Source organism: Acinetobacter sp. Z1 (genome assembly GCF_024296945.1).
GTDB classification, from domain to species: Bacteria; Pseudomonadota; Gammaproteobacteria; order Pseudomonadales; family Moraxellaceae; genus Acinetobacter; species Acinetobacter beijerinckii.
Genome location: NZ_CP101115.1, coordinates 115,344 through 173,014, shown reverse-complemented (window position 1 = coordinate 173,014; position 57,671 = coordinate 115,344). Strand labels below are relative to the sequence as shown.

Annotated in this window: 54 protein-coding genes and 1 riboswitch (2 of these 55 cut by a window edge); of the genes, 14 read left to right on the top strand and 40 right to left on the bottom strand. The window is 38.5% G+C overall.

From position 1 onward, the window contains the following. The 3 genes from guaB to NGC85_RS00790 all read right to left on the bottom strand — a co-directional run. On the bottom strand, nt 1–159 hold the beginning of the coding sequence (guaB, locus tag NGC85_RS00800) for an IMP dehydrogenase (protein WP_254804537.1). 1,308 nt of this gene lie to the left of the window's left edge; 159 of the gene's 1,467 nt are visible here — the first part of the coding sequence; its start codon is at nt 157–159; the stop codon falls past the left edge of the window. Between the two features lie 139 nt (nt 160–298). Then, nucleotides 299–664, bottom strand: coding sequence for a YkgJ family cysteine cluster protein (locus NGC85_RS00795; RefSeq protein ID WP_254804536.1), 366 nt, complete (start codon nt 662–664; stop codon nt 299–301). A gap of 126 nt (nt 665–790) precedes the next feature. After that, nucleotides 791–1,597, bottom strand: a complete 807-nt coding sequence (locus tag NGC85_RS00790) for an MBL fold metallo-hydrolase (RefSeq protein ID WP_254804535.1) — start codon at nt 1,595–1,597, stop codon at nt 791–793. Between the two features lie 222 nt (nt 1,598–1,819). On the opposite strand from NGC85_RS00790, the gene NGC85_RS00785 reads away from it, so the two are divergent. Beyond that, on the top strand, nt 1,820–3,949 hold the full coding sequence (locus NGC85_RS00785; protein WP_254804534.1) for a TonB-dependent siderophore receptor: 2,130 nt from the start codon (nt 1,820–1,822) through the stop codon (nt 3,947–3,949). Between the two features lie 14 nt (nt 3,950–3,963). Here the strand turns inward: NGC85_RS00785 and NGC85_RS00780 are convergent, their stop codons facing one another. The 6 genes from NGC85_RS00780 to NGC85_RS00755 all read right to left on the bottom strand — a co-directional run bounded on the left by NGC85_RS00780 (nt 3,964) and on the right by NGC85_RS00755 (nt 11,690). Next, nucleotides 3,964–4,710 (bottom strand): IS5 family transposase, encoded by a 747-nt coding sequence (locus NGC85_RS00780; protein ID WP_254730381.1) that lies wholly within the window; start codon nt 4,708–4,710, stop codon nt 3,964–3,966. A gap of 137 nt (nt 4,711–4,847) precedes the next feature. Continuing rightward, entirely contained in the window at nt 4,848–5,426 is a 579-nt protein-coding gene (locus tag NGC85_RS00775) for a TMEM165/GDT1 family protein (protein WP_004951316.1), read from the bottom strand. 83 nt (nt 5,427–5,509) lie between these two features. Then, a riboswitch (yybP-ykoY riboswitch) is annotated at nt 5,510–5,650 on the bottom strand. A 34-nt stretch (nt 5,651–5,684) separates the two neighbouring features. Next, entirely contained in the window at nt 5,685–5,972 is a 288-nt protein-coding gene (locus tag NGC85_RS00770; RefSeq protein ID WP_254804533.1) for a hypothetical protein, read from the bottom strand. Nucleotides 5,973–6,103: 131 nt separating this feature from the next. Beyond that, nucleotides 6,104–8,065, bottom strand: a complete 1,962-nt coding sequence (locus NGC85_RS00765; RefSeq protein WP_254804532.1) for a 2-oxo acid dehydrogenase subunit E2 — start codon at nt 8,063–8,065, stop codon at nt 6,104–6,106. 2 nt (nt 8,066–8,067) lie between these two features. Then, on the bottom strand, nt 8,068–10,785 hold the full coding sequence (gene aceE, locus NGC85_RS00760) for a pyruvate dehydrogenase (acetyl-transferring), homodimeric type (protein ID WP_254804531.1): 2,718 nt from the start codon (nt 10,783–10,785) through the stop codon (nt 8,068–8,070). Between the two features lie 206 nt (nt 10,786–10,991). Further along, complete coding sequence (locus NGC85_RS00755) at nt 10,992–11,690, bottom strand: M23 family metallopeptidase (RefSeq protein ID WP_005052506.1); 699 nt, start codon at nt 11,688–11,690, stop codon at nt 10,992–10,994. Between the two features lie 105 nt (nt 11,691–11,795). Between NGC85_RS00755 and NGC85_RS00750 the strand changes: the two genes are divergently transcribed. After that, nucleotides 11,796–12,236: a hypothetical protein gene (locus NGC85_RS00750; protein ID WP_005052508.1), complete on the top strand. Its 441-nt coding sequence runs from the start codon at nt 11,796–11,798 to the stop codon at nt 12,234–12,236. A 98-nt stretch (nt 12,237–12,334) separates the two neighbouring features. On the opposite strand, the gene lpxC is transcribed toward NGC85_RS00750, so the two are convergent. The 9 genes from lpxC to NGC85_RS00705 form a co-directional block, all read right to left on the bottom strand. Further along, nucleotides 12,335–13,237 (bottom strand): UDP-3-O-acyl-N-acetylglucosamine deacetylase, encoded by a 903-nt coding sequence (lpxC, locus tag NGC85_RS00745; protein WP_034710945.1) that lies wholly within the window; start codon nt 13,235–13,237, stop codon nt 12,335–12,337. Nucleotides 13,238–13,348: 111 nt separating this feature from the next. Continuing rightward, complete coding sequence (gene ftsZ / locus NGC85_RS00740) at nt 13,349–14,527, bottom strand: cell division protein FtsZ (RefSeq protein WP_005052514.1); 1,179 nt, start codon at nt 14,525–14,527, stop codon at nt 13,349–13,351. Nucleotides 14,528–14,696: 169 nt separating this feature from the next. Further along, nucleotides 14,697–15,959 (bottom strand): cell division protein FtsA, encoded by a 1,263-nt coding sequence (gene ftsA / locus NGC85_RS00735; RefSeq protein ID WP_005052516.1) that lies wholly within the window; start codon nt 15,957–15,959, stop codon nt 14,697–14,699. Nucleotides 15,960–16,020: 61 nt separating this feature from the next. Next, nucleotides 16,021–16,878, bottom strand: a complete 858-nt coding sequence (locus tag NGC85_RS00730; RefSeq protein WP_005060182.1) for a cell division protein FtsQ/DivIB — start codon at nt 16,876–16,878, stop codon at nt 16,021–16,023. A gap of 5 nt (nt 16,879–16,883) precedes the next feature. Then, nucleotides 16,884–17,810, bottom strand: a complete 927-nt coding sequence (locus NGC85_RS00725; protein WP_254804530.1) for a D-alanine--D-alanine ligase — start codon at nt 17,808–17,810, stop codon at nt 16,884–16,886. Between the two features lie 111 nt (nt 17,811–17,921). Continuing rightward, nucleotides 17,922–19,367: a UDP-N-acetylmuramate--L-alanine ligase gene (murC, locus tag NGC85_RS00720; RefSeq protein WP_005060186.1), complete on the bottom strand. Its 1,446-nt coding sequence runs from the start codon at nt 19,365–19,367 to the stop codon at nt 17,922–17,924. Nucleotides 19,368–19,380: 13 nt separating this feature from the next. Beyond that, complete coding sequence (gene murG / locus NGC85_RS00715; protein ID WP_254804529.1) at nt 19,381–20,478, bottom strand: undecaprenyldiphospho-muramoylpentapeptide beta-N-acetylglucosaminyltransferase; 1,098 nt, start codon at nt 20,476–20,478, stop codon at nt 19,381–19,383. A gap of 227 nt (nt 20,479–20,705) precedes the next feature. After that, nucleotides 20,706–21,650: a glutathione synthase gene (gene gshB, locus NGC85_RS00710; protein ID WP_254804528.1), complete on the bottom strand. Its 945-nt coding sequence runs from the start codon at nt 21,648–21,650 to the stop codon at nt 20,706–20,708. A gap of 223 nt (nt 21,651–21,873) precedes the next feature. Continuing rightward, nucleotides 21,874–22,356, bottom strand: a complete 483-nt coding sequence (locus tag NGC85_RS00705) for a glutathione peroxidase (RefSeq protein ID WP_005052532.1) — start codon at nt 22,354–22,356, stop codon at nt 21,874–21,876. 179 nt (nt 22,357–22,535) lie between these two features. Here NGC85_RS00705 and NGC85_RS00700 point away from each other — a divergent pair, with 179 nt between their 5' ends. Together NGC85_RS00700 and NGC85_RS00695 are read left to right on the top strand one after the other, a co-directional pair. Next, a complete protein-coding gene (locus NGC85_RS00700; protein ID WP_254804527.1) occupies nt 22,536–22,988 on the top strand; it encodes a MarR family winged helix-turn-helix transcriptional regulator in 453 nt (150 codons plus the stop codon). Then, on the top strand, nt 22,989–23,207 hold the full coding sequence (locus tag NGC85_RS00695) for a DUF3565 domain-containing protein (protein ID WP_254804526.1): 219 nt from the start codon (nt 22,989–22,991) through the stop codon (nt 23,205–23,207). It abuts the gene before it with no gap. A gap of 107 nt (nt 23,208–23,314) precedes the next feature. Here NGC85_RS00695 and NGC85_RS00690 read toward each other — a convergent pair whose 3' ends face one another. Together NGC85_RS00690 and NGC85_RS00685 are read right to left on the bottom strand one after the other, a co-directional pair. Beyond that, nucleotides 23,315–24,178: a DUF4435 domain-containing protein gene (locus tag NGC85_RS00690; protein WP_254804525.1), complete on the bottom strand. Its 864-nt coding sequence runs from the start codon at nt 24,176–24,178 to the stop codon at nt 23,315–23,317. Then, on the bottom strand, nt 24,175–25,485 hold the full coding sequence (locus NGC85_RS00685; RefSeq protein ID WP_254804524.1) for an AAA family ATPase: 1,311 nt from the start codon (nt 25,483–25,485) through the stop codon (nt 24,175–24,177). Before NGC85_RS00685 ends, NGC85_RS00690 begins: the two co-directional genes overlap by 4 nt. Before the next feature lie 377 nt (nt 25,486–25,862). Between NGC85_RS00685 and NGC85_RS00680 the strand changes: the two genes are divergently transcribed. Next, nucleotides 25,863–26,582: an SDR family oxidoreductase gene (locus tag NGC85_RS00680; protein ID WP_254804523.1), complete on the top strand. Its 720-nt coding sequence runs from the start codon at nt 25,863–25,865 to the stop codon at nt 26,580–26,582. Nucleotides 26,583–26,764: 182 nt separating this feature from the next. Beyond that, a complete protein-coding gene (locus NGC85_RS00675; protein WP_254804522.1) occupies nt 26,765–27,901 on the top strand; it encodes a DUF389 domain-containing protein in 1,137 nt (378 codons plus the stop codon). A 119-nt stretch (nt 27,902–28,020) separates the two neighbouring features. Here NGC85_RS00675 and pyrE read toward each other — a convergent pair whose 3' ends face one another. Next, nucleotides 28,021–28,671: an orotate phosphoribosyltransferase gene (gene pyrE / locus NGC85_RS00670; protein WP_005060205.1), complete on the bottom strand. Its 651-nt coding sequence runs from the start codon at nt 28,669–28,671 to the stop codon at nt 28,021–28,023. A gap of 41 nt (nt 28,672–28,712) precedes the next feature. Here pyrE and NGC85_RS00665 point away from each other — a divergent pair, with 41 nt between their 5' ends. Together NGC85_RS00665 and NGC85_RS00660 are read left to right on the top strand one after the other, a co-directional pair. Beyond that, nucleotides 28,713–29,537 (top strand): exodeoxyribonuclease III, encoded by an 825-nt coding sequence (locus tag NGC85_RS00665; RefSeq protein ID WP_254804521.1) that lies wholly within the window; start codon nt 28,713–28,715, stop codon nt 29,535–29,537. Nucleotides 29,538–29,980: 443 nt separating this feature from the next. Beyond that, entirely contained in the window at nt 29,981–30,331 is a 351-nt protein-coding gene (locus tag NGC85_RS00660) for an arsenate reductase (protein WP_005052552.1), read from the top strand. 63 nt (nt 30,332–30,394) lie between these two features. On the opposite strand, the gene NGC85_RS00655 is transcribed toward NGC85_RS00660, so the two are convergent. Then, on the bottom strand, nt 30,395–30,832 hold the full coding sequence (locus NGC85_RS00655) for a DUF2147 domain-containing protein (protein WP_005060210.1): 438 nt from the start codon (nt 30,830–30,832) through the stop codon (nt 30,395–30,397). Nucleotides 30,833–30,980: 148 nt separating this feature from the next. Here NGC85_RS00655 and NGC85_RS00650 point away from each other — a divergent pair, with 148 nt between their 5' ends. Both NGC85_RS00650 and NGC85_RS00645 read left to right on the top strand, forming a co-directional pair. Beyond that, nucleotides 30,981–31,892: an alpha/beta hydrolase gene (locus NGC85_RS00650; RefSeq protein ID WP_254804520.1), complete on the top strand. Its 912-nt coding sequence runs from the start codon at nt 30,981–30,983 to the stop codon at nt 31,890–31,892. Nucleotides 31,893–32,177: 285 nt separating this feature from the next. After that, entirely contained in the window at nt 32,178–33,365 is a 1,188-nt protein-coding gene (locus tag NGC85_RS00645; RefSeq protein ID WP_005052558.1) for a GGDEF domain-containing protein, read from the top strand. A gap of 22 nt (nt 33,366–33,387) precedes the next feature. Here NGC85_RS00645 and NGC85_RS00640 read toward each other — a convergent pair whose 3' ends face one another. The 6 genes from NGC85_RS00640 to NGC85_RS00615 all read right to left on the bottom strand — a co-directional run bounded on the left by NGC85_RS00640 (nt 33,388) and on the right by NGC85_RS00615 (nt 39,618). Continuing rightward, entirely contained in the window at nt 33,388–35,043 is a 1,656-nt protein-coding gene (locus tag NGC85_RS00640; protein ID WP_254804519.1) for an ABC transporter ATP-binding protein, read from the bottom strand. 91 nt (nt 35,044–35,134) lie between these two features. Then, nucleotides 35,135–35,833, bottom strand: a complete 699-nt coding sequence (locus NGC85_RS00635) for a glutathione S-transferase family protein (RefSeq protein ID WP_254804518.1) — start codon at nt 35,831–35,833, stop codon at nt 35,135–35,137. Nucleotides 35,834–35,835: 2 nt separating this feature from the next. After that, entirely contained in the window at nt 35,836–37,683 is a 1,848-nt protein-coding gene (gene dsbD / locus NGC85_RS00630; protein WP_254804517.1) for a protein-disulfide reductase DsbD, read from the bottom strand. Nucleotides 37,684–37,755: 72 nt separating this feature from the next. Further along, entirely contained in the window at nt 37,756–38,523 is a 768-nt protein-coding gene (locus tag NGC85_RS00625) for a transporter (RefSeq protein WP_005052565.1), read from the bottom strand. A gap of 34 nt (nt 38,524–38,557) precedes the next feature. Further along, the gene (locus NGC85_RS00620; protein WP_254804516.1) at nt 38,558–39,103 is read right to left on the bottom strand and encodes an ankyrin repeat domain-containing protein; all 546 of its coding nucleotides are present in this window, start codon (nt 39,101–39,103) and stop codon (nt 38,558–38,560) included. A 140-nt stretch (nt 39,104–39,243) separates the two neighbouring features. Beyond that, nucleotides 39,244–39,618, bottom strand: coding sequence for an HPF/RaiA family ribosome-associated protein (locus tag NGC85_RS00615; protein WP_005052568.1), 375 nt, complete (start codon nt 39,616–39,618; stop codon nt 39,244–39,246). A 368-nt stretch (nt 39,619–39,986) separates the two neighbouring features. Between NGC85_RS00615 and NGC85_RS00610 the strand changes: the two genes are divergently transcribed. The 3 genes from NGC85_RS00610 to NGC85_RS00600 all read left to right on the top strand — a co-directional run bounded on the left by NGC85_RS00610 (nt 39,987) and on the right by NGC85_RS00600 (nt 42,170). Next, nucleotides 39,987–40,712: an outer membrane protein OmpK gene (locus tag NGC85_RS00610; RefSeq protein ID WP_254804515.1), complete on the top strand. Its 726-nt coding sequence runs from the start codon at nt 39,987–39,989 to the stop codon at nt 40,710–40,712. A gap of 92 nt (nt 40,713–40,804) precedes the next feature. Next, nucleotides 40,805–41,350, top strand: coding sequence for a GNAT family N-acetyltransferase (locus tag NGC85_RS00605; RefSeq protein ID WP_254804514.1), 546 nt, complete (start codon nt 40,805–40,807; stop codon nt 41,348–41,350). A gap of 82 nt (nt 41,351–41,432) precedes the next feature. Next, the gene (locus NGC85_RS00600; protein WP_254804513.1) at nt 41,433–42,170 is read left to right on the top strand and encodes a hypothetical protein; all 738 of its coding nucleotides are present in this window, start codon (nt 41,433–41,435) and stop codon (nt 42,168–42,170) included. Between the two features lie 336 nt (nt 42,171–42,506). On the opposite strand, the gene urtE is transcribed toward NGC85_RS00600, so the two are convergent. The 8 genes from urtE to NGC85_RS00560 form a co-directional block, all read right to left on the bottom strand. Then, nucleotides 42,507–43,205 carry an urea ABC transporter ATP-binding subunit UrtE gene (gene urtE, locus NGC85_RS00595; RefSeq protein ID WP_254804512.1) on the bottom strand — a complete coding sequence of 233 codons (699 nt, stop codon included), beginning with the start codon at nt 43,203–43,205 and terminating at the stop codon, nt 42,507–42,509. A gap of 9 nt (nt 43,206–43,214) precedes the next feature. Then, nucleotides 43,215–44,042: an urea ABC transporter ATP-binding protein UrtD gene (gene urtD, locus NGC85_RS00590; RefSeq protein ID WP_005052578.1), complete on the bottom strand. Its 828-nt coding sequence runs from the start codon at nt 44,040–44,042 to the stop codon at nt 43,215–43,217. Further along, nucleotides 44,043–45,113, bottom strand: a complete 1,071-nt coding sequence (gene urtC / locus NGC85_RS00585; protein WP_254804511.1) for an urea ABC transporter permease subunit UrtC — start codon at nt 45,111–45,113, stop codon at nt 44,043–44,045. A 4-nt stretch (nt 45,114–45,117) separates the two neighbouring features. Continuing rightward, complete coding sequence (gene urtB / locus NGC85_RS00580) at nt 45,118–46,740, bottom strand: urea ABC transporter permease subunit UrtB (protein WP_254804510.1); 1,623 nt, start codon at nt 46,738–46,740, stop codon at nt 45,118–45,120. 92 nt (nt 46,741–46,832) lie between these two features. Next, nucleotides 46,833–48,113 carry an urea ABC transporter substrate-binding protein gene (gene urtA / locus NGC85_RS00575; protein ID WP_254804509.1) on the bottom strand — a complete coding sequence of 427 codons (1,281 nt, stop codon included), beginning with the start codon at nt 48,111–48,113 and terminating at the stop codon, nt 46,833–46,835. 272 nt (nt 48,114–48,385) lie between these two features. Next, nucleotides 48,386–49,726 (bottom strand): MATE family efflux transporter, encoded by a 1,341-nt coding sequence (locus tag NGC85_RS00570; protein ID WP_254804508.1) that lies wholly within the window; start codon nt 49,724–49,726, stop codon nt 48,386–48,388. 224 nt (nt 49,727–49,950) lie between these two features. Beyond that, complete coding sequence (gene parE, locus NGC85_RS00565) at nt 49,951–51,834, bottom strand: DNA topoisomerase IV subunit B (protein WP_254804507.1); 1,884 nt, start codon at nt 51,832–51,834, stop codon at nt 49,951–49,953. A gap of 14 nt (nt 51,835–51,848) precedes the next feature. After that, a complete protein-coding gene (locus NGC85_RS00560; protein WP_254804506.1) occupies nt 51,849–52,439 on the bottom strand; it encodes a YqiA/YcfP family alpha/beta fold hydrolase in 591 nt (196 codons plus the stop codon). A 259-nt stretch (nt 52,440–52,698) separates the two neighbouring features. On the opposite strand from NGC85_RS00560, the gene NGC85_RS00555 reads away from it, so the two are divergent. Beyond that, nucleotides 52,699–54,045 (top strand): hypothetical protein, encoded by a 1,347-nt coding sequence (locus tag NGC85_RS00555; protein ID WP_005060246.1) that lies wholly within the window; start codon nt 52,699–52,701, stop codon nt 54,043–54,045. A gap of 80 nt (nt 54,046–54,125) precedes the next feature. Here NGC85_RS00555 and NGC85_RS00550 read toward each other — a convergent pair whose 3' ends face one another. The 4 genes in view from NGC85_RS00550 to NGC85_RS00535 are tightly spaced (at most 45 nt apart) and all read right to left on the bottom strand, a layout consistent with a single transcriptional unit that may run on beyond the window. Next, a complete protein-coding gene (locus NGC85_RS00550) occupies nt 54,126–54,674 on the bottom strand; it encodes a hypothetical protein (RefSeq protein ID WP_005052593.1) in 549 nt (182 codons plus the stop codon). A 45-nt stretch (nt 54,675–54,719) separates the two neighbouring features. Continuing rightward, a complete protein-coding gene (locus tag NGC85_RS00545; protein WP_254804505.1) occupies nt 54,720–55,421 on the bottom strand; it encodes a hypothetical protein in 702 nt (233 codons plus the stop codon). Between the two features lie 39 nt (nt 55,422–55,460). After that, nucleotides 55,461–55,916, bottom strand: coding sequence for a hypothetical protein (locus NGC85_RS00540; protein WP_254804504.1), 456 nt, complete (start codon nt 55,914–55,916; stop codon nt 55,461–55,463). Nucleotides 55,917–55,954: 38 nt separating this feature from the next. Further along, a protein-coding gene (locus NGC85_RS00535; protein ID WP_254804503.1) for a hypothetical protein crosses the window boundary here: on the bottom strand, nt 55,955–57,671 show its 3' portion. 698 nt of this gene lie beyond the right edge of the window; 1,717 of the gene's 2,415 nt are visible here — the last part of the coding sequence; its start codon lies beyond the right edge, outside the window; its stop codon occupies nt 55,955–55,957.

The following is a 57,671-nucleotide window of genomic DNA, read 5'->3' as shown; positions in this document are numbered from 1 at the left end:
AGTCACCGTATCCATTGCAGCAGAAACGAGAGGAATATTAAGTTGAATTCCGCGAGTTAAACGTGTCTTTAAGGAGACATCTTTTGGGAGAACAGTAGAGTAGGCAGGAAGTAATAAGACATCATCGAAGGTCAAGGCTTCTTGAACGATGGTCAGCATAACAATCTCACTGGTAATTTCCGTGAGCTATTATAAACAAATTTCGATGTGATTTTCATTTTCTATGAAGAAAATAATTCAATAAACTGCGCTTAGCATCCTTCAAGGCATCTAATTTTTAGCTAAAAAAATGACTGTATTAACAAACTTGATCGTAATTCTCATTATTTTCAGAATGTTGCGGCTCAAGTTGGATTAAGGGAATCAAATGATGTGCAATACGTGCTTTATTACAATGATCATCTGCAATTTGCACCTCTTTGCACGTTGAACTCCGTGAAGCATAAATCGAGCAACTCACCTGCTGCCCTACCTCGCCTTGTAACGCAATACATTTTACTTGAGGTTGATTCGTTCCTTTCATACATGAATAAACCGAAGTCAGGGGTTCTACCATGTTTTCTGGCATAAGCTCCGCCTCAGCCCAATAAAAGGAAACTCGATAATTCGCACAGCATGCGCCACAACTGACACATGCATCTGAGCTTGCAACTTGAGACAACATTTTCTTAAAATTCTCGTTATCAAATTCATTTTTGTTACTTGAATCCTAAGAAAAGTCATTTATGAAAACAAGAGCTTATTCTTTTTAATTTATGGATGAATCAGTCATTTTAATACACCTAATCAGTTAACTCATTTCTGTCGGCATGCTAAAAACATATTGGTTCATAATGTCTACACCACACTCTAAATTTTCGATCCAGTCCAAGAATTGATCAATCATTGCCTTACCGACAAAAGCTGTACCATGCTGTGGAACAATCATTTCTAAATCCATTTGTCGTACCATATTGACCCATAATCGAATCACTTTGTTGGAACACATATAGCGTTGGTGAAAGCCTTTCATTTTTTTAATATGCGCTTCAAAGTCGATAATCGGCAGACTAGCATCTTCAACAATTGATGCGCCCATATCACCTGAGAAAAGAATCTTTGCAGTTGGGTCATAAAACTGAAAATTTCCGACTGAATGTAAGAAATGCGCAGGAACAGCAATAATTGTCGATTCACCCAAAGGAATAACTTGACCTGTATCTGGCAGTTCGATCAAACGTTCTTCCCAATTACCTTTCATTCGATCACTCATAAAAGCGGAATTGAGATGTGGGAGGAAGCGCGCCCATAATTTTGATGCAACAACCTTTGCATCGGTGTACACCAACCAACGCGGCATTGAGGTAATAATGTCGGGATCCTGATGCGATGCCATCACATAATCTAAGTTTTTCAATTTGGTATAACGATTAAGTTCCATCGTGAGCGGTACATAAGTTAAATCACCACCTGGATCTAAAACAGCAGCACGATCATGATCAATGATTAAAAACTGATTGGCTTGTATTCCCTCACCTTTCACTAAACTGGTAAAACTTATACATTTATGCGTACCATTATCAAATAATATTTGTGATGTTGTTCGTTCCAAGCTCATAGCAACCCCATAAAAAATCTTTAAATATGAATTATTTTAATTCCATAATAAAATAATGGGATTCAGCTTTGGTTTCAATCATATCTTGGATATTTATCATAATTTATCAAGTAATCGTTTTTAGTTTTATTGCTTGGTTTTAGATAACGTATCGATTAAAATAATAACCATTCTCATTAACATCTTGCTTTGTCTTGATCTCCTCCTTTTTGGAATTTTTCTATGTTGTTCACTCGCCCAACGTTACTTACAGTCTTCATTTTGAGTTATATGACAAACGCTGCGTATGCAACGGAAGATCAAAGTAATACCCTCCCAACCATTTCCATCAAGGCTCAACAAGATAAAAACAATGATTATGTGGCGACACAAGCAACATCCACTTTGAAATCAAGTGCACCCTTATTTAAGACAGCGCAATCTGTTACGGTGATTACTCAAGAACAATTACAACAAAAACAAGCTCAAAACTTGGCTGATGCACTAAATGGCGTTGCAGGGGTCGTCTCAGGGCAACTTGGAAGACGGGGTTGGGATGATTTTATTATTCGTGGGCAAACCTCATCTGATCAGGTTTTTATTGATGGGTTACGCCAAGGTCAAAGTACCTTTGTTGCTACTGAAATTTCAGGCATGGATCAAGTTCAAGTTTTAAAAGGACCTGCATCGGTTAATTTTGGTTTAGTGCAACCAGGTGGTATGGTAAATATGGTTACCAAACGTCCTCAAGCTGAGAGCTTTTATCGTAGCGCTTTTACCTACGGCTCACATCAACTCAAGCAAGCAACATTCGATATCAATTACAGTCCGAATGAAAGTGATAAAGGTGCTTTTCGCTTAAATGGTCGCATCTCTGATCAAAATGATCCGACCGACTTTGTTTATTTTAAAAACTACTATATCTCACCTTCTTATAATTTTGATTTTGGCGATAAAACCGATTTATCTGTAATAGCCAGCTTCCAACATCGCGAATATTTACGACAACAAGGTTTACCAGTCTTAGGTACTTTATTGAATAATCCAAATGGTGCGTTGAATTCCAAACTATTGATTAGTGAACCATCGCATGGTGCTTATGAAGCCGATGTCTATCGTGTAGGTTTTAATTTTGTACATCGCTTTGATAATGATTGGCAATTTAAACAAAACTTTGCAGTGCAAAAAACGGAAATGCTTGGACCTGCTGTATTTGCAGCAACAGGTAAAAGCTTTTGGGCAAAAAACAAAGAAGGTAAAATTGATTACACCACAATCCAACGACAAGGGCGTTATCAAGATGTCGATAACTTAAATTTTTCTATCGATAATCAATTACAAAAAACTTTTAATTTTGGTAGCACCTCACATGAATTCACGGTGGGAATTGATGCCATGCAAGAAAAAAGCGATTACATCAATAATCGTTGTACAGTGGGTAATTTGAATCTCTATCAACCTGAATACAATACCAAGGTAACTTGCCCAGAAACGCCGACCAACCATGATATCAACCGCCTCAGATATACAGGGTTATATTTACGTGATCGAATTCAACTGAATGATCAACTGGTTTTGAATCTCGCTGGGCGACATGATTGGACGGAAACAACCAATCAAAATCTAGTTAAAAATAGCGAAACAACCCAATCTGAGAATGCATTTACAGGTAATGCCTCATTGCTTTATAGCATCAATGAAATCGCAGCACCTTATGTCAGTTATGCAACCTCATTCCTCCCTGTAAGTGGTACGGATTTTTATGACAATGCATTTAAACCTGAAAAAGGCAAACAAATTGAGGTGGGTTTAAAACTACAAAGCCTAGACCAACGCATTCAAGGCAGTATCGCTTGGTTTGATTTACGTCGCCAAAATGTTTCCGTAACTGATCCAATCAATACGAGTTTTAAAGTACAACGTGGCGAACAACTGACACGTGGTATAGAAACAGAGCTTGCAGCGTATTTATTTGATCAACTCAAAATTACCGCGGCTTATACCTATACGCCTGATGCAGAAATTAGCAAAGATACTCAAGCTGAGAATATTGGTTTAACTATAGATAATGTTCCAGAACATAGTTATAGCTTATCTACACGCTATCGTTTTGAACCCAATTCAAATTTAGGTTGGTATGTAGGCGCTGGCGTTCGAGGTGAAAGCAAAAAAAGTGTCAACGGTTTAACAGTCGATATTCCAAGCTACACTTTGTTTGATACTGAAGCTGGTTACGATACTGAACATTGGGGTGCACAGCTGGCAATACGCAATATGTTTGATATAGATTATTATGCTGGTGCGCTCAACGAGAACTTAATTACTTTAGGCAATCCACGCCAAATTAATTTTACAGTGAAGTTTAATTATTAGGGTGTGTTGACATTTCATAGCGGTAGCCAAATAAATATACAGGCTAAAGCAACTGAATTTTCGTAGTTCCGCTTTAGCTTGTCATAACGTGTTGCAATTCCCCTAAATTGCTTGAGTCTAGCAAAGGTATTCTCCACTAAGTGCCTGATTTTATATAAGTGCCAGTCCATATAATCATTGTTCGATCGTGTATTGGATTTCTTTGGAATATTTGCTTTAGTCGCTGTTTTTTCTATCTGCTCTCTCAATAATTCTGAGTCATATCCTTTATCTGCACAAAGCACATCGGTATCTTTTAAATCAATGCTATCGACTAATGCAGGTGCAACACTCACATCATGGGTGGTGCCATCATGAATGAGAAATTGGATTGGGTTCCCATTTGAATCCACAGCTAAATGGATTTTAGTACTGTTTCCACCGATGCTTCTTGAAATAGCTTGATCCTTGAGTCCTGTAGCATGTTGATGTGCTCGAATATGGCTAGCATCAATAAACACCCATTCTAGATCAGCATGTTTTGATAATAATTTAAATATTTTTAGTAGCTTATTATCTTTAGACCACCTGGTGAATCGTTTAAATATGGTGTTGGACTTACCAAAAGATTCAGGTAAATCTCGCCAAGGACAACCTGTTCTAATTCTATAGAGAATGGCTTCAATAAAATTTCGAAGATTATGTTTGAGGTAGATCCCCAAATTGTGGACAATAGATTTCAGCTTTAACCAGTGTTGATCATTCAGCATTGTACGAGTCATAGCGAGGAGTAAATTTGGTTTGGCGATTGAATTTTACTTTCTCGCTATTTTTTTGCACAGCAAATGTCAACAGACCCTAATTTTCTCTCGACATAAAACATGCACCTGCTCAACAACAGGTGCATTTTTGAATAAGATTAAGCAAAATAATAATGCTGAACTAAAGTTGAAATACCTACCACCAAGAAAATCGCTGCACCGATTTTATGGATTAAAGAGATTGGTAATTTATCAGCCAACTTATTACCAATAAATACTGCTGGAGCGTTGGCAAGCATCATCCCGACGGTAGTACCACACATGACCCAGAATACACTGTCAAAACGTGCAGCTAAGGCAACCGTTGCAATTTGGGTTTTATCACCGATTTCGGCCAAGAAAAATAGAATAAAGGTCGCGCCAAATACACCAAATCTCTGCCATTTATTGATGCTTTCTGTTTCATCACCAAGTTCATCAGGGATCAACATCCAGATCGCCATCCCGATAAAACCAAGTGCTAGTATCCAAATCAAAATTTCAGGACTGAGAACTGTAGTAATCCATTGACCAAAAACAGCAGAAATACCGTGATTAATCGTGGTTGCTAATAAAATTGCGATGAGGATTGGAACAGGTTTTCGGAAACGTGCTGCTAACAATAAAGCGAGTAATTGTGTCTTATCACCCATTTCAGCAAGGGCGACGATTGAAGTAGAGATGAGAAATTCATACATAGTGAATGCTCTGGCTAGCAATATATACCGATGACCTACCCCTCCTGCTAGCCAAAATCAATTAAATTGATGCAGAGTGGTAAATCAAAGGTCTTGCCAACAAAAGCACAGCAAAATAGCTGTTCTTGGTTCTTTGCTATGATGACCATGTTCTGTTGAACAATTATGTTGATCATCACCTCTTTACTTTGCGTAAAGAGCGGCTACTCCCCAATGAAGTGTCTTTATTCTATCAAAGAACTTTATTTTTTTGAATCTTTAAGTCCAAAATTTTTGGTAACTCCACATTAACAATCGAACCAGACCTAATAGTAGAGCTAAATAAAAGCTCAAACCTAAAAAGCCAAAACTATCCCAACCACTGCTCGTACTTAAATTTTGTGCCTGATATTCCATTGCCATCAAAACAGTTGCAAGTAATAGTTCGATTCCCATCACAACATAAAGCACCCATTCCGATGGAAAATGCAGAAAACTCACCCATAATCCCATGAGCACAAAAACTACTAGCAATAATGGCAACATGACTCTATAAATCGCAAACATTTCTCCACCTCAAATTCAGTGTTTAATTCCTCATTGCCAATATTCAGATTGATAGCAAATAAAATAGCGTTTTTCTATATTGAATAAAAGAAAACCCCGCCTAAGCGAGGTATTCTTCAATCAATTATTCGTTACAGCAGTAAGCTACGAATATCTTTTAATAGCTTGGTCAACTTATTGGTAAAACGTGCTGCATCAGCACCATTAATGACTCGATGATCATATGACAACGATAATGGCAACATTAAGCGTGGATCAAAATCTTTACCATTCCATACAGGTTGCATGGTTGCTGGAGAGATACCCAAAATTGCGACTTGAGGCCAGTTCACTAAAGGCGTAAATGCAGTTCCACCAATACTACCTAAGCTCGTAATGGTAAAGTTGGCACCTTGTAAGTCTTTCGGTGATAACTTGCGATCACGCGCTTTTTGACTGAGTTCAGCCAGTTCCATCGCGATTTGCTTAATAGATTTTTGATCAGGATTACGCAGCACTGGAACTGTTAAACCATCAGGTGTAGCGACTGCGATACCCATATGAATTTCGTTACGTAACAACACTGACTTTTGATCATCTGCCAAATGACCCGCGAAATAAGGTTCTTCTTTTAACAAGTGAGCAACCGCTTTCGCGATGAACGCTAAAATAGTTAAGCTAATTCCTTGTTTTTTGAACCCATCTTTCAGTTCACCGCGCCACGCTTCAAGCTCAGTGATATCCGCCAAGTCAAACTGAGTCACTTGTGGGATAAAGTTATTCAATGACAATTGCGGTACAGACACTTGCTGTAAACGCGTCATCGCTTTCACTTCACCACCACCAAATGCATTAAAGTCTGGCAACTTTGGTAAGCCTGAAGCAACAGGTGCAGCCTGTTTAGGAGCAGCTTGCGGTGCAGTTAAACGAGTTTTTACATAAGCAAAAACATCGTCTTTCATCACACGACCGTGTTCGCCAGAGGCTTTGACCTGCCCAAGAACAACACCCAACTCTCGTGCCAATTTACGCACGGCTGGACCTGCGTAGACTTTTGCATTGTCAGCTTCTTGCTGTTTAGTCAACTTCTCAGCTTGTGCAGGTTCACTTGGTGCTGCTGTCGCTGCCGCCTGTGGTTTTGCTGGTTCAGCTTGAGTAGCAGGCTTAACGGCTGGCTGAGCCTTTGGTACTGCTGGAGCAGCAGCCTGACCACTCACCTCAATCGTTGCCAAAGCCACGCCTTGACGAACTTCTTGATTAGCAGAGACATGGATTGCTTTCACAATCCCTGATACTGAACTTGGCACTTCAACAGACGCCTTATCTGACTCAACCACACATAGGCTTTGTTGAGCTTCAACGCGATCACCGACATTGACCAAAATTTCTGAAACAAGTGCTTTTTCTACACCTAGATCTGGTACTTCAATTTCAACATTACCTGTTGAGGTATTGCTTGCAGCTGGTACTTCTGTAGTTACGACTGGCGCTTCTGTTTGAGCTGGGGCTGCTTGCGGTTTAGATGACGTTGCAGCGCTCGTAGTCTTGACCTGAATCAATACTACGCCTTCTTTGATGCTATCGCCTTCTTTAATCTGGATCGCTTCCACAATCCCCGCAACCGAGCTTGGTACTTCTACAGTCGCCTTGTCTGACTCAACCACGACAATACTTTGTTCTGGCTCAATCTGATCACCGACTTTGACCAGTACTTCTGCAACCAATGCTTTTTCTACACCAATATCTGGAACTTTTACATCTACAACCTGGCTTGCTGTCGCTGTTGGAGCGGCAGCTGGTTGTGCTTTTGTTTCAGCTTCGACAGGTTTCGCTTCTGCTTTTGGCGCTTCTGACTTCGGTGCTTCGTTTGCAGGGGCTTCAGCAGAAGACTCTGACTCTAGTTCGATCAATGCGACGCCTTCAGTAACTTCATCACCCTGTTTAACCAGAATACTTTTCACGATACCTGTCGCAGTGCTTGGTACTTCTACCGTTGCCTTATCCGACTCTAAAACCAGAAGGCTATCATCAACTGCAACATGGTCGCCTACTTTGACCAAGATTTCTGCAACGAGCGCTTTATCTACGCCAATATCAGGTGCTTGGATTTGCATGATTATTTCCCCTCACCTGTTTGTGTTTCATTGTATTCAGCAACGGCCTGAACTTCTGGATGCGCTTGTGGCGCCCATGCCACTGGACGGTCAGTATCTAATTCAAAATTAGAAATTGCATCTTTGACCAAACGATTTTCAACTTCACCTTCATCCGCTAATTTTTTTAATGTCGCAACCACAATATGCGCAGCATCAACACCAAAGAAACTACGTAAGTTGGCACGTGTATCTGAACGACCGTAACCATCAGTACCTAATGCAACAAATGGACGACCATCTGGAAGATATGCACGGATTTGCTCGCTATACGCACGCATATGATCTGTGGCAGAAACGACGATACCTTCTGTTCCGCGTAACTGTTTAGATACCCAAGACTCTTTCACTTCTTCAGTAAGTGGGTGTAAACGGTTGTATTCTTCACATGCCATACCATCACGTGACAACTCATTGAAGCTGGTTACACTCCAAACATTTGAGTGAATTTGGTATTCATCACGTAAGATTTTCGCAGCTTTGATCACTTCACGAAGAATGACACCTGAACCCATCAATTGAACAGTTGCTTTTTCATCTTTTTCGAACAAGTACATACCACGTTTAATGCCTTCCTCAGCGCCTTCAGGCATTGCAGGATGCTCGTAGTTTTCGTTCATTACAGTGAGGTAATAGAACACACGCTCTTGGTTCACATACATCCGTTGTAAACCGTCATGAACGATTACAGCCAATTCATAGCCAAAACATGGATCATAAGATACACAGTTTGGAATGGTGTTCGCCAAGATATGTGAATGACCATCTTGATGCTGTAAACCTTCACCGTTCAATGTGGTACGACCAGCAGTTGCACCTAACAAGAAACCTTGAGCTTGTGCATCGCCCGCAGCCCATGCAATGTCACCAATACGTTGGAAACCAAACATTGAGTAGTACATGTACATTGGAATCATTGGCAAGTTATTGGTTGAATAACTGGTTGCCAACGCAGCCCATGCGCTCATCGCACCTGCTTCGTTAATCCCTTCTTGAAGCATGTGACCGTCACTTGCTTCACGGTAATGCATTAACTGTTCTTGGTCTTCTGGAGTATATTTTTGACCGTGAGCGGCATAAATACCAAGCTGACGGAACATCCCTTCTAAACCAAAAGTACGTGCTTCATCTGGAACGATAGGTACAACGCGATCTTTAATTGCTTTTTCTTTTAGTAAAGCAGCAATTAAACGAACCATTAACATCGTAGTCGATTGTTCTTTACCACCTGAGCCATTTAACACAGCATCAAATACAGATAATTCAGGAATCGCTAAAGTTTCACTCTCACGACGACGTGCAGGTAGGTAACCACCTAATGCTTCACGACGCGCCTTCATATACTTCATTTCAGGAGAGTTTTCACTTGGGCGATAGAATGGAAGTTCTTCTAACTTATCGTCTGTAAATGGCAAGTTGAAACGGTCACGTACATATTTCAAAGAGTCGATCTGCATTTTTTTGATTTGGTGAGTTTTGTTCACCGCTTCAATTTCTTCAGATAAACCATAACCTTTAACTGTTTTCGCAAGAATAACGGTTGGTTGACCTTTGGCTTTCATTGCTTCTGCATAGGCAGCAAAAACTTTGTACGGGTCATGACCACCACGGTTAAGATTGTCGATATCTTCATCGCTTAAATCTTTTACAAGTTCCGCAGCTTCTGGGTACTTGCCAAAGAATTTCTCACGTGTATATGCACCGCCTTTCACTTGATAGCGTTGATACTCACCATCAACTGTTTCATCCATAACCGCTTTTAAAGCGCCTGAGCTGTCTTTTGCAAGAAGTGGATCCCAATGACGACCCCACACCACTTTAATGACTCGCCAGCCCGCACCACGGAATAAAGATTCTAATTCTTGAATAATTTTACCGTTACCACGTACAGGACCATCTAGGCGCTGTAAGTTACAGTTCACCACCCAAATCAGGTTATCAAGCTTTTCACGACCAGCAAGTGAAATTGCACCTGTACTTTCTGGCTCATCCATCTCACCATCGCCTAGATAAGCCCAGACTTTACGATCTTCTTCTTTGATCAAGCCACGATTCATCAAATATTTTTGAATGTGCGCCTGATAAATCGACATGATTGGACCAAGACCCATCGATACAGTAGGGAACTGCCAATAGTCTGGCATTAAATATGGATGCGGATAGCTTGGTAAACCGTTACCGCCAACTTCACGGCGAAAATTACTTAACTGCTCTTCATTTAAACGTCCTTCGAGGAAAGAACGTGCATAAATACCAGGAGCACAGTGACCTTGGTAATAAATCATGTCACCGCCAAAGTTATTGCTGTTTGCGCGGAAAAAATGGTTAAAACCAACATCATATAAGGTTGCAGACGATGCAAAACTTGCAAGGTGACCACCTAAGTCATCGCCTGTTTTATTGGCACGTAATACCATCGCCAATGCATTCCAGCGAATCAGCGCACGAATACGACGCTCCATATCTTGATCGCCAGGCATTGCTGGTTGTTCTTCAACTGAAATCGTATTGAGATAAGGTGTATTTAAGCGTTGGATTGGAACATGTTTCGCAATTGCCCGTTGATACAGTTTTTCAAGTAAGAAAGCAGCGCGTTCCGTGCCCATATGTTGTAATACTGAATCAAATGCTTCTTGCCATTCTTGGGTTTCCTGCGCGTCAGAGTCGCCATAAAACGCCATACAATTCACCTTTTCCCTAGAGTTATTTTGTCGGTAGTATTTTTATCATATTTTAGCTTGATAGAGATATTGCCCCAAATGAATACAAAACTCCCTAATATTTTCTCACTAAATAGTCATTGACCTAATTGAAATAAAAAAAGTAAAAAATCGCCAATAAAGGCGATTTCAATCAATATTCTTATTTAAAATATTTTTTAGTTACATTAAGGCAACAAAGCTAAATAAGTAGAAGGGTTTTTACGCTGACCATCTTTCACAACTTCAAAGTGTAAATGTGGTCCTGTACAACGCCCAGTACAACCAACGTTTGCAATATGCTCACCAGCACCTACACGATCGCCTGCATTCACCATCAAACGTGATGCATGTGCGTAACGAGTGATGTACCCATTGCCATGATCAATTTCAACATATTGCCCATAACCAGTGCCCCACCCTGATTTTGTTACAACACCAGCGCCTGTAGCATAAATAGGAGTACCTGATGGTGCAGCTAAATCAACACCAGAGTGATGACGGGTTGAACCAAGCAAAGTACGTGTGCCCCACGATGAGCTAACGCGACCTTCTTGTAAGGGATGGCTCACTAGCCAAGAGTAACCTGTAGAAGAGAACGATGGTGCATTGTCTTGAGTTGAAATAGCCGAACGACCATATTTCTTTTCAATCATTGCATTATTCAGTTCAATGGTTTTTTCACGTAATTTAACTGACACATTTGAAACAGCTGGAACATCAATATCATCTGGATGATTGTAAGAACCTTGAGCCAAAGTTTTAGACAATTGTTCTAAACGATCATTATCTGTGGTTTGACTGATATTTTGATAATCTGCAAAAGCAACCGAAGCAGCTGACGCAGCCAATGAAAATGCGAGTAAAATACGACGCGTATGATGCATAAAAAACCTCTTGAAACCGTCCTTAAAAGTTCCTTTATCATCTCTTCCTTGATAACAGTCGAACCTAATGCTTAAGATAGACATCTAACCTCAAAGGAAGCCGACATGTCTGAACCCAGCAATGTTTTCCAACAGAAAGGACAACACATAAAAACTGGAAACTTAACGTTTCTGACTACGCAAGTGACCCAATGGAAACAACTTACGAAAATTATTCAACCTTTATTACCCCAACCAGAGCAATGGCAGGTTGTTTGTTATCAACATGGTATCTTGATCATAACAGGTGAAAATCAAGCAATGATTAGTCAACTGAGTTATTTACAAAGCCACTATGTTGCGCAGTTAGCTCAGCTAGAAGGACTCAAAGAATTACGAAAAATTCAAGTTCGGTTAAGAAACAAAATACTTGCCCCTCGTGAACCTTCTCCCCCATCTAAACCACTTTCTTCAGAGACTCAAGAGCAATTACGCAGTGCCGCTGAATATGTGAGCGACCCTAAGCTTAGCCAAGCTTTACTACGTTTGGCAAGCAATAAAAAGTAAATTCCTTCTCTTAAGTTGCGGAATCTACAATTAATTTATGTGATGAACATCTCAATATACTTTGTTATAACATAACATAGGCAAGAAAAGACAATGACTTATGTCACACTTACATAAGGAATTGGACAATCACTCTCGTTATTAAATGTTACAATTTCATAGCTGCTTGGATCATTTTGAACATTGCGCAATAACTGATTATTGAGTGCATGACCCGATTTATATCCATCAAACTTGGCAATAATTTGATGTCCCAATAAGTAAAGATCGCCAACTGCATCTAAAATTTTATGCCGCACAAACTCATCAGCAAAACGTAAACCTTCTTCATTGACAACGCCTGTGTCATCGACCCCAATGGCATTATCTAAGCTCGCGCCCAAAGCCAAATTATTGGCTTTTAAATAATCCAGGTCTTTCATAAAACCAAAGGTTCTGGCTTCACTGACTTCATATACAAAGGTTTCAGTTGAGAAATCAATACTGACCGACTGATATTCTTTAGCAAATGCTGGGTGATCAAAATCAATGGTAAAATTAAGTTGAAAGCCTGCATGAGGTGTAAAAATAGCGTGTTTATCTTCAATAAGTGCTTCAACAGGTTTTAAAATTCTTATAAATTTCTTTGGTGCATTTTGTTCAGCAAGCTCACCTTGCATTAACAAATAAATGAAAGGACCTGCGCTACCATCCATAATAGGCACTTCAGACGCAGAAACTTCTACAATCAGATTATCAATCCCTAAGCCCGCAATTGCACTCATCACATGCTCAATGGTTCCGACTTTAATATCATCTCGCACGAGGTTAGAGCACATGAACGCTTCTTGGATCAGTAATGCATTTGCAGTAATATCAACAGGCGGATTTAAATCGATACGGCGAAAGACAATACCTCCATCAATATGATGCGGAACAAAATTAATCAACACCTTTTGACCACTGTGCAGACCAATACCGCTCGCTTTCACCACACGCTTGAGAGTCCGTTGTTTCACCATGCCATGCCAACTTGATTTGCAAAAACCGATATAAGTTAGCATATTTTGCCATTTTAAAAAAATAAAAAAGGGCCCGAATTCGCGCCCTCTTTCTCTAAATATATGATTTTGTTATTTACGCTGCTGATTTTTCAAATAATCTTGAATACTCATTGGCGAAGAACGTGGCGTAGAACTTGGTGCAGCGCTCGCTGGAGCATCTGCATTTGCACGTTTACTAATCGCAGGAACATCGTCTTCGTCTACAGATTGTTGAGCAACCTGCGATGGTGTGTGCGATGGAACAACACGTTTTTTATGCTCTACTTCACTCGCATTACGTGTTAAACCTGTTGCAATCACCGTAACACGAAGTTCATCACGCGCATCTGGATCAAATACCGTACCGTAGAAGATTTCACCTTCATCAAGATCAACAATCTGATTCACAACATCGGTAATGATTTCAGTTTCACGTAAGGTAATATCATCACCACCAGTGATATTAATTAATACACCTTTGGCGTTAATAATATTCACGTTATCGAGTAATGGACTACGAATCGCTTGTTCAGCAGCTTGGCGAGCACGATCTTCACCACGACCTAAACCTGCACCCATCATCGCATAACCACGAGTACTCATCGCAGTTTTCAAGTCGGCGAAGTCAAGGTTAATATGACCACGATTGACAACCAAATCAAAGATACTGCGAACAGCATTTAGCAATACATCATCTGCCTTTTTATAGGCATCTTTCATTGAAATATCACCGTACACGCTCAGCAAGCGTTGATTTGGGATAATAATTAATGAATCAACATGCGCTTCTAATGCATCAATGCCTTTTTCAGCTGATTTTTGACGGCGACGACCTTCAAAATTAAAAGGTGTAGTAACCACACCGACCGTCAAAATGCCCATTTCTTTAGCAACTTCAGCCACAACAGGTGCTGCACCAGTACCTGTACCGCCACCCATACCAGCAGTCACGAAAACCATGTCCGTGCCTTCTAGGTGCTGACGAATCACTTCACGACTTTCTTCAGCAGCAATTTGCCCGACTTCTGGGTTTGCACCTGCACCTAAACCACGCGTACTTTGCTCACCCAATTGAATCTTGAATGGGGCATTCATACTGTCCAGTGCTTGTTTGTCTGTATTCGCGCAAACAAATTTTACACCTTGAATATCTGACTGCACCATGTGCTGCACAGCATTACCGCCACCACCACCAACACCAAATACTGTGAAACGGGCTTGACCGTTGCCATCGTCTAGTTCATCTTCTATAAATTCAAATGAGGCCATGACCTTTAAATTTCCTAATATATGTAAGTGGCAGTTACTTCAGCCCGTTACTGCCTTGATTTTTAAAACTACTGATGTCTAGGATGCTGTTCAATAATACCGAGCTTGTCAAGTACAGTGACTTAGTATTACAACTTCCTAACAATTTTTCCCCAAAATTCCTACAACCTTAAAATATCGCTTTAAGTTTGCTATTCAATGCATTCCAACCATTTGCAACACGATCAATAAAACTACGATCATTGGCTTCTTCAGGTTCTTCAATCGTATCTTGCAAGTCACTTTGGCTAAACATCAATAAGCCCGCAGCTGTTGCATACATTGAGCGACGTAAAGCCGGTAAATGTTGATCATCGGCATACACTTGCAACGGTGGATTACCCAAGTGTGCAGAAACACCAAGCATACGACGTGCCAAATTCACCATACCTTCAATTTGACATGCATCACCTGTAAGTACGACACCATGATATAAACCATGAATCGCACCGCTATGCTCTAACTCTTCACGAATTTGTGTAAAGATTTCTTCATAACGCGCAATAATAATTTCCGCAAGCTCAATACGACTAATGGTCTGTGGCCCATCAATCCCTTGTACTTGAATCATGTGATCTGGTTTCACCACACTTAGGTCAACACAACCATGTAAAATCTTAATGCGCTCGGCTTCTTCAGTCGTGGTTTGTAAAACTGCTGCGATATCTCGAGTCACATTTTCACCACCACGCTGTAAAGTGCGCGCCAGTGCTAATCGACCATCTAAATACACCGCAAGATTGGTAATTCCTGCACCAATATCAACTAAACAAACACCATATTCTTTCTCGTCTTTCAACAAGCTGGCTTCGGCAGTGGCTAAACATGAAACCACCATTTTTTCCACGCCGATATTCGCACCTTTCATGGCTCGATCAAGGTTTTGCATGGTACTAATTGGCATCATCATCAATTGATAATGTCCTGTCATACTATGTGCCGACATATTGACTGGGTTTTGTACCCATTCACCTGAGTCGCCCAAATCAAAACCTAAAGGCACAGCACTGGCTAAATAATAATCTGGAGAAACATGACTTGCTTTAGCTAACTCTAACGCTCTCACCACTTCATTTGTCGTAATAATATGATCGTGGTTTGCTACAGGCGTACGTCCTGAAGCATAAAAGCTTTGTAGCTCTGTACTTGGAATAGACACCCATGCACTATGGATACGGCATTCAGCCATATCTTCTGCCTCAGAGACTGCATTTTTAATTGCAGCAATCACCTTATCTAAGCTGACAATTTTGCCTTTAACCATACCTCGGTTGCGAGCAGTTGCCATGCCAATCACTTGGATCTTATCTGGTGCATGGACCTTACCAATCAAAACTGAGACTTTATGAGTCCCAATATCAATCGCAACAACTGAGGGAACAGCTTCACTCATTACTTCATTACCATATCTTTAATGTTGTTTAGGACCACTGCCCATATTTTCAAGCCATGTATTATGGCTTCGCCTGAATTGCACCTGCAAGACTTGTGTCATTAATCGTTACAACTAACTGACCGTTCACTATCTTCGGCGGTGTTGCATTTTTCCATTGAATCGCGAGACCATTTCGGTAACGCAAATCAATTGCCGAGATATTTGACCATACAGGTTTTAAATCGGTTTGTGCCAAATGGCTTAACCGTTGTAACTTATTCATGGTTTGATCTTGGTCAACAATAATCCGCAAACCTGAATCAAACTGCATAAACCATGTCATTCGCTCTGTTAAATACAACTCTTTTAATCTTAAATTCGCTGGATGAAACAATTGATTAATTTCATTATAGCGACGCATCATCATTTTGGATTGGCTGATCGGTCCATGTAAAAGTGGCAAATTTGGATGTGTGGTTGATACAGCCTCACTAAACACATCGCCATTGTCACTCAGCAAGCGCCCTGTTCCCCAACGTGCAATTGCATGACGCGGCATCACCCGCACTCGAATTGCATTTGGCCAAGCTCGTGACACCACTACACGGTCAACCCAAGACACTTTTAATGCTTGATCTCGAATCTGCTCTAAATCCGAAGTGAAATAATTATCTTTAATACTTGGATTTAAATGTTTAACTAGTTGTTGATTTTCAATATCTGAATTGGTTCCAACCACCTGCAATTCTGCAACGCGTGCATCTGTCATGACTTTATACAAACCATACAGACCAATTGCCAATACCACAAATGCAATCATCAACAATGCCCAGCCACCCGCATTCACCATTTTTTGTTTAGGCGAAGGCGGTTTCTCATGGATAGAGCTAATGGCTGGTCGTGTTTTACGACGCATTGATGCAGGAAGTTGAGCCATAAAAATTAAGCCGACTTCGTCAAAGTTTGCTCTAAAATTGCAACACAGAGCTGATCAAAACTATAACCGACCGCTTGCGCAGCCTTAGGCACTAAAGAGTGGCTGGTCATACCTGGCACGGTATTCACTTCTAACAACCAGAAATTACCTTGCTCATCCTGCATGGCATCAATACGTCCCCAACCCTCTGCACCGACCGCTTGGAAAGCACGTAAACACAAAGCTTGTAGGTTTTGTTCTTCTGACTCATTCAAACCAGAAGGAATACCATATTCCACATCATTACGTTGATATTTGGCTTCATAGTCATAAAAAGCAACGTCTTCGGGTGGTTGCAAACGAATCACAGGCAATGGCTGACCATTTAGGAAAGAAATCGTAAATTCACGCCCTGTAATCCATTTTTCTGCCATCACCACTGCATCATGCGCGGTTGCTTTTGCAATTGCTGCTGCAAAGTCTTCTGCTTTTTCAACTTTACTCATGCCAACACTTGAGCCTTCGTGTACTGGCTTGATAATCACAGGCAATCCTAGATCAGCAATCACAGAATTTAAATCGGTATCTTTGGTGATAATCCGATAAGGTGCAGTTGGTAAGTCGCTACCTTGCCAAATTTGCTTGGTTTTAACTTTATCCATACCGATTGCAGAACCTTGTACGCCCGTACCTGTATATGGAAGGTTTAACCACTCCAACACACCTTGGATCTGACCATCTTCGCCACCACGCCCGTGTAGCACAATAAAAGCACGATCATAGCCGACCAATTCGGTTACGCTGCGATCTTGTGGATCAAATGCTTCCGCTTGCACGCCTGAACGCAACAGCGCGTCTAAAACAGCTTGACCACTATCCAATGACACGGCACGTTCTGCCGATTTCCCACCAAACAACACAGCAACTTTGCCGAATTTTGCAGCATTTGACACGTTTATATCCTTAAAACTTTTCTAAATTCTCTAAATCTCCCCTATCCCTCTTTATGAAAGAGGAAAACTCCGCCCTTTGATTAAAGGAAGGCTGGGAGGGATTTTCTAAAACTATTCGGCATACAAGCGATGCTGAGCTAATTCTACTGAAATTGCACCCACGTTACCTGCACCTTGTGTTAATAACAGGTCATTCGCTTGTAACACTTTTTGTAAAACGCTTGGTAAATTACCTTCAACTGGATCAACCAATATCGGCTCAACCTCACCACGTAAACGAATACTACGTGCTAAAGCTCGACTGTCCGCACCAACGATTGGTTTTTCACCCGCAGAATATACTTCCAACAATAATAATTGATCAACTTGAGATAGCACATCGACGAAATCATCAAAACAATCACGGGTACGACTATAACGGTGTGGTTGGAACAGCATTACCAAACGGCGATCAGGGTGACTCGCACGAGCTGCTTTGATAGTAGCTTCTACTTCTTTTGGATGATGACCGTAATCATCGACCAATTTCACCAAGCCTTCACCCACTTCAAATTCACCTTGAACTTGGAAACGACGACCAACACCGCTAAAACCTTCTAAGGCACGACAAATTGCGCCATCAGACACACCTTCATCGGTTGCCACGCCAATCGCCGCAAGGGCATTTAAGATATTATGTAAACCTGGCTGATTAATGGTGACACTGAGTGGTTCACGATCTTTACGTAGAACAGTGAAGTGCGAACGCATACCATCTTGCACTACATCGACTGCACGCACATCATTATCTTCATTAAAACCATAGGTCACGACTGGACGACCCACGCGAGGTAAAATCTCACGAATGTTGGCATCATCGCCACAAACCACAGCTAAACCATAAAATGGCAAGTTATGTAAAAACTGAATAAAAGTATCTTTTAATTTATCAAAGCTACCTTCATAGGTATCCATATGATCTGCATCAATATTGGTCACGATTGCGGCCATCGGCTGCAAATACAAGAATGATGCATCCGATTCATCGGCTTCTGCCACAATGAAACGACTTTCACCTAATGCGGCATTAACACCCGTACTATTCAACAAACCGCCGATTACATAAGTTGGATCAAGATTCTCTTCCGCCAACATCGTGGTTAATAAACTGGTGGTCGTGGTTTTACCATGTGTCCCTGCAACTGCAATACCGTGACGATAACGCATCAACTCACCCAACATTTCTGCGCGGCGCACAATCGGTGTACGATGTTCAATCGCAGCTTTGATCTCTGGATTTTCAGGATCAATCGCAGTCGATACCACCAACACATTGGCATTTTTAATATTGTCAGCACTATGCCCAATATGAACTTTTATACCGTTTGCTTCGAGTTGAGCTGTCGTTTTAGACGCTTTAATATCTGAGCCTGAAACTTTATAACCTTGGTTGGCTAAAACCTCTGCAATACCGCACATTCCCGCACCACCAATCCCAACAAAGTGGATGTGTTTAATACGGCGCATTTCTGGCACTTTAATCAGCTTTTTGGCTTGGCTTGGATTTGTCGGGGACATAGATAAACTCGAATTACAATTTTTTAATCAGATCAACCACATGCTGCGTTGCATTCGGTTGTGCTTGTTGGCGTGCTTTGATTGCCATTTCAGAAAGCAGCTGACGATTCAATAAAGTCGCTAATAACTCATCTAAAACAGCAGATGTCATGCCTGCTTGTTGGCAAATTTTGGCAGCACCTACATTTGCCAAAAATTTAGCATTTGCAGTTTGGTGATCATCTACAGCGATTGGAAGGGGTACAAAAACAGCAGCAAGACCTGCCGTTGCGACTTCTGTTACTGTTAATGCACCTGCGCGACAGATGATTAAGTCTGCCTCACTATAAGCTTTTGCCATATCATGAATAAATGGCTCAACTTGAATGTTTAAACTTTGCGATGCACCTTGATATCGCACACGTGTTGCATCTTGCTGATTTTGTCCGCATTGATGGAACACATTTAACGGAATATTGACCTTTTTCAAGGCTTCGGGCAAACGCTCATTTAAGGCTTGCGCCCCCAATGACCCACCGACAATCAATATATTAATCGGTAATTGTTCTTGTTCACGGGTTTGATAACGCCATGACGGATTCAAAATTGCCGTAATTTCAGCGCGTACAGGATTCCCTGTCGTGACTACTTTATCACTAGTCGGGAAGGTATTTGGAAAAGCCTGACACACGGTTTTGGCAATGCGTGATAATTGTGTATTGGTAAATCCTGCAATCGCATTTTGCTCATGGATTAACACAGGAATACCGAGCAACCGAGCCGCCAAACCACCGGGTCCAGCAACATAACCACCGAATCCAGCAACAGCATCAATATTAAGCTGCTTCATGTAGCGCATCGCGCTTAAGGTCGCTTTTAAAATTTTAAAGGGTGCACTGATTTTGCGTAATAAACCATTACCGCGCACACCTTGAATATCAATTTGATAAATTGGAATATTTTGATCTTTGAGTAAGCGATTTTCCATTCCCGTAGGCGTTGCTAACCATGAGACTTGACAGCCTTCTTGTTGAAGTTGTTTGGCAACGGCAAGCGCAGGAAAAACATGCCCACCTGTACCAGCGGCCATCATCAAGACATGTTTAGGTTTGTTATGTGGTGAATTGGTCACGGTCTAATTCTTCAACTCAAAAAAGAAGGTTATCGTCTATTGTTTTCGGGAGTTATTCTAATCCTAAAGCTTCATTCACGAAAAGCGAATTTCACCTGTTTACAACAGAAAGCTATGCTTTTTTTAATTGTTAGTTAAAAACAACATCCTGTCTATATCTAAATGCCCATTTGCCAGTGAAATAACTTGAAATACAAACGGGCATTTCGGTCAAAAAAGATGCTTATTTAAACTGTGCGACCTGCTTCTAAGACATTAAATAGATCATCTGCAATTGATGTTCCAAATTGAGCATCAATTTCACGGATACAGGTTGGACTGGTGACATTAATTTCAGTCACATAATTTCCAATCACATCAAGCCCTACAAAGATCAGACCTTTTTCACGCAGGAAAGGTCCTACTTTTGCCGCAATCATTTTGTCATTTTCAGTGAGTGGACGCGCCTGACCTAGACCACCTGCTGCCAAATTACCACGTACTTCGCCATTTTGTGGAATGCGCGCCAAACAATACGGTATAGGTTCGCCGTTCACCATCAAGATACGCTTATCCCCTTCGACAATTTCGGGAATATAACGTTGTGCCATGATGGGACGTGTGCCCAATTCAGTGAGCATCTCCAAGGTTGCACCAATATTCACACCATCTTGGTATAAACGGAAAATCCCAGTCCCGCCCATACCATCGAGTGGTTTTACAATCACATCGCCATGCTCTTTGATGAACTCACGAATCAGGCTTTGTTGAGAGGTCACCAAAGTCGGTACTTGTAACTCTGGAAATTGAGTCGCGAACAGCTTTTCATTACAGTCGCGTAGCGATTGTGGTTTGTTAATAATCCACGTACCTTCACGTTCAGCTTGTTCCAAAATATAAGTGGTATAGACAAAATTCATGTCAAACGGCGGATCTTTACGCATCAGCACCACATCATAGTCAGCCAATGACTCTTTGCACTTCTCGCCTAACTCATAATAATGCTCGTAATCTTCGAAGACTTTAAGCGGCGAAATCAAACCAAAGGCTTTGCCTTGATCTATATATAAATCGTGCTGTAATGCATAACCCAATTCATGACCGCGACGGCTTGCCGACCATAACATTGCCATTGTGGAATCTTTCTTGAGATTCACCGTTTCAATTGGGTCCATCACTACAAGTACACGCATAATTTGACGCTCGTATTTTTAATCTTGACAAAAAGTATAGCGAAGTTTAGTGATGATGTTTAAACAAGTTATGTAATTCTTAAATCTAAAAAATTCTAATTTATTCAGATCACTAGATTCGATTTATTTAAATAGACCGTTTTCTGAGTGATAAAAATTGAAAAATTACTGGTAGATAATTTCGATACCAGTAATTTCTAAAGCATTCAATTTTATATTCAACTTATGCCAACAGTTTTTGAATATCTTTGCTAATTTTTTCAGGTTTAGTCGTTGGTGAATAGCGTTTGATGACTTCACCATTTTGGTTAATCAAAAACTTGGTGAAATTCCATTTGATGCTTTCACTACCTAAAATGCCTTTGGCTTCTGAAGTGAGATATTTATAAATCGGATGCGCATTTGAACCATTCACATCGACTTTGGCAAACATTGGAAATGATACGCCGTAGTTACGCTGACAGAAGCTGCCAATTTCTTCATTGCTTGATGGGTCTTGATTAGCAAACTGGTTACATGGAAAACCTAAAATCACCAAACCTTGTTGTTGATAATCCTGATATAGCTTTTCCAAACCTTCAAATTGTGGGGTTAAGCCGCATTGACTTGCAGTGTTCACCACCAATAAAACTTTGCCTTGATAGTCTGCAAAGTTCTTTTGCTCACCTTCTAAAAGTTCAGCCTGAAAATCATAAATTGTGGTCATACAACATCTCGCTCTGATTCAATCAATCTTATTTGCCCAATAGCTTTGTGTATTTGTTCAGCTATGCGAATTAATATTGCACACAAATATCTTGTATGCAAGTTAATTATGCACAATATACTTTTCCCATTAATCAAACTATACTGTGAGCTAGCAAAGATGACGTTGAGGAGCAAAGCATGACTGAATTTTCTTACTTGGATAATCAAGTGTGTTTTGCGATGTATTCCGCGACCAATGCAATGATTCGTCAATATCGCCCGTTACTTCAGCAATACGACCTGACCTATCCGCAATTTATTGTGCTACTGGCTTTATATGAAAAGGACAATGTGACTTTGTCTGAAATTGGACAAAAGACCTTTTTTGATTCAGGAACGCTCACGCCGATTATAAAAAAACTCGAAGAAAAGCAATTTTTAAAGCGTGTTGCGGTGAAAGAGGATGAGCGCATGAAGAAAGTGATCTTGCTTGAAAAAGCACTCGCTGCAAAAGATGAAATCACTTTAATTCCTTTTAAACTCGCCTGCTCTTTGGGTGTTGATCCTAATGATTTGGTGGCGATTCATAACTTATGCCATCGTTTTTTAAAGGGTTTGGAACATTCTAAACTTGAAAGTTTGAGTGAATAAATGCAGCAAGCTATTGTTGGATTTCACCTTGATGAAGAAAACCATTGGGTCGCAGAGCTTGCCTGTGGTCATGGGCAGCATGTGCGTCATGATCCACCGTGGCAAAATCGCCCTTGGGTGTTGACTGAACAAGGGCGTAAGGAAAAGTTAGGTGTGATGTTGGAGTGTAATAAGTGTGTGGAGACACTGACTAAATGGATATTCAATTTTTCCAAATAAATATTAAGAAATTCAGCAATTAAAGATCAAATAAGTCATACCTAAGATGAGGCTTGGACAAAAATTAAACCTCATCTTTTGTAATACGTATAAAGAAATTATATTTTTTAAGCTGAAATAGTCTTTTCTTTTTCACTAGAAAAGATAGCTTTTGTGTTTCTGTATAGACTTGTATTTTTAAAATAGTCCTTTTGATATGCTAATCTTAATGCAGTTTCAATTTTTTTTGTATCCATGTTCGGCTCCAATGAAATTTCTCTTTGTCTAAAAATACATGCAATAATGTTAGTTAAATCATGTCCACAATTAATTTGCTCATTTTTATAATTATTTTTTAAATAAACATGAAAATAATTATAAAGGTCTTCTTTACTGTGCGAAAAATTAGGGCTGCGACTAATGAGAACATCTATTAATGTCTCCAAATTAAGCTCAATTTCTAATAAATTAACCTTAATGAATTGAGAAAAATTTAACTTCTTAAAACTTAATTTCATGTTAAACTTTAGATTAATATATCTTAACACCCCCAAAACTTTGGAAGCATCAAAAGCATTGCTAAGCAATTGACTTTTTAAAGATAATAAATATTCATTTTGAGAATACTCATCTATAAAACTAAACAAGCTATCACTTTTCAACATCATAACTTCAGAATCATGATAATCTGTTAAATAAATATCAAATTGATTTCTTTCGTTTTCCAAATTCTCTATATGATCAAAATCTGCATCACATATAGAAATTACTTTTCCTTTATGCGACCCAACCAATTCTCCCATAGCATAAATCAGATTTTTCTTTCCATCTATAGATTCAATTTTAATATGCTCTTGATCAAACAAAGAACGAAAAAATCTAATATCACTTGCTCCCTCTACAATTAATATTAATTTATCTGAATAAAATGGGTGTTTCAAGAGTAATTTAATGCTATTAATTATATCAATCGGTTCTAAATATTGTCTCATAGTTCTTCAACTTCTAAATCAACAGTTAAGTCCCATTTACTATCTATAATTTGAGGAGAGTGAGTGGCAATAACTATAGGCATTTCTTGTATTTCTATGATCTTTGTTAAATCATTTAGAAACTCTTTTTGCCATGCTACATGTAATGAGAGTTCAGGCTCATCAATTAATACCAAAACATTCTTGTTTGCTTTAAAAATTAGTTCATATAAAAGAACGATTTGATGTTGTTCACCTGAAGAAAGCTGAGTGAGGTTTAAAGGATCTCCCCTATCCGTTTCAAAGAAAAATCCTTTCTTCGAGTTAAATTTAACTTTTTTATATGAGAGACGTTTTGTATTTAGAATTTTGTCAAAAATTTCTATTCTCTTATATATTCCTTCATAAGGGGCTAGTTTTTGTTTTGTATCATTAATATATAAAGTTAATACTTTTTGATCCTCTGGCTTTATTTCTGATGAAACTTGCAAATCTGGCAAATATGAGTCTGAAGACAATAAATCAAAGTTTGATAATTCTTTTCTCTTAGTCTGAAGATTATTTAGTTCTATAGTAATTATTTCTGGTGATAAATTCTCTATATTTTTATCAGTTTTTAAAAGTCTTGCTGGAAATGAAGTATCTAGATTTTGAGATACTAATGCTGATTTAACACCATAACTTTTAATTAATTCTGAAAGTTCATCAGCATATTTTTCAATAGTATCAATATAACCCTTATTATTATATCTAGAATTTGTATGCTTTCTTTGAATTAATCTTTGATCTTGAATAAAGTGAACCTCTAATTTTTCTATGAAATCTAAAAAGTATTGAGGATAAATAGTATTTAAAACTTCATCGGATAAATGTTCAGAAAAATTCTCAATTACTTCATCTAAATTATATACTTCATCATATCTAATATCTTCCCATTCTCTTGGGCCTATTCTGCGTAAAAAAGGAACACTATTTTCTATTGTATGTACAATACCAGACCGTCTACTATTAGAACTTACTTCTCTAGAACTTTTTGAATAGTTATATATTTCATCAGAGTTACTAAATGACAGTGAAAAATCTTTATCTTTTAAGTCCTCTTTCTTTATAAATAAAATATTATCTGATGTATAAAGCTCAATTGAAGAAAAATCTAAATTTGAAAGATAAGTAAATCTTTTATTAAATATAGCATCAATAATTTTCAAACATACAGTCTTACCATAGCCGTTAGGTGCCGTTATAATTGTAATTTTTTCATCATTAAAATTTATTTTATGATTAAAATGACCAAACAAATTATTTATATGTAGCTTAATTAGATGCATTACATCCCCGAATTATAAGTCTTTAATATTTATTGAATAATACTAGGCTTTAATGTCAAAAAGAAGTCTTTTTAGTACATATCTCTTTTTAATATTTCTTAAAATCAACATAATACGCCTTATGCGAAACACATGAACTTTTCTTTTTATCATCAACATCTTATCTCAATTCGTTCTAGGGTTCAGCACACTGGAACGGCTTTTTTGTGATTTTTCACGTTCCACGCTTAGTTTTCAATCATTATTTCCAATAATCGATTAGTTAAACTAAACACGGAACTCTCACATATTTTACCTAATAACCAAATTTAGTCCTTGACCTCAAGCTAAGCTGAGCTTTTATAGTTGCACCATAATCTTGAATACATGGAAAGATGATGAGCGATTCGAATAAAACATTTCTCATATACGGCGTTAGTAAGGGACTAGGAAAAGCGATTGTTCAAACTATTCCAAAGCCAACAGATACCATCTATGGCGTATCTCGCACCCAACCACAAGAAATTCCAAACTTAAACTGGATCCGTACTGATCTCTCCAAATCTGAACAGGCTGTAAGTGATGTAAAGGCTGTGATTGGACAGCAAAAAATTGATGTGCTGATTTACAACGTGGGCATTTGGGAACAACGAGCTTTTAGCGACAACTATAATTTCGAAAATGTTTCTGCTACTGAAATAAACCAAATCATTAATACCAATATCACTACTTGTATCCAATCCATTCAATTTCTCATTGAAAATCTAAAACTATCTGATAACGCCAAAATCATTCTGATCGGTTCCACTTGGGGTGTTGAGAATCATAACGGTAAAGAACTTGTTTTTTCTGCCACCAAATTTGCCTTAAGAGGTATTGCACAATCACTACGAGAAATCTTACGTGAACATTTAATTGGCGTAAGTGTGCTTAATCTAGGCTACCTTGCCAGTGAATATGAAATTGAAAAACCTGTTGAAGAAATTTTAGAAGAAACTGAATCTGCGTTAATTCCTTTGATAGATGTTATTCATTCAATTCATTTTATTATTTCAACTAGTAAAGCAGCCTGTGTAAAAGAAATACTTATGCCTGCAATGTTGGATAAGAATGTTTAGGTTATTTACAACTTCGATTGTGATCATAATCTTGGGATTTGATTAAAAAAGAGCATCATGTTGGCATGTAAATTTACGAAATTCATTTCAAAACTATAATTTTCTAAGTTAAGTTTAATTATCTATATTTTTTTTAAATAATTAAGTTTAATAAGGATAGATAAACCACTTAGAATGTTGTTATGAATAAAAAAGATGATGATCCAACAATCATATTAGAAGATACGCCTGATCAAGAAAAATATGAGAAACTCAAAGAAAAGCTAAAATATAAACAAGCACTTAGGGCAAATGTTAAAAAAATAGATCATAAAAATGTTCGTTTGAACATTCAAGCGGATGCTTTACCAAGTAAAACATTTTTTATCATGAATGCTTTGGCAGCAATTATTGCTGGATATGGTCTCCTTGCAAATTCATCTGCGGTTGTGATTGGTGCGATGTTAGTTGCAATGATGCTCGGACCTATTTCTGGCATAGCCCTTTCTTTTATTGATAATAGATGGATTTTGTTTAGAACAGCTTTTACAACCCTTATATTAGGGTTAATTATGATTTTTTCTATCGGAGTCATTTTAGGTTTAATTAATATAAATCTACCGATCACCAATGAAATTTTAGCTCGTACTCAACCCACCATTATAGACTTAATGATTGCGCTCGCAGGCGGTGCTGCGGGGGCCTTTGCCTCAATTTCTCCCCGACTTTCTGTTGCTGTTGTTGGCGTTGCTGTGGCTACAGCTTTAGTCCCACCTTTGGTGGTCAGTGGCATTTTAGTTGCCCATATGGAATGGAAAAATGCCACAAATGCTTTAATTCTGGCAGTCACTAACATTATTGCAATTCAAGTAAGTTCTTCACTGGTTTTATGGATTGCGGGATTCCGCCGAGGCTCAGATGTTGAAGTTAAAAGTAATATTTTAGAGTTTATAAAAAGAAATATTATTAGCTTATGCTTTTTAGTCGCATTAGCGATTTATTTAACCCTCAATTTTATGCATATGCTGAATAAACAAATGTATGAAAATTCAATTAAATCAGAAGTCAAAAGTTTTTTTAACATTAAAAATAATATCGTCGATACTATTCAATTTGATAAACGTGGTGATTTTACTTTGGTGAGAGTTGTCGTTAGAGGAGATATCCAGCCACAACCTTTAGACATTCAAAAACTCAATGAGTCTTTAAAAAGAGACTTAAATGGTCAGTCAACGATTACTCAAGTTAGATTTATTCCTATCCAAATAATTGAAGCGCCCGACAGTCCAAATATAATGATCAAACCCAAAGAAGCATCTCGTTTAGTCAAAGGGCATTAATCTAGTATTCATTCCATTAGAAAAATTTAGCTTATTTTCCAATCATTATTTCCAAAAATTGATCAATTAAAATCAACAAAAAAGGAAGCCTTCGCTTCCTTTTCATCTACATCTAAAACTTAGATGCCATATTTTTCACGATAAGCCTGCATATTTGCTAAAGCGTCTTTCTCGCCTTTTGTATCTAAATAATCCATCAAATCTTTCATCGTGATTAAAGCATGCACAGGGATTTCGAGTTCTTTTTGTACTTCCTGAATCGCAGAAAGCTCACCCTGACCACGTTCCTGACGATCTAGCGCAACCAACACCCCTGCAATCGTCGCACCTGCATTTTTTAAGATCGTCACAACTTCACGAATCGCAGTCCCCGCAGTGATCACATCATCAATGATCCAGACTTTTTGACCTGCAACCGATGCACCAACCAACACACCACCTTCACCATGATCTTTGGCTTCTTTACGGTTAAAACCCCAAGGAACACTTTTGCCATGTACTTGAGACAACGCCACAGCAGTCGCAGCAACAAAAGGAATGCCTTTGTACGCAGGACCGAAAATCACACCAACATTTTCGCACTGAACCAATTTATCTGCATAGCCTTGAGCTAACAAAGACAATGCTTCACCATCATTGAGCAAACCTGCGTTAAAGAAATAAGGACTGACACGGCCTGATTTTAAGGTAAACTCACCAAATTTAAGCACACCACGTGATAATGCGAGTTCGATAAAAGCTTGCGGATGAAATGACACAGGCGTTGTCATATAAGGTGCTCCAAATTCTTTAATTGAGGTTAAACAGACGTATGATACCAAAGGATAGCTATCCAAGTGATGTAAAAATTCTTCGAGTCGTTTCAATCAACGTAAATGGTCTACGTTCATCGGTAACCAAAGGTCTACTCGAATGGTTAGAACAATCGGGTGCCGATGTGGTGTGTATGCAAGAAAGTCGCATCACCCATGAACAGTGGACTGATAAATTTAAACCTGAAGGCTGGTACACGCATCTATTCCCTGCTGAACGCGCTGGCTATGCAGGCACGGCGATTTATAGCCGCTTACCTTTTGTCTCTGTAAAAAATGGCTTAGGTTTTGAATTGGCAGATTCACAAGGACGTTTTGTTACGGCTGAATTTGATTTAGGTCTGTCACATCCTGTTCATATTGCCTCGTTATACTTACCATCAGGTTCAAGCGGTGACGAAGCACAAGCACGCAAAGATTTGTTTCTACAAGAATATGCCAAAATACTCAAACAATGGCGCAATGAAAATAAATCAATCATCGTGTGTGGTGACTACAATATCGTACACAAGCGTATCGATATTAAAAACTGGTCAGGTAACCAGAAGTCATCAGGCGTTTTGCCGCATGAACGTGCATGGCTTGATCATATTTATGATGAATTAGGTTATGTCGATACTTTCCGTGAAGTACGACCTGAAGCTGAATTATATTCATGGTGGTCAAATCGTGGTCAAGCGCGTGCGAAAAATGTCGGTTGGCGTATCGACTATCACGCCTGCTCTCCAGACTGGAAAACTCGTACCGCAAATGCATGGGTCTATAAAGAACAATGGTTTAGCGACCATGCACCTGTGATTATTGACTATAAAATACACGAATAAGTGAACAAGTGTTCACTTTGACCGCCTCTTTAGCTTACATCTCGTGTCGTTTTTTGTGTATTTTTATTTACCAGCTGTAACGGCATTATAGCACCACGGCACAGGGAAGCGGTCAGGATGACCACAAAAGGATAGGACGCCGTAGGAAGACAAAGTAAACTTAGTTTAAGTTTATTTGCAAGGATGAGACATTGGACGTTGAAATGAGACCCGCATGATCAGGATGATTAAATGCGGGTTTTCTCTTTTCTAGATAGTCGATTTTTTTATTTGAATTGTCTTTGGCTTTTATGCTCAAAATATAAGAATAATTTGATCAATACGCCTCCATTTTCATTCAAAAATCATCAATAAATTTTATAAACAATATCGATTGGCAATTGATCGAGTTTTTAGGTTAGGCTTTACTTCATCTCTTGTATTATTTTTTATGGTCTTCCCATATGTTTAAAATCTACGGTATTAAAAATTGTAATTCGATGAAAAAAGCCTTTGATGCCTTGGCGGCTAAAAATATTGCTTATGAATTTCATGATTATAAAAAACAAGGAATTGATGCCGATACTTTAGCAATTTGGCTAAAAGAGATTGGCGCAGACAAAGTCCTGAATAAAAAAGGCACCACTTGGCGCAAACTTAGCGAAGCTGAGCAGGCACATGCAACGGATAGTGAACAAAATCTGATTGAAACACTGATCGCGCAACCGAGTTTAATTAAACGTCCAGTTTTGCAAACATCACAAGGTTTTGTGATTGGCTTTGATGAGGAAACCTATCAAAACCTTTCTGCTTAAAATTAAAAGATAGATGTAAAAAAACCGAGTTTATCGAAACTCGGTTTTTTTATTACTTTAAAATTAGTTTGTGCGAACCCAAGTCTGGTTACGACCTAATGCTGCAACACCGATATAACCACGTAATTTAAGCTTTTTACCACCATCAATGATTTCAGCTTTTAACTTATAAGTTTTGCCATTTTTAGGGTCGATAATTGAACCACCATCATAACTATTACCACCCGCATTTTTTAGGCTGTGCACAATCGTCACACCTTTTAATGGTTTGTTGTGATAAGTACCTTCACATTTAGAGCATGCATTTTCCTGACCTGCCACTAAATATTTTTGAATTGATGCGCTAAGACTGCCATCCTTTTGCTCTGTGAATTTCACAATCGCTTTCGGCTGTTTCGTTTCATCATCAATTGTTTGCCAAACTGTGCCATTGAGTGCATCCGCAGCATTGGCAAAAGTTGTTAAACCGAGCAATCCAAGTGCTAAAGCTATTTTCTTCATTTTTGTAATATCCTTAAGGGGGTCTTTCAAGACCAAGAGTATTGAGAACTTCTATCAATATTGCAATTCTTCATTATGACTATTTGGTATAACCTTACGAGTCAAGAACTCTCTTATTAGTATACTGACCTAACAATATGGAAAAATTATGAAATTTGGTACTGTTTGGAAATATTATTTTACTGAATCGTTACTAAAAGCGACCATTCGTACGCCGAGTCAGTTCAATTTAGCCCCGAATGCATTAAGACCTGTTTTAGATCAACTCTGTCGTTTATTTCCTCAAAATCAAACAGTACAAATTCGGCCGATACGTTTGGCAGGTGTCCGTGGCGAAGAAATTAAAGCACAAGCTACAGCGACCCAACTAATTTTCCATATTCATGGTGGTGCATTTTTCTTAGGTAGCTTAAATAGCCATCGCGCCCTGATGACGGATATCGCTGCACGTACTCAGATGCAAGTGATTCATGTGGATTATCCACTTGCACCTGAACATCCTTATCCTGAAGCAATTGATGCCATTTTTGACGTGTATCAAACCTTACTGGTTCAAGGGATTAAACCAAAAGACATTATTATTTCTGGTGATTCATGTGGGGCTAATTTAGCGCTCGCGTTGTGTTTACGCCTAAAACAACAACCTGAATTAATGCCAAGTGGTTTAATTCTGATGTCACCATATTTGGATTTAACGCTCACCAGTGAATCACTACGTTTCAATCAAAAACATGATGCGCTACTTTCGATTGAAGCCCTACAAGCTGGTATCAAGCATTATCTAAAAGATGGGGTGCAGCCTGATGATCCACGGGTATCACCATTATTTGATGATTTAAAAGGCTTACCCCCAACCTTGGTGCAAGTGGGTTCTAAAGAAATTTTGCTCGATGACTCGAAACGTTTCCGTGAAAAGGCAGAAAAAGCCGATGTAAAAGTCCATTTTAAGATTTACACGGGAATGTGGCACAACTTCCAAATGTTCAATGCGTGGTTCCCTGAAGCGAAACAAGCTTTAGCAGATATTGCTGAATTTGCCCACTCTATTGATCAAGATTAATACTCAAGCATAATTTGTGTAAAAAATGGTCAGCTATGTCTGACCATTGTCATTGTAAATTTCTTTTTGTCATCGTGAAATAAAACTGATTGGTTTTTTAGATAATCACGCCTTTTTTCAAAAAATTTTCCCTTTCTAATTTGCATTAAAAAGTACAGAGCTAGACTTCTTTCTCATTCTAAAGATGTTATTGTTATTTTAATAATCGTTTTTCACTCCTTTTGATGACGAATTTACATTTATAACGTTTCTTAGGAATCTCATTGCATATAAGGATGAATGCGAATGGTGAAGATTCAGTTTAAGAGATTAGCAAAAAGAGAAAAATGGACTTTCTCGCAGTTGTGGGAACATGAACCTCTGATTAATTGGAACATGTTAAAAAAAACGACTTTATTGCTGATTCTCGCTGCATTTATGACCGTTTTTTGGATCATATGGGATTGTTTCGTATTGCTCAATCCTGTGACATGGCAATGGGTCAACTTACCCTTAATTCGTTCTAAATTATGGACGAACGTCATTATGCTGATGGTTTTTTCAAGCCTGATTATTCCTTGCTACTTCTATAAAAATAAAAGCTGGGCACATGACGTTATCCCTATTTTCAGTGTGCAAATTTTCACAGTCTTGCTTTGCCATACCAGCTATATGATTGGAAGTTTTAGTCCTGCAACTATGGTGGTCTACGTGAGTTTAGTTGCCGTAGGACTGGTATTATTTAATCGTAAAATGATTTATTGCGCGCTTGTACCAGCGACGATTGCTTTATTATTTTGTAGTTTGTTAAGTATGTTTGGTATTTTGCAATATGCGCCTGTATTTAAAACAGAGGTATTAAACCAAGCAGAAATGCATCCTTTTTGGGTTGGCAGCATGCTGTTTTTCCTACTGCCTATTTTGATCGCCTGCCTATTTCTTTTTGAAATATTACTCACTCAATGGCGTACTCGCGAAACTGCCATTCAAGTGTTGAGCCGTCTTGATCCACTGACCAATGTAATGAATAGACGCAGCATAAGTAGTCATTTAGAAAAGTTGAATCAACAACCCAATCAGTTATATTCGGTGGTATTACTCGATCTCGATCATTTTAAAAACATTAATGATCGTTTCGGACATAGCATGGGAGACCAAGTCTTAGTCCAAGTGGCAAAATGTTTATCGGAAAAATTACGAGATCAGGACATGATTGGACGTTTTGGTGGTGAGGAATTTATTTTATTGCTACCGAATACCACACCAACCCAAGCTAAAAATATTGCTGAACGTTGTCGTTTGGCAATTGCAGACTTATGTTTTATTTCAGAGGAACAGCAAAAGTTTTTAATAAGCGCCAGCTTTGGTATCAGCAGTACACTGAGTGCCGATGAACCTCACGTTATTATTGGTCAAGCGGATCAAGCGTTGTATGCAGTTAAAGCAGCTGGACGTAATCAAGTCAAAGCTTATACTGATTTAGCCTTAGACTAGATCAGTACCATATACAAAAATTTTAAGACCGGATTGCAAATAGCTCTTCAACATTTACAACTTCATCTGCTAGTTGCATACATTCTTTAAAGTGAGTAATAACGATAACAGTTTCAATATTTTCTTGCAGAAACTTTAAAATCTTTACTGCTGTTTTAGGGTCTAGGGCGGAAGTAGGTTCATCTAAAATCAATACTTTCGGCTGCTTTAGAAAAGCTCGAAGAATATTTAAACGCTGTTTTTCCCCTCCAGATAGACTTTTAATAAATTCATCAAGCTCGCTATCCAATGAAAGATGATTATCTAAAATTATTTTTTCTAAATCAAAGAATCGGATCAAGAATGTTAGCTCATCATCTGTATATTTATAGTTTGAGTTATAAACTAAATTCTCTCTTAAAGAGCCGCTTGAGACCGTGGAATTCTGCCCCACAAAAGCGACCTCATCGAAAATTTTATTAGAATAAATATGGGTTATATCTAAGCTTTTATAAAATAACTGACCACTCTCGATTTTATATGCGCCCAAAATATAGTTAATTAATGTCGATTTTCCTGCTCCTGTCTTACCTACAACGGCATACATTTTGTTTTTATAAAAATTGAGATGGATAGGTTGCGTTAACTTGCCAGCTATTTCTAATACAGCATTTTTAAATGAAAAAAGTATATGACTATCAAGATAGGATGCTTCACTGAGTTGATCTTTTTCTAACGCAAAATAGCTATGAAATTTTTCAATGGCGACCATATTGCCTGCGAGTAAATTAATCTGCTGTGAGATCATCAATGAGGGTGTGGTGAGCATCATGATATATGAACTAATCATCACCATATCACCCGTTGTAATTTTACCAATCGAAAATAGTTTGGTCGAAATGAGTAAGAAGCTTAGTAAAAATATAAAAATGAAAATAATCTGTAAAATCATTAATCCAGCAATTCTAAAGTGACTATAAGCACTTTGTTTTACAAAATTTTGAACATTTTTTTGAAACTGAGAAACTTCATATTCAACTGAATTATTAAATTTTATTTCATAAGCATTATTTATTTTTTCTAAAAACCGACCTTGTAAAGTATTACCTATCGAATACAATGGTTCATAGTAAATCTTACTTTTACGATTAATAAAATTCGAAATGAAGAACAGAATAATTGCAGCACACATAAATCCGACCGCAAAAACCAATCCAATATTGAGAAAAAGGATATAGCTTATAAAAAACAGTTGAAGAACTACGGGAACAAAAACTACTAATATCGCAAATATAATCATCGAAAATGCTCGGCTGGCACGTACTGCCTCAGCATTAAATATCCCTATATCGATCTTGTCCTGTTGTTTTTTCTCTATTTTTAAATAGCTTTTTAGACCTGCCACTAAAATTGATGATTCTTGTTTTGCGGTAATTAAGCCGCCAAATGCATTTTTAGTCCATTCAATAATTTCAGAGAAAAGCCAAGCAAAACAATAAGAAGTCACTAAAATATAAATGTAATTTATATTTTTGTTTTCGTGAGTGCTGTCCACAATCAATTTAACAAAATAAGGAAGGATTGCACTGACTAGACTTGCCAATGCGACTAATACAATTAGAAAAATTAAATGTTTTTTTTGATGCTGATAATAGTGAGTCGAGCTATGCCATATTTCCTTAAATTTATAAAAAAACATGGCGCAACCTCTTTCTATTATTAGTGGAATTTTCCGCAATAATAGCACTCTCAACCGAATAAAAAGGTTGAGAGCTTTGTTTCTTTTTTGTCTATTTCTTTAAGTATTCATCTCGATTCTGACGATAAGGCTCATCGAAAGGTACGAACATTTGCTCTTGTTTAGCTTCCTGAATCCATTGTTGGACAGAAGATAAAGCCAATATCTTTTGCATATAAATTTGGCTGGATGCTGAAAGTGGTAAATTAAAACATTCGAAACGCATAACCACTGGTGCATAAAATGCATCTGCAATACTAAATTCACCACATAAGAAAGCATCTTCACTTGGACGCTCAGACCATATCTGATCAATTCGAGCCACCTCGGCACGAATCTGCTCATTTTCAGTCCATAATTGCTTTCCGACATGTGTCAAATCAGCTTCAACATTCATTGGACAAAGATTACGTAAAGCTTGGAAACCACTATGCATTTCTGCGCTGATACAGCGAGCACGTGCGCGTAATTTCTTATCTTGAGGTAATAATGCTTTTTCAGGATGTTGTTCAGCAATGTATTCTGCAATTGCCAAACTGTCCCATACAATAATATCAGCATCGATGAGTGCAGGTACTTTACCCGTTGGATTGAGCTTGAGAATCTCTGTTTTGAATTGACTATCAGGCTCAAAACTATCAAATCGAATCCAATGTTCTTGAAAGGGGATACCCGCCTGTTTTAATAAAATCCACGGACGCATCGACCAAGTCGAATAATTTTTATTTCCTATGAACAGTTGATAACTCATAATCATTTCTCTTTTAATGCAGCGAGTTGTTGTATTAATTCCTGTTTTTGGAACGCTCCTGTTAAACGTAAGGAACGAATTTCTTGATGCTTTGGATTTAAAAATAAATAGGTTGGCGGACCTAAAATATCCCATTCTGCTAATAAAGCTTGATGCGAAGCATCGTAGTGACTTAAATCCAATTTAATTAAATAATGGGCAGCTAATGCTTGTTGTACTTCTGCATCTTTTAAAATTCGATGTTCAATCGGCTGACATGCGACACACCAATCTGCATAGACATCAATCACGATATTTCTATCATCAGGTGCATTGGCAAGAAGTTGTCTAAACTCATCTGCTGTTTGTGCCACATGCCATTCAGCCATTTTTTCTGCTTGAACCGAGCTGAGACTTTGAATGTGTTGATATTGATTAAAAGCAAGCGCTGGAATTGCTAAAATCAACAATAAAGCATATAGCCATTGCAGCTTACTTTTTTGCCCAAATAAGCGGTAAACCGCGTAGATAATAAACGCCAAACCTAAAAAGAGGCTAAGAATCTGAAGCGCTAACTCTGGCAAAAGCGGACGAATGAAATATAAACTCAATGCAAGCATCAAAAAGGCAAAAATCACCTTAATTTGATGCATCCACTCACCGGCTTTAGGTAATGCTTTTGCACCTAACACACTGGCAAGCAATAATGGAATGCCCATGCCAAAACCTAAGGCGAATAATAACAAAGCGCCTTGCCATTGGCTTTGAGTCTGTGAAATAAACAGTAAAACCCCCGCCAAAGGTGCTGTCATACACGGCCCAACCAACAAAGCCGAAATCATGCCCATCACACTTGCACCCAGCAAGGTGCCGCCTTTTTGTGTAGATTGCATTTGATCGAGTCGATTGACCCAGTTTTGTGGCAGCTTTAATTCAAATAACCCAAATAGATTCAAAGCAAAAACCACAAACAATAAGCTAAATGCAATTAAAGTTGCAGGTTGTTGTAACCATCTTTGGAAGTTTAATCCCGCAGCAGAGGCAATTAATCCGAGTACGGCGTATACCATTGCCATGCTAATGACAAAAGTCAGTGCAATTGACCAAGCTTTCACGCCTTTATTTTCACGCACAATCAAAGAGGTCAAAATTGGTAACATTGGCAATGAGCACGGTGTGAATGCCAATAAAATACCCAAGCCTAAAAACAGCAAAATGCTATATGCAAGTGAATGTTGTTCTAGTGTACTTGACCATTTTTGATCTTGTGCCATCACCGTTGTATCTGCTGATGCTGAGCGTTCAGAGGACACGGCTTGAGTTTCATCTTCTAAGCTTGGCGCTGCATTTAAAGCATTTGCTGAACGTGCCACGTCTAAGAAGCGTTTTTGTGTATTTGAGCTGGTGTTCTGTACACTCACCAATCCATCTGCATCGGTTTGAAATTCTATATTTTGAGGAGGATAACAAATACGATCCTTGGCACAACCTTGCCAAGTCACTCGATAATGTTGCGAAGCTTGGGTAGGGATATTGAACTCAACTTGTTGATAATAAACTTGGCTATGCCCATAGTTCTCATCATATTGTTCAATCCCTTTTGGTAAACTCAATGCCAAAGGCTGATTACTTTGTTGCACTTCGAATTTATGTTGATATAAATAATAATTCGGCTGAATCGTCCAATGCAGTTTTGCCTGATTGGTTTGAGTGGATTCAACCGAGAATGCAAATGCCTGTTCAGGACTGAGTAGCGTTGCTGATAAATTCTCTTGCGCGTGAAGCAAAGAGCCGCATAACAGCAATAAACTACCCACAAAGTAACTTATCAGTTGGGAACAAAACGTCCCACCCTGAACACACATTTTCATTTTCATCTCACTATGATAATTCTGAGCTCTTTAACTGAATCATTAAATTGGAAAGCTCAAAATGGTGGTTATTTAGAATAAAACGGATACGCCCAAACCACCGTTGTATCCCTTAGCATCACCATTCAAATCGACACCCACACTCGCATCAAGCTGAGCACGATCATTGATGGCATAGACTAAGCCTGTACCTAAACCATATTCATAGTCTTGGCTTTCCGCTTTACGATAAACAAATTCTGAATACCCAGATAATTTACCTGCGATTTTATAATCAATCGTTGGAATGGCTGTGACCGCCCAATTACTATTTTGTGCTTCATAACGCATGGTTATCGATGTGCCAATTAAGTCACTGAACTCATAAGCAACCGCAGAGGTTAAGCTATAAATATCATCGTGCGCGGTGAACTCGTCATTGCCCGTTGCAAGAATGGCTTCAGCCAATAACGCCATCGTTAAACGATCATCTTTTAAATCAATCGCTTTTTTCAAACCAATGCTGACATCACCCAAACCATTGGTTTCTTTTTTCATGCCTGCACGTTTATGTTGTTGCCAAACAGGTCCTTGCCAACCCAATTGTAACTCTAAACCATTCGCTAAACCTGTACGTAACAGCATGTCCGCATTTAGGCTGAGATTTTTTTCTCTTTCACCATCCACAGTCGCTTGTTGATAGCTTACTGTTGGTAGTCCTTGCTCCCAAGCCAATTGACCTACAGGCGTAATACCTGTTCCAATACCTGCACCAGGGCGATCAAAAGAGAAATCAGCCGCAAAAGTGGTGGTGGCAAGCATGGATGTTGCAATTAAGCTGAATGTTTGCAATTTTTTCATGGTTATTCCTTTGTTTTCATTTTATTTAATCATATTAAGCGCTTAATTCTTTTGACATTTTTGCACCACGGCTGCGCAATAATTCAAGTGTTTCGCGCTCTTCAGACAAAGATTCTGACCAGTCAATTTCATCAAAATCGCAGTCAAAAAACAGTTGGCTAATCGAAGATAGAATCGTTAAGCCTTCTTCATCACGCGTATTTGGATCTACTTTTTCATCCAGTAAGCGTTGTACGACAGGAACACAAGCTGAACTTGCTGCATCCCAAAGCGGCCCATAAAACTCTTCAGCATCCCAAAGATGTAAATTTGCTTTTGCTTGGATTAATGCATCTAAAATCTGTAAATAAACCTGCAGTTGTTGTTGCTTTTCAGCTTCGGTAAACGGCTTACCGTTCTCATAAGCTTCACAGACATTTTCCCACCATACAAATAATCCATCACATAAAATTGAGACTGGAAAACCGTGTTCAGGGTCAATAAAATTAGGGTCGAGTCCTTCAGCAAGTAAAGATTGCACTTGGGCTAAATCGAGTTGTTGTATGGCTTGCACCAAGGTCTGCTGCTGATTGCTTAACATGACCAATTCTCACAATATGTTTAATGGTTCTATTATGCCGAATATCCCGTCAGGATTTTATAAAACGATCTAAAAATCATGTATAAATTTGATACAGGCATAAAAAAAGCCCAATACAGGGCTTTTTTTATGCGCTTCTTCTACGCTTCATCATCTACTTTGACATCATCATCTACATCAACATATTCGGGTAAACCACCACGGTGATGTTCTTTTTTCTCGTATAAATGTTCTAAGCTGCGTTTCAACTTATCTACTGCACCATGAATAGATGCATCAATATTTGCAGCCTTATGGGTCACAGCCAGTGGTTTCATGCCTGCTGGACGTGCTTCGATCATACAGCGTTTGTCATGATCTCCCGTTTTGTCCCCATTTTCATCACTAATATGAACCGAAAAATGCGTAATACGCTCACTATAACGTTGGAATTCTTGCGTAAGTTCTGCACGGACATAACTTATTAAACGTTCGCTACCTTGAATGTTCTTATCTGTACGGATTTCAATATTCATAAATATCTTCCTCTCTTCTCTGTTTAGACAGTTCAACGAAACTTTTTATCTAGCACACTTTGAGCATGCATTCATTCGGTGCAGTTGTATATTTTGTTTATGTAAAGGCTTGTGGTCTCCTTGCTTCGCATCTGTTGCGTTTCAGTAGTTAGAAGATCTTCTATAATTCCAATATCTGACTTTCATCATAAATATGCAAGCTGATTTTCAAGATTTTCTATCAAAATTTGATCAAAAGCGTTTTTATTTCAGCCTTTTTCTTGTGATTAAGCGATATACAATTCTTTTGAGCATTTGGTCAAATTTGGCTTTATTTTTGCTTAATTCCTTGTATGCTTGACACGCCTTTTTGGGGGGAGAATTTTTAAATGCAATTGAAGCAACTTACAGCAGCATGCCTATTCGTATCTACAGCAGCTTTCGCTCAAGCTAAGCCAATTTGGCAAGATTTTAGCTTGACCGGTTTATATGGTGAAAACTATGAAGTTGTTGATGAAAAGCAAACAACTTTAACAGTTGAATATGCGGCAAAAGTAAAATATGCAGACGTATTTTTCTTTATGGATCGCATGCGTGGCAGTGATGATCAAAAAAGTACTTATTTTGAACTTTCTCCTCGCTTAAGCTTAGGCGAAATTTCAGGTCAAAAGCTTGCTTTCGGTCCAGTAACAGATGTGTTGATCTCAACCACATGGGAAGCGAACAGCGCTGATGGCAATAACTTTGATAATTTCTTATATGGTGTAGGTTTTGATCTTAAAGTTCCATATTTTCAATATGCGAATGTGAATTTCTACCGTGCCAATAATGAAAAAACTGCTGATGACTATCAAATGACCATTGCATATGCATTGCCATTTAAAGTTTCAAACGAAGATTTCTTGGTTGATGGTTTTCTTGATTGGTCAACTGGTGAAAAAGATCACGCCAGCGAACTAAACTGGACCACTCAATATAAATGGAATGTCGGCAAACATATTTCACCTGAAACACGTTTATATTTAGGTGTAGAGCATTCTGTTTGGAATAACAAATTTGGTATGAAAAACCGCGATGAAAACAATGTCAGCGCTTTAGTTAAATACCATTTCTAAATTGGTCATATCGTTAAAAACAGCAAGCTCAGTCTTGCTGTTTTTTTTGTAATCGCGCATATTGAAATAGATGAATTTTCTTTTATTTTGTTATGTCTCACGATCTTACACTTGCAGCACACACGCTTCAAAATTCTTATCAGATTCGTTTTGCAACAACGGCTGATCTTGAGCAGATCCTCACCATTTATAATCATGAAATCCTAACAGGTACAGCCAATTGGAATGACCAAGCTGTGACTTTAGCGCAATATCAACAACGTTTTCAGGACATGCAACAGCAGCAATTTCCGATGATTGTGGTTGAAGATCAGCAACTGAAAAAAATTGCTGGCTATGCTTATTACTCAGCCTTTCGCAGCATTACAGGCTATCGACACAGTATTGAACATTCTGTTTTTGTTGACCTGAGTTATGCACGTCAGGGTTTAGGAAAAGCTTTGATGCAACAACTGATTCATCTGGCAACACAACAGCATATGCATATCATGGTGGCTGCGATTGATAGTGAAAATACAGGTTCAATCGTATTACATCAACAACTGGGTTTTATTCAGACAGGCTATATGCCACAAATAGGGCAAAAGTTTGGACAATGGCGTGACTTGGTTTTAATGCAATTACAACTTAGTGTTTAAACAACATAACAATTTCATCACTGCTGTAATCATATTCTTGGTTAAAATAAAAAATAGTACCATTCTAAAAACGATGCAACATATGAAAATATCACAATTTTATATACTCACTGCGAGCATTATCACTGCAACAGCAAGCTTTGCTGAAACGTCCTTTGAACAAGAATTACAGCAAGGCTGTGCCAAAGTAAAACAATATGCGCTAAATGGGAAAAAGCTCTATGATCAAAAACAATATGCCAAAGCGGTAAAACAGTTTGAAGATCAAGCCGCATGGTCGCAGTTCTGCCAAATCAATGCAGAGGAAAGCGGTATCAAGGTTACTGACCGAGAGATTGAAATAGCCAATAATAATGTCGGGTTGAGTTATGCCAAATTAGGCAAACCACAATGGGCACGGGTGTGGTTTTTACGAGATAAAGATTCAAAAATCAGTCAATACAACTTAAAACAACTCCCTAAACCTCAGATAAGCAAAGACCTACAAGGCACTTATGTAAGAGCCAATGGTTTTGGGCAATGGGATTACATCACGGTAAAGAAACAACAGAGCAAATATCTCATTAATTTTGAAGTTTATTATTTTGGCATTCGTGGTCTGATTTATGGTCCAAATTTAGGTGAGTTTGATACCACAATGCCGATCACTGCAAAGCAAGCCAACTATCGCTATGAGGACTGTCAGATTAAGCTTCAATTTACGAATGATACAAATAATGGTCAAAAAATTGAGGTGAAACAAAATAGTGGCGAGTCTGGATGTGGTTTTGGGCATAACGTCTATGCCGGCGGCACGTTCTATAAGGTTGAAGGCAAATAAATGACCTTTACCCTCAAACTCAACAAAAAATTTAAGAAAACTTATGAGTCTCGGAAACGTCATTCACAACCTGAGCAAGCTAAAGCGACTAAAGCTTTAGCGAAGCGCAAGAAAAGTGCAATCAAAATAAAGATTGAGAAGTTTTAATCATTCATCGTATAGGTGAAAATGCCTTTGCCCTTACGAAGCTTCAAACGCTTCTACGGGCAAAACCAAAGTAACTCCAGCGGAAGGCGTATTTAAAAATTAGAAGACTACTAGATATGACTCCGAAAGATAATCATTTTTTTTAATATCTAGTTTCTAAATAGTAAAATGAGATATATAGGGTTGATACTAAATCGCCACCAACTCCCTTATTCCCTTTTCAGGCATTTCTGCACCTTGCCCATGTGCAATCACTTGACCACGCGCCATCACCGTATAGTTATCTGCCAATTCTTCAGCAAAGTCATAAAACTGCTCAACTAAGACAATCGCCATTTCCCCTTGATCTGCCAATTTACGAATGACCCGACCAATATCTTTAATAATCGAGGGCTGAATCCCCTCAGTCGGTTCATCCAAAATCAAGACACTTGGCTCAGAAGCCAATGCTCGCGCAATCGCAAGCTGTTGCTGTTGCCCCCCTGATAAATCTCCACCACGACGATGCTTCATTTCATCTAAGACAGGAAAAATTTCGTAGAGATGACTCGGCACTTTTCGGGTCTTTGCACCCGAAAATTTCGCCATACCAATTAAGATATTTTCCTCTACTGTTAAAGTTGAAAAAATATCTCGTCCTTGCGGCACGTACGCTAAACCTGCACGTACTCGTTGTTCAGGGGACATCTTGGCTATGTCTTTGCCATCTAGCAAAATCTGTCCTGATTTAATCGGGAGAATCCCCATCAAACATTTCAGCAATGTGGTTTTACCTACGCCATTACGCCCTAAAACAACACTGCATTCGCCTACAGGCGCTTGAAAAGACACATCACGCAGAATATGACTACCACCATAAAACTGGTTAACTTCTTTCACTTCTAACATGGCAGTCTCCTAGCGTCCTAAATACTTTTCAATCACATCTTCATTGGCTTGTACCTCTGCCAATGTGCCCTCTGCCAAAATTGCACCTTGTGCCAATACCGTGACTTTTTCACTGATGGTGTCAATAAAGCTCATGTCGTGCTCAACGACCACAAGCGTATGATTTTTTTTCAATTCTAAACACAGTTCAGCAGTACGTTCTGTTTCTGCATCGGTCATTCCTGCCACAGGCTCATCCAATAAAATCAGCTTTGGACGTTGCATCAACAACATGCCGATCTCTAACCACTGCTTTTGACCATGAGATAATAATCCTGCGGGCTTTTTTACAAATTCCTTTAAGCGAATTTGTTCTAAACTTTCCTCCAATGCTAACTGCGCTTCTGGATCAAGTCGGCTAAACAAGCTCTTTTTCACTCGCTTATCTCGTGGTGCCGCGAGCAGTAAATTTTCCATTACTGTGAAATTTTCAAATACCGTTGGTTTTTGAAATTTGCGCCCAATCCCTGCTTCCGCAATTTCCTCAGTACTCATTTTGGCAAGATCATAGTTTTGTCCAAAAAAAGCAGTGCCCGTGGTTGGACGAGTTTTCCCTGTAATCACATCCATCAGCGTGGTTTTCCCTGCACCATTCGGTCCAATGATGCAGCGTAATTCACCTTCAGCGATGTAGAGTGATAAATCATTGAGGGCACGAAACGAATCAAACCAAACACTGACTTTTTCTAAATACAAGGCAATCCCGTGACTAAAATCTGCACCTTCGGTTTTAGCACGACCATAGCCCTCACCGAGTTGACCGCCATGTTGAGCTGAGTCTATGAATAAATCACTCATTTAATTGCTCTCCTTTTTAAAACGGTCAAATAAACCAATCACACCTTTCGGCAAGAAAATCGTCACCACGATAAATAAAGCACCTAAGATCAATAACCATGCTTCTGGTGCTGCAACTGTGAAATAGGTTTTCACCGTATTGATTAAACCTGCACCTAGAATCGGTCCAATCAAAGTGCCACGACCACCTGCGGCAACCCACACTGCCATTTCAATCGAGTTGACTGGATTCATTTCACTTGGGTTAATAATGCCAACCTGTGGCACATACAACGCCCCTGCGATACCTGCAATCACTGCTGATAGCACCCATGCTGAAAGCTTGTACCACAGTGTGCGATAGCCCAAATATTGCAAACGGTTTTCACTGTCACGAATCGCGCCAAGCACTCGACCATAAGGACGATTCATCAGTTGACGTAAACCAATAAAACACAGCATTAACACCAAAGCAGTGACAAAACATAATGTGGCACGCATCGGCGCAGAAGTGATATCAAAACCTAGTAAGGTTTTAAAACCCGTGAAGCCATTATTTCCACCAAAACCTGTCTCATTGCGGAAGAACAAGAGTGCCGCTGCAAAGGTCATGGCTTGGGTAATAATTGAGAAATACACACCCTTGATTTTTGAGCGAAAAGCAAAGAAACCAAAAATAAACGCAACTAAGGCAGGCACAGATAAAACCAAGATCATCGCCCAAGCAAAATGCTCAGTGCCCATCCAATACCAAGGAAGTTCCGTCCAACTGAGGAAACGCATGAAATCCGGTAAGCCATCGCCTGCGGATTCGCGCATCAAGTACATGCCAAAGGCGTAACCACCGAGGGCGAAATACAAACCGTGTCCCAAGCTTAAAATCCCCGCATAGCCCCACACTAAATCCAGTGCCAATGCGACCAAAGCCAAGCACATGATTTTGCCAATCAACGTGATCCAATACGCAGACAGATAAAATGCCGAATCAGGGGATAACAGATGTAACCAAGGTAAGCTCAATAACACGGCAAAACAAATGGCAATCGCAATTGCGCTATACGGTTTATCTGCAAATAAAGAAGTGATTTTCATTGGCTTACTCCACGAAACGACCTTTGATGGCAAACAAACCTTGTGGACGCTTTTGGATAAACAAAATCACAAGAACCAAGAGAATAATTTTTGCTAAAACCGCACCTAAACCAATCTCTAAAACTGTACCGCTAATCCCTAAACCTAAGGCTGCAAGTACTGCACCCCACACTTGCCCCACGCCGCCAACCACAACAACAAGGAAAGCATCGATGATGTAGTTTTGCCCAAGATCAGGTCCGACATTCCCTACTTGTGCTAGCGCACAACCTGCCAAACCTGCTAAGCCAGAACCTAATCCAAATGCCATCATGTCAATACGTGCAGATCGAATGCCCACTGCACGCGCCATTTGACGGTTTTGCGTCACAGCGCGGACAAATAATCCGAAACGGGTTTTGTTTAATAAGAAAACTAAAAGTAGTAATACCGCCACGGTAAAACCAATAATCGCAATACGGTTATACGGCAACATCAGGCTCGGTGTCAGGGCAATACCACCACTGAGCCATGCGACATTCGACACTTCAACGTTCTGTGCGCCAAAGATCATCCGAACCGATTGCATTAAGATTAAACTCACACCAAAGGTTGCCAATAATGTTTCCAGTTGGCGACCATACAACGGGCGAATCACCGTGCGTTCAATCAACATACCGATCAGCGCACTAACAAGGAATGCAGCAGGAATAGCAGCCAATAAATACCAATCGACTAAGCCTGCAAAGTGCGTTTTAAAAAAACTTTGAACTACATAAGTGGTATAAGCTCCAATCATAATGAGTTCACCATGTGCCATATTGATGACACCAAGCAAACCGTATGTAATTGCCAGACCAAGCGCGGCTAAAAGTAAAATACTGGCAGTACTAAGACCCGAAAATACATGTCCTGACCACTCACTGATTTGCAAACGGGTTTTAATTTTATTTTGTGCTTCAACCAAAGCCATCTTTAGTGCTGGATTGCTCTGCGGTTGCTCTAAGCTTTGTGTGATTAAAGCATATACATCTGGGCGATTCGAATCTGCCAAAATTTTTACCGATTCGATCTTGGTGAATTCATCTGAACTATTAAAATCTAAACGGGCTTTCAGTTGTGCTAAACGGGCTTTAACACCTTCACTTTTTTCATTGAGATAGAGTTGTTTGATCGTTGCTACATCAAGCTCATCCAAGTTATTTTCTAAAATATCAACAGCAGCTAAACGTTGTGATGCATCATCAGAATTCAATTTAACTTTGGCTTGTCCAAAGTTCAGTGCCTTACGCAAGGTATTGACCAAAGTCACTTGAGACAAGTCAGAAGGCCAAGTTTCGATGACTTGTAGTTGTGGGTAACTTAATAGTTTTTCATCGTTTTTTAGAATATAAGTATTGCCTGAACTATCAGTATATAACTCATTTTGATCAATATATGCCACCAACTGATCGAGTTGCTCAATACTGGCTGGCCATTGATTCAACATGGCACGACGAGTAGCAAAGTCAGATTTAACAAAAGTTTGGATGGCATCCTGAGAAGTTGTAGACGTCACAGTTGTTGGTGAAGTAACTTCTGCCCATGCAGGATTAAAAATGATCTGTGCCATGATGCAGAGCAGTGCCAAAACATAGTGTTTCGCCATAAGACTCCCCTTATATTTTCTATTTAAACCAATTAATCAAAACTAAAAACCAAGAAAAACCTGCTGCCGAAACAGCAGGTTGCGTGAGAAAATTATTTAGGAATGTACGGGCTCCAAGGCTCAGCTTTGATGGTTTGAGGCGTTTTATAAACCACATCAAATTGACCATCACCACGGATTTGCCCGATCATCACAGGTTTATGTAAATGGTGATTGGTTTCATCCATTTTGAGGGTATAGCCCGATGGTGCTGCGAAAGTTTGACCTGCCATCGCATCACGAACTTTATCAACGTCCGTTGTACCCGCTTTTTCAACCGCTTGTTTCCACATATTGATACCAACATAGGTCGCTTCCATCGGATCGTTGGTCACAACTTTGTCAGCATTTGGAAGTTTGTACTCCACTGCATACTGTTTGAATTTATTCACAAATTCGGTATTTTTCGGATTTTTAACTGACATGAAATAGTTCCATGAAGCTAAATGTCCAACCAATGGTTTGGTATCAATACCACGTAATTCTTCTTCGCCAACTGAGAAAGCCATCACTGGAATATCAGCAGCCTTAATACCTTGGTTGCCTAACTCACGATAGAAAGGAACGTTGGAATCGCCATTGATGGTTGAAATCACCGCAGTCTTTTTGCCCGCAGAGAATTTCTTGATATTGGCAACAATGGTTTGATAGTTGCTATGACCAAACGGTGTGTATTCTTCCATGATGTCTGCATCAGCAATGCCTTTAGACTTCAAGAATGCACGTAAGATTTTATTGGTGGTACGTGGGTAGACATAATCTGTACCGAGTAAAACAAAACGTTGTGCTTTACCGCCCTCATCTCCCATTAAATATTCAACAGCAGGAATGGCTTGTTGATTCGGCGCTGCGCCTGTATAGAAAATATTCTTAGACTGTTCCTGACCTTCATATTGCACTGGATAGAACAGTAAACCATTCAACTCTTCAACCACAGGAAGAACAGACTTACGTGATACTGACGTCCAACAACCGAAAATAACGGCAACTTTGTCCTGAGTAATTAACTGACGTGCTTTTTCAGCAAATAGTGGCCAATCTGATGCTGGGTCAACAATGACAGGTTCGAGTTTTTTACCCATAACCCCACCATTGGCATTGATTTCATTGATGGTCATCAATGCAGTATCTTTCAGAGAAGTCTCAGAAATTGCCATCGTGCCTGAAAGCGAATGCAGAATCCCGACTTTAATGGTATCGCCACTTTCTGCTGGTGCTGTCTTTGCTTCAGTTTTTGTTTGTTCTGTTTTTTCTGCTGGTTTTGAACAACCAACCAGTCCTCCCCCCATCATCGCTGCCATAAGTACAGACATCGACATCAATTTATTTTGCATCTTTGTTCTCCACAGGTTGATATTGTGATTTTTACTAAGTGGATTTATTCAATTTCTGTGCCAACAATTTAAGTAATTGTTTTATATTAATTTTATCTAAATTTTCTCGTTAGAAATCCAATCTTGTATACAACATTGCATACAAAAAATACGTAATGAACCAAAATGATGCAGACTGACTTCTTCAAGACGTGAAATTGATAGTTAGCCCCGATAGAGAAAACTTAAATTTCTGCTTTGGAAAAAATTGAATAAATTCAAAATCCTTTAAGTTAACGAATCCATATGATATTTCGATATTTAAAACATAAAGCACACATGATTACAGCTAAGCTATAAGACACGATTAAAGCAAACCAAAATCCATAAATTCCCAATGGAGCGATCTTGAATATCCACCAATCCATTCCCCAATATGCCAATACCTGACCAAAGCCTAAACCAAAGATCAATAATGAGCTGCTATAAATCATACTCGGCACAATCGTTATACCCCAGCAACGTAATACCGTTGCAAAAATACATAACATTGCATCGGCTAAATGAAACAGTATGCCGAGTATAAAGAGGGAGATCGTGATCTGAATAACCGCTGAGTCTTGAGTAAATAGGGAAATGAATTCCTCACGAAGAAGCAGTAAAACACTGCATAAAGTCACAGCTAAAACAAATATAAGCAGAAAGGCTTTTTTTGACCAAAGCAAAGCAACTTGCTTCTGTTGAGCACCAATTTTTTCAGATAACATCAAACTGAATGCAACAGAAAATGCGGCAGGTAAAATATATAGCATGGAACAAATACTAGCGACCACCTGATGCGAGGCAATCACAATACTACCAAGTGGTAATGCTAAAATCGAAATCGCCATGAAAGCAATCACATCAATCACGATCATGAGAGCGGTGGGTATTCCAATTCGAAGAAAACGAATCAACAATTCATGATTGAAAGAAAAACGACTCAGATCAAGTTTAAAAACAGCTTTGCCACGTATATAACCGCACAGCAATATCAACATCACACTGTCCCCAAGAAATGTCGAAAATACGGCACCATAGACACCCCAAGGTGCAATATCAAAGTACGCCACTCCATTGATCAAAGCATAGGACAGTGGCAGTTTGATCAACAAAAAAACCACACCAATATATGTCGCGATAATAGGACGATCTAAAACCTGTATTTGTATGGTTAAGATTCGACAACATAGACGAATCACTAGATCGACTGAAAAAATCATCAAGCAATTTTTAACCAGTATCAAAACCGTGTCAGGTGCTTGAAAAAAGGTTAATAAATACTCAGTATTATTGATCAAAACGATCGCAAAAATACTAAACACAGCTGCGATTAATACGGCCAAACTCACGACGTTAGTTAATTTTTGTTGATTGATTTCCCGCCCTTTTTCTTCAGCGAGGATTTGAAACATTCCTTGTAGTAAGCCGTAGCCCACCACAAAAACAATCATATAAACTGAAAGAGAAACGGATAAAGCCGTTAAATGCACATGGCTATAGTGGGATAAGAAAGCGGTATCAATAACACCACTCATAATAAAAATCGTATTACTAAACAGAATTGGGAAAAAAATACTTAAAAAACGCTTCATTATATTTTCACTATTATCAATTAAGAATTTGATATATTTGAATTTTAAAATCTTAGAAACAAACAAGACATTTTGATCAATGTGCTTCAAATGTTAGATAAAATTTTACCAATAGATAAAAAGCAAATAGCGTTCCATATTTATTTTTATGCTTATGAATTCATATTTTTAACAAGACATAAAAAAGCCCAGATGGACTGGGCTATGCAAAAAAACGATTCAAATCAAACCACAATATCCGCCAAATTACCTTTCTGCTCTAACCAATGTTTACGATCACTCGAACGTTTTTTGGCAAGCAATTTATCTAATAACCCTGCGGTAAAATGCGCATCATCCAAATCGAGCTGTACTAAACGGCGGGTATTTGGATCCATAGTGGTTTCACGTAGTTGACTGGCATTCATCTCACCTAATCCTTTAAATCGAGTGATTTGCGGATTTTTATTACCTTTCACTTTTTTCAAAATGCTTTCGAGTTCACTATCATCCAACGCATAATAAACATCTTTACCAATATCAATACGATAAAGTGGCGGCATTGCGACAAACAAATGACCATCTTCAACCAAAGTCGGGAAATGCTTCACAAACAATGCGCAGAGTAGTGTCGCGATATGTAGACCATCCGAATCTGCATCGGCGAGAATACAAATTTTGCCGTAGCGCAATTCAGACAAATCATCACTACCTGGATCAACACCAATCGCAATCGCAATGTCATGGACTTCCTGAGATGCCAAGACCTCATCCGAAGACACTTCCCAAGTATTTAAGATTTTTCCACGAATCGGCATAATCGCTTGGAAGTTTTTGTCACGCGCTTGTTTTGCACTTCCACCTGCCGAATCCCCTTCGACAATAAACAGCTCACTGTCTTCACGTGTTAAACCAACACAATCTGCTAATTTACCGGGTAATGCTGGACCAGCCACGATCTTCTTTCGTTCAACTTTCTTAGCTGCTTTTAAACGACGACCTGCTTTGGCAATTGCCATTTCAGCTAATTGTGTCGCGATCTCGGCATGTTGGTTTAACCATAATGCAAACGCATCTTTAGCAATATTGAGCACAATATTTGATGCTTCACGGCTCGATAGTCGTTCTTTAGTTTGTCCTGAAAATTGAGGCTCTTGAAATTTTAAAGATAGGATGAAATTCACACCATCCCAAACATCTTCTGCGGAAAGTTTCATATTACGCGGTAATAAATTACGTAATTCACAGAATTCACGTAATGCCTCAGTCACTCCTGAACGTAATCCATTGACATGCGTACCGCCTTGCGCGGTTGGAATCAAATTGACGTAACTTTCCTGAATCTGTTCACCACCTTCAACATTCCAGCAAATCGCAAATTCACACGCTGCGCGGTCGGCTTGTCCACTACTGACAAAGGCAGGATCAGGTAAAATTTCACGCTCTTCAAGCTCATCCATCAAATAGTCAACCAGACCATTTTCAAATTGCCATTCGATTTTTTCGTTATTTATTTTATCGTCATAAATAATTTTTAAGCCTGCGGCTAACACGGCTTTGGCTTTTAAATTATGCTTAAGTGCTTTTAATGCGAACTTAGGACTATCAAAATATTTGGCTTCTGGCCAGAAACGAACGGTTGTTCCTGTCGCACGTTTCGCCACCTTACCTTCTAATACAGATAAAGGTGCTACAGGCTCACCTTGCTCAAATGCCATCTGATACAAGTTACCCTGACGCTGTACTGCCACTTCAACACGTGTAGATAAAGCATTGACCACAGAAATACCTACACCGTGTAAACCTCCCGAAAATTGATAGTTATCGGTACTGAATTTACCACCTGCATGTAGCTTGGTCAGAATAATTTCAATACCACTTTGACCATATTCAGGATGGATATCAACGGGCATTCCACGACCATTATCTTCAACCGATAATGAACCATCTTCATAGACCGTCACACAAATTTGATCAGCATGTCCTGCCAGCGCTTCATCGACAGCATTATCAATCACCTCTTGCGCCAAATGGTTTGGCCGTGTGGTATCGGTATACATGCCTGGACGACGACGTACAGGATCTAAACCAGAAAGAACTTCAAGAGATTGTGCCGTGTATTGTGTCACTTGGTCTGACTTCCTTATTGGATGGCTGCCGATAAAAATTCAAAGATGAAGGGTAATTTTTCTTCAAAATCATCCATTGCATGATTACCACCAACATCGGTTAAAATCAATGAACAAGGATGTGTTGCGCTATAATAACGTTGTGCCTGACGATAATCCAAGACTTCGTCACCCTGTTGCAACAACACAAGAATTTTATCAGCATGATTAAGCTTCGTCTCGGCAATCGATTGTAATTGCTGCAATTGATGGATATCAAGCGTCCATGATTCAGTGACTTTGAGCGGAATCTGCCCAATTCCAAATAAATCTTCAAATAATTGCCATGGTTGCATGGCAGGATTAATCAGTACAGCAGCACAGCCATACTTGGCGACAAAATATGTCGCATAAAATCCACCTAAGCTACTGCCTACCAATACAACTTGTTGCAGGGTTAAACTTTCGATCAACTGCGAAATTTGCGCTATTACAAGTTCAGGGGATTGATTTAAATCAGGTAAATGTACGTCTACATCATCAAATTGTGCACAGTATTGATACAACTGTTGCCCTTTTTTAGACATGGGGCTACTTCTGAAACCATGTAAATAAATAATTTGCATACGCACCAAAATAGTCAAAGACTTGACATACAGTGAAATAAGTCACATTATTTTGATTAATAGTTAATCAAATAACAAAATAAATTACATTTAAGCTCGATATTGTCAGACACAAAAAACGATACTGCACTCCGTTCATCAGTATTCTTAAAAAATTGCTTATGAAAGACATAAGATGTAAGCGTTTGTTGTAGTTTATCTAAACAATATGAATGAATAACTTCAAACCTTCGGTATATATCAAGGATGGGGAATCAATATGCCAAGTTTAACACCTCTGCATGAAACCTACTGTAAATGGGACAGTACGCCACCTAGTCAGGCAGATGTTTTGGAAGGTTTGGCACAACTGGTCAGCACAAGTCTGAGTGGTGTGCACGAATTGGTGCAACTGGTACAAACTGAAGTGTTACGGACTACGCTCGGTTTAAGTGCACAAAAAGCTAAAAAACTTCAAAAACACCCACAACTACAAAAATTTTATCAATTTTCTTATGATGCACTACAAAAATATGGAACAAGTTTTCTTGCACCAAGTTTGCGTCATATCATTGAGAAATTTCCTGTTTTACATGATAAACCGCTCACTCCAAGTCTTTACTTTGTTGTCGGTGCACTCAATGGCATTTTCGGTGATTTCTTTTTAAAGCAGCATAATCCAATGGCATTGCCTATGGTGCTTTATGATCACTATGGATCTTTACAACAAGGTGAACTCACAGGTCGTGTTGTGATACTGACACATGGTTTGTGTATGAATCATTTAAGTTGGTCGAATAGTCGCTATGGTGGTATTGGCGAACGTTTGTTAGCTCAACGTGATAACAACACCATGTTGTATCTTAACTATAATACTGGACGACGTATTTCAGCCAATGGCCGTAGTTTTGCAAATGTGCTTGAAGATTTAGTACAACGCAATCCAAGAATTACCAGTATTGATTTAATTGGACATAGTATGGGCGGCTTAGTGTCTCGAAGCGCGCTATTTTATGGAAAACAAAATCTTTACCAATGGGTTCATATGGTTGAGAATTTAGTTTGTATTGGTTCACCCCATCATGGTGCTGTGCTTGAACGTTTTGGCTTCATCTTGCAAGATAAATTGGGTGCATTCCCTTTTATTAGTCTAATTGGTCAATTAGTCAATGTGCGTAGTAACGGCATTCTAGACTTGCGTCACGGCAGTGTACGTGATGATGACTGGGAACATAATGATGCCCGTATTGGTTTTGCTGATGACAATCGTAAACCTGCTCCATTACCTTCACATATCAATACTTTCTTGATTGCGGGTACTTTAGAGTTTGAAAAGTTACGTAATAAAGCGTTGTCTGTCATTGGCGATTATTTGGTCAGTGTAAAAAGTGCTTTAGGCGAACATCCAAATCCACGTTTCCAACTAAAATTACCAGACACACATAAAGCGGTTTTCTATGGGCTGAATCATTTTGAAATTCAGTATCACTCCAGTGTCGCTGAACAAATCACACGTTGGTTGTATCCTGATGCGAAAGAGAAGGTTGAAGCTGGTGTACAGACCCATATGATCAATGTACCAAACAATTACACCTTTGATGATTTAGAAGGTATTGTTGAGACCTAAAAGATAGAAGCTCAGTTAGGTTCTAGCTGAGCTTTTATCGATCAAAATCCGTGACAAACTTCATCAGCTTAGAAATACCCTTACTGAATAAATTCACCTTGGTCATTTAATTTTAGTTTTAGATCTTTTCCAAATTCTTTATATAAAACCTCATACTCCCGATTAATGACAATATTTTGAGATGCATCTAAGGTAATGCTTTTAACCAAGCCAAACTTGTTGACCGTTGTCAGATTTATTTCTGGCGTTTCCCTTTCACTTGTTGAGGGGGACGCGATCAATAAAACACCCGCACTTGTTTCTGGGAAAACAACCGAATCACCATAGCTTGGATTCATAAAGTTATAAACTTTGATCAAACCAACACTATCAATTAAGTTAATTGAGCCACAATTCATTCTCTGTGCAGATAAAATACAATTCAGATGTGCATTTGAGCTATAAGGAAGCGAAGTGATTAGGAAACCATCATCATTTTTTAACTTTGCAGGATTTGATGAAGCTTTTTGTGTTTGGTTTTGATGAGAAATCTCATTTTTCTTTTCTGAGGCAGTGCTACAGGAAGCAGTTATGATGCTGAGGCTGACTAAACCGAGGATACATGTATATTTTTTACAAGAAGAATGCATAATAAACCCCTTTATAATAAAAACCGAACCAAAATCTAAATTGAATTACTTAATATCTTTTTCAGCTGCTAAAACACCTGTAGTTTCACAACCTAAGGTTGAAGAAATACATTTTAAGCTACTATTCAAAACAAGCTTGAATGGGGAAATTTTTCCATCTTGATAAGTTTTAACATTTGCAAGATACGTATACTGTCCTTTCTTAGCATCATATGTTACCTGATCGCCCATAAGGAGGTCTGTTTGTTCACTCTTATCTTCAATATCAGAGTGTATAACGGGTATTCCTATAAAATTATTATTCCTTATATTATATAAAAAAGTAGTGACTTGATTTCTTTTAAATGGAATTTTAACATAATTAATAATACTTACTTCTCTCACTCTAAAAGCTAAAATATCTTTATCGTGATACAGCAAAGAGAAATCAACATTAGACTGCAGAGACACTGTCGTCCTTAGAACATTATATACATCTTTTCCATTTAAAACTTGAACCCCATATTTCTTTAATGTGTAGTTAATATTTTTCTTTGTTTTATCAATATTGCCAAAATCCGTTAACTTTATTTTTAAATTAGGGTTAACAACAGCATAATTATTATAAACATCTATATATTCCACAGGTGATTTTACTTGGATAGAGTCTTGCAAATAATCACTCCATGAAGAATTTTCTTTTGCATAACAACCGTTAAATGAAATAGTAAAAATGACTATCACGCTTAAAAAAAACAATTTATTCATAACATTAATTTCAAAAAATGATATTCAAAAAAGAAGTCATTACGAACATCCTTCTTGATATTTCAATTTATCAAGTGTCCCATATGTAACCTCAGCCACCTTATTCTCAACAATATAAAATTTAACACCGTTATTATTATCAAATTGGTGTTGCAAATAGTATGTATTGTCATCATATGCACTTTTTATTAAACTTAAGTCTTTAACCTTAGATTTTAGATCTAGAACAGAGAGCCCCATAAACTCAGATTTTTGATATGAAGCAGTTGAAATCTTATTATCAAAGACTAAATAATCAATTTTTTCATCTTTAGTTTCTGCATATAAACAATTATCAATAATTTCCGTATCATCTACTTGCTTTGCAAGACCTTCTTTTTCCAACTTAGTGTAATCTTGGCCTATATTCATATTTTTAAATTCAAACAACAAATTATTTAATGAATAATCATTATCTACAATCTTAGTTTCTTCTTTGGCATTACATGCTATCATGATAAAACACAAAGGAAAAATACATAGCTTATACATTATTAAATATCCTCGATTTTAGGCAAGCATGTGCCAATATGTAAATGGTGATAATGATTTTTTGCATAGCTTGTACCTGATATTTTAGGTTTCTTATTATAACCATCCTGAGTATAAAATACTGTAAAGCCAAACTTTCTTAACTCACGAACTAAAGTAATGTTCCTTTGCTCATCATAATCATTATTTTGTGTCCAAATTGCGTTCGTTCTATGTGCATTGTTTTTTCCTATGTATCTGAAATCACATGCTTCACCATTACGATGTGTAACACTTGGTGCCTGTGAACTACCATCAATAAGACTCCCCCCTGAACTTGGGTATTCCTCATAACCGAGACTCATGAATGTACCAAGGACTCCTGACATTGTAATACCATTTAAATAAAATCTTATATTCCCTCCTGTCATAAACCATTTATATCCAATATTTCCACTCCTATAAGAGCCATGTTTTGTAAAATCAATAAGATAACAGCTTCCAGAGATAACCTCATTTCCTGCTTTACGCATAGGCGCCTTAACAAATTTAGATTTCCCTAAATTATGAGTCTTACCATTTTGGTCATAATAAATGAACTCAGCAAAACCAGTTGCAGCTTTATTCTCTCTTTTGATTTTTCCATCATGATAAATATGATATCGAGTCGTATCACTTGTTGGCGGTGATTGATTACTTACCGTTGTTAATGGCTTTCCTCCACTTTCAGTATACGTATTATTTTGCTTCGTTTGATTCTTATGATCTGCCTCAGTTTTTGCTTTTTCTGCTTCTTCTTTTGCTTTCTTTTCCTGAACATCTTTCTGCTGCTGTTGTCTTTTTAGATCTTCAGCCTGTTTACGTTTTGCATCTGCAACTTCATATAATTTCGATGCCTGAACAGCACTACCATTTACGGCAAAGGGTTTAGTTGAACTTGATTTTTCAACACGACTTAAAACTAAACTTTTTCCTTTTATACCAAAGCCAAAAACAAAACCCGTTAACATTCGTACATTCATTACACCGCGATTATTTGTTCTTTTCGGTATTTCTCGACCTCGGTAAAAAAGACTAAACAATGTGTTGGGGACAGGTTTACCGTCTTGAGTTACTGAAATATTAAAAGGATGTACAGGAAGCTTCACTTTGACTGTTGTATTTTTTAATGCCGTAGTTACTTGAAAATGATGAATGACCTGTTTCTGCCCATCACCTTCTACTGAAACCTCAACATCTTGTCCTTCCTCCGCAATAATACCTTGCTTGATCCCACGACTATCAGCTGTATGTTTTTTAATATTGCCTTTGTAGGTAAGAAAAAAATTCATATTAGAGATTGCCTTACCAGAATCCCCTTCGACTATTTCAATATTAAAGGTTACATCTTTAGATGCAGGAGTTACCTCTGCCTCTTGAGAAGTCGAAGATTGTCCCTGTTCATTTCTTACTTCTTGAGGTGTTTTATTAACCTGAGGTCTTGGCTGAGGTGCACTATCTGTCGCTAAAGTTGCAGAATGGCTTGTAACTTTAAAATCACTTAAAGTTGCTTTTTGTTTTTCATTTGCTTTTTGAATAATACTATTCGACTCTTTTCCATCAGCAACAATTTTTATTTCTGTATTAGGATGTCTAACAATAACAGGAAGATTACCATTCTCATCACTCTTAACCTTTACATTGGTTTCACCAGAGAAGCTCTTTCCCATATAATTAGAAACAACCACAACCTCTTTATTT

Excerpts from the sequence above, each read along its gene's own strand:
- NGC85_RS00620 (WP_254804516.1), bottom strand. The coding sequence starts at position 39,103 with ATGTTAAGCAATCAGCAGCAGACCTTGGTGCAAGCCATACAACAACTC.
- NGC85_RS00750 (WP_005052508.1), top strand. The coding sequence starts at position 11,796 with ATGTCTGAACCCAGCAATGTTTTCCAACAGAAAGGACAACACATAAAA.
- lpxC (WP_034710945.1), bottom strand. The coding sequence starts at position 13,237 with ATGGTGAAACAACGGACTCTCAAGCGTGTGGTGAAAGCGAGCGGTATT.
- urtE (WP_254804512.1), bottom strand. The coding sequence starts at position 43,205 with ATGTTAGAAGTGAAAGAAGTTAACCAGTTTTATGGTGGTAGTCATATT.
- NGC85_RS00730 (WP_005060182.1), bottom strand. The coding sequence starts at position 16,878 with ATGGCTCAACTTCCTGCATCAATGCGTCGTAAAACACGACCAGCCATT.
- NGC85_RS00665 (WP_254804521.1), top strand. The coding sequence starts at position 28,713 with ATGATACCAAAGGATAGCTATCCAAGTGATGTAAAAATTCTTCGAGTC.
- NGC85_RS00615 (WP_005052568.1), bottom strand. The coding sequence starts at position 39,618 with ATGAATATTGAAATCCGTACAGATAAGAACATTCAAGGTAGCGAACGT.
- NGC85_RS00780 (WP_254730381.1), bottom strand. The coding sequence starts at position 4,710 with ATGACTCGTACAATGCTGAATGATCAACACTGGTTAAAGCTGAAATCT.
- NGC85_RS00540 (WP_254804504.1), bottom strand. The coding sequence starts at position 55,916 with ATGATAGCATGTAATGCCAAAGAAGAAACTAAGATTGTAGATAATGAT.
- NGC85_RS00610 (WP_254804515.1), top strand. The coding sequence starts at position 39,987 with ATGCAATTGAAGCAACTTACAGCAGCATGCCTATTCGTATCTACAGCA.
- aceE (WP_254804531.1), bottom strand. The coding sequence starts at position 10,785 with ATGGCGTTTTATGGCGACTCTGACGCGCAGGAAACCCAAGAATGGCAA.
- gshB (WP_254804528.1), bottom strand. The coding sequence starts at position 21,650 with ATGCGTGTACTTGTAGTGATGGACCCAATTGAAACGGTGAATCTCAAG.
- NGC85_RS00770 (WP_254804533.1), bottom strand. The coding sequence starts at position 5,972 with ATGTTTGCGATTTATAGAGTCATGTTGCCATTATTGCTAGTAGTTTTT.
- dsbD (WP_254804517.1), bottom strand. The coding sequence starts at position 37,683 with ATGAAAATGTGTGTTCAGGGTGGGACGTTTTGTTCCCAACTGATAAGT.
- NGC85_RS00570 (WP_254804508.1), bottom strand. The coding sequence starts at position 49,726 with ATGAAGCGTTTTTTAAGTATTTTTTTCCCAATTCTGTTTAGTAATACG.
- NGC85_RS00765 (WP_254804532.1), bottom strand. The coding sequence starts at position 8,065 with ATGCAAATCCAAGCACCTGATATTGGCGTAGATAAAGCGCTCGTTGCA.
- NGC85_RS00775 (WP_004951316.1), bottom strand. The coding sequence starts at position 5,426 with ATGTATGAATTTCTCATCTCTACTTCAATCGTCGCCCTTGCTGAAATG.
- NGC85_RS00795 (WP_254804536.1), bottom strand. The coding sequence starts at position 664 with ATGTTGTCTCAAGTTGCAAGCTCAGATGCATGTGTCAGTTGTGGCGCA.
- urtB (WP_254804510.1), bottom strand. The coding sequence starts at position 46,740 with ATGGCGAAACACTATGTTTTGGCACTGCTCTGCATCATGGCACAGATC.
- NGC85_RS00660 (WP_005052552.1), top strand. The coding sequence starts at position 29,981 with ATGTTTAAAATCTACGGTATTAAAAATTGTAATTCGATGAAAAAAGCC.
- NGC85_RS00560 (WP_254804506.1), bottom strand. The coding sequence starts at position 52,439 with ATGCAAATTATTTATTTACATGGTTTCAGAAGTAGCCCCATGTCTAAA.
- NGC85_RS00655 (WP_005060210.1), bottom strand. The coding sequence starts at position 30,832 with ATGAAGAAAATAGCTTTAGCACTTGGATTGCTCGGTTTAACAACTTTT.
- NGC85_RS00705 (WP_005052532.1), bottom strand. The coding sequence starts at position 22,356 with ATGACCACAATTTATGATTTTCAGGCTGAACTTTTAGAAGGTGAGCAA.
- murC (WP_005060186.1), bottom strand. The coding sequence starts at position 19,367 with ATGTCCCCGACAAATCCAAGCCAAGCCAAAAAGCTGATTAAAGTGCCA.
- urtC (WP_254804511.1), bottom strand. The coding sequence starts at position 45,113 with ATGAAAATCACTTCTTTATTTGCAGATAAACCGTATAGCGCAATTGCG.
- NGC85_RS00685 (WP_254804524.1), bottom strand. The coding sequence starts at position 25,485 with ATGCATCTAATTAAGCTACATATAAATAATTTGTTTGGTCATTTTAAT.
- NGC85_RS00695 (WP_254804526.1), top strand. The coding sequence starts at position 22,989 with ATGCAGCAAGCTATTGTTGGATTTCACCTTGATGAAGAAAACCATTGG.
- NGC85_RS00625 (WP_005052565.1), bottom strand. The coding sequence starts at position 38,523 with ATGAAAAAATTGCAAACATTCAGCTTAATTGCAACATCCATGCTTGCC.
- NGC85_RS00600 (WP_254804513.1), top strand. The coding sequence starts at position 41,433 with ATGAAAATATCACAATTTTATATACTCACTGCGAGCATTATCACTGCA.
- NGC85_RS00690 (WP_254804525.1), bottom strand. The coding sequence starts at position 24,178 with ATGAGACAATATTTAGAACCGATTGATATAATTAATAGCATTAAATTA.
- NGC85_RS00545 (WP_254804505.1), bottom strand. The coding sequence starts at position 55,421 with ATGAATAAATTGTTTTTTTTAAGCGTGATAGTCATTTTTACTATTTCA.
- NGC85_RS00555 (WP_005060246.1), top strand. The coding sequence starts at position 52,699 with ATGCCAAGTTTAACACCTCTGCATGAAACCTACTGTAAATGGGACAGT.
- NGC85_RS00605 (WP_254804514.1), top strand. The coding sequence starts at position 40,805 with ATGTCTCACGATCTTACACTTGCAGCACACACGCTTCAAAATTCTTAT.
- NGC85_RS00680 (WP_254804523.1), top strand. The coding sequence starts at position 25,863 with ATGAGCGATTCGAATAAAACATTTCTCATATACGGCGTTAGTAAGGGA.
- NGC85_RS00550 (WP_005052593.1), bottom strand. The coding sequence starts at position 54,674 with ATGCATTCTTCTTGTAAAAAATATACATGTATCCTCGGTTTAGTCAGC.
- NGC85_RS00755 (WP_005052506.1), bottom strand. The coding sequence starts at position 11,690 with ATGCATCATACGCGTCGTATTTTACTCGCATTTTCATTGGCTGCGTCA.
- NGC85_RS00650 (WP_254804520.1), top strand. The coding sequence starts at position 30,981 with ATGAAATTTGGTACTGTTTGGAAATATTATTTTACTGAATCGTTACTA.
- NGC85_RS00645 (WP_005052558.1), top strand. The coding sequence starts at position 32,178 with ATGGTGAAGATTCAGTTTAAGAGATTAGCAAAAAGAGAAAAATGGACT.
- NGC85_RS00785 (WP_254804534.1), top strand. The coding sequence starts at position 1,820 with ATGTTGTTCACTCGCCCAACGTTACTTACAGTCTTCATTTTGAGTTAT.
- NGC85_RS00700 (WP_254804527.1), top strand. The coding sequence starts at position 22,536 with ATGACTGAATTTTCTTACTTGGATAATCAAGTGTGTTTTGCGATGTAT.
- NGC85_RS00635 (WP_254804518.1), bottom strand. The coding sequence starts at position 35,833 with ATGAGTTATCAACTGTTCATAGGAAATAAAAATTATTCGACTTGGTCG.
- urtA (WP_254804509.1), bottom strand. The coding sequence starts at position 48,113 with ATGCAAAATAAATTGATGTCGATGTCTGTACTTATGGCAGCGATGATG.
- NGC85_RS00790 (WP_254804535.1), bottom strand. The coding sequence starts at position 1,597 with ATGAGCTTGGAACGAACAACATCACAAATATTATTTGATAATGGTACG.
- urtD (WP_005052578.1), bottom strand. The coding sequence starts at position 44,042 with ATGAGTGATTTATTCATAGACTCAGCTCAACATGGCGGTCAACTCGGT.
- ftsA (WP_005052516.1), bottom strand. The coding sequence starts at position 15,959 with ATGAGTGAAGCTGTTCCCTCAGTTGTTGCGATTGATATTGGGACTCAT.
- pyrE (WP_005060205.1), bottom strand. The coding sequence starts at position 28,671 with ATGACAACGCCTGTGTCATTTCATCCGCAAGCTTTTATCGAACTCGCA.
- NGC85_RS00675 (WP_254804522.1), top strand. The coding sequence starts at position 26,765 with ATGAATAAAAAAGATGATGATCCAACAATCATATTAGAAGATACGCCT.
- ftsZ (WP_005052514.1), bottom strand. The coding sequence starts at position 14,527 with ATGGCCTCATTTGAATTTATAGAAGATGAACTAGACGATGGCAACGGT.
- NGC85_RS00640 (WP_254804519.1), bottom strand. The coding sequence starts at position 35,043 with ATGTTTTTTTATAAATTTAAGGAAATATGGCATAGCTCGACTCACTAT.